We start from the raw sequence: 56,342 nt of genomic DNA on the forward strand, positions 1-56,342 counted from the left end.
CCGCAGCGCCCGCCCCGGTCGCCAGCGAGCCGCCATCCTGGGAGGTCGAGCAGCGCCTTTGGGACGAGGCTTCGAAGAAGAGTGCCATTCCCTACTACGAGGCCTATCTCGACCAGTTCCCGAACGGCCGCTTCGCCACGATGGCAAGGCTCGACATCGGCCAGTTGAAGGACCCGACGGCGGGCAAGCAGGTCGCGGCGCTCGACACGAACGATGCGAACGCGAATCCCGGCCCGGCCGTTCGTACCTCGGCCGCCGACCAGGTCCGCACCGCACCACCGAAGAAACAGGTCGTGCAGAAGACCCGCACGCTGAAACCGGTGGCGCGGCGGAAACCGCGGAAACAGCAGATCGTCGAGCGCTGGCGCAACCGGGAGATTGTGATGCGCGACGAACCGCCACGGAGAGACAACAATGACTTCCTGACCAAGGCGCTGATTTTCGGCAGCGGCGTCGTGATCGGCGGCGCGATGAGATATTGATCACAGCCAGTCAAAGGGAACCCGCGTTGGACGAGTTCCCTTTTGCCACTATCGCTGTTGACGATCGGCCTGTCGGCGTTACTCGGTCCTGATGCGCATTTCCACGCGCCGGTTGACCGGATCGTAAGGATTGGCAACCCGCGGGTGCGACTTGCCAAGGCCGATCGCTTCGAGCCGCACCGATTCTACGCCGTTCGCTTCGAGGAAGGCCGCCACCGACTGGGCCCGCCGCTGCGACAGGTCCTGGTTGTAGCGATCCGGGCCGGTTGCATCGGTGTGGCCTTCAACGACAAAGCTGAATGTGCTCAACCGATTGTCTTTCAGCGCCTTGGCGAACTCGTCGAGTTCGGCGCGTGCCGTCTGGTCGAGTTGCGCGGAATCAAGGGCGAAATTGATCATCATGTCGAGACCGGTCTTTTGTGCAGCCGAGCCAGTCTTCTCGGCCTTGCTCTTGCACTCTTCCTCCGTGCCGACGCAGATGCCGCGCGCGGCACCCAGATTGCCGGTCTGGCCGGCGAAGAACTTCACGATGTCTTCGGATTTCTGAAGCGGATCGGCAAAGACGTGCGTTGCAAGAAGCATGGCCGCCAATGCCAAGGCTGAACTGCCCAATCGCATGACCGTCACTCCTGTCCAAGAGGATTTCGCTGGCGCGCATCATATCAAATCGGCAAGCGATTGTCTGTGAACAAACGCATGCCGCCCTGGTCGCCACCTGCCAACGACTGACGCTTGACCGGCGCTCAGCCACAGGCTTGAGTGCTGTTCTGGTGGTTCTTGGGGTGTGGCAGCCATGGCCAATGAACTCGGATACAGAACGGCACGGGATCTGTTTCTTGCTTGTCCCGCCATCGCCAGGGACATGAAATCGCTGGCCACCGGCCAGCCGCCGCTTGATTTTTGCCGAGCCTTGCTTGCCGGGCGCGTGCCGGAAGAAGCCGTCACGTTCTGTGCCTACCTCCTGCCCGAGCGAGCCGCCGTCTGGTGGGGACATGAGTGCCTGAGCAATCTCGCCGAGCTCCTCGCGGACCGGGATCTCGAATTGCTGGCGCTTGTCCATGACCGCGTCGGCGAACCTGACAATCCCCACCATCAAGCCGTCCTGAGCAATTCCCTGGACCTGCCGCCGGCGACACCGGCCGCCTGGATCGCTCTGGCAGCGGTATGGCGCGACCCGACCCTCGACATGGTGTCGACCGGATTTCCTGCCGCCCATGCCGTGAATGCCGGAATTCTGGCCGGGCTGGCCCGTGCCTCGCTGGCGGACCGGTTTTCCGTGCTTTCGGCCTTTGTCGAAATGGGCATCCAGATGGCGGAGATGGAGGCGTAACGGCATTCGCCGATCGCTACGCGCCATCCGTCATTGCTGGCCTCAGGCCGGCATTATTTGCAGCCGCCTTGCGCCCATCTGGCCAGCGCGACCTTGAAGCGGGTGCCGAGCGGATGCTGCAGGCGCAGGACCGAGACGTCGTTGGCGGCGAAATTCTTCGCCTGCTCGCAAAGGCGGACCTCATTCCACTCGTGGCAGTTGTCGCAGTGCTTGCCTTCCCAGACCGATTTGTCGAGTCCTTCCACCGGACTGAAAAGCGGTTCGCCCTTGATCAGTTGGGCGATGCTCTTGCCGTCGATCGCCGGGTCGCCGAACTTGACGGGACGATCGAAAAGGATAGGACCGTCGGTAGCCAGCTTCGGAATTTTCGCACGCAGGGTATCAAGCGCAAGCTGATCGGCATTCTGGCCTGGCGAAGCGCCGGTGTTGCGCGTGCCGGATCCGGCTTCAGCTTGCGGAGTGCTCGCCTCGCCGACGATCAGCGGCGCGTTGAGATCGACCTTGTGCAGGACAACCTCGGTGGTCAAGGAGACATTGATCCAGGGGCGTTGCTTGCCGGCGGTAGCCTTGAAGACGTCGCTGGTCACCCTGTTCATCGCTTCGGTGATGGAAACATTGGATTCCCCAATGTGCTGAAGCAATGCCGTCGTGAAGGGCGAGTGGTCGCTGGACCCGTCATAGGCGAGTTGGTTGGGACTGGCGGCAAAGGCGACGAGCGTTCCGGCGCCGCCATTCTCGATTGGAATTTCCGCAAGGCCGCTGCTGGCACCCTTGATGCCGGCGGTCTTAGCCAGCACATCGGCCAGAGGATTGTCCCGGCACGCGTCCAGAAACACCAGCCTTATGCTGGTCTCGCGAGACATCTGGCGCAAAATGAAATCGACCGACACGGCCTCAAAGTCGAGCGAGGTCTCGTCCTCGAGCGCGGCATCCACTGGAAGCAGATAGTTCTTGCCTGAAACCTGCAGGCCATGGCCGGCATAGAAGAAAAGCGCCACATCGGCGCCACGCACCTGCTTGGCGAACTGGGCGACCGTGACCTGTGTCTGCTGCTTGGTGAGGTCGAAGCCGGAGACCACCTCGAAACCAAGGTTCTGCAGGCGCTCGGCCATCGCCTGGGCATCGCGTGCAGGATTGGCGAGCGGCGCGGCGTGCTGATATTGCGAGTTGCCGAGCACCAGCGCGATACGGCGCTCGGCACTGGCGGCCGTCAAAGTCAAAAGCAGGACAAGCGCGACAAGGCCGGCGCCGCGAAGCAAGACGGCGCAAAACGCGAATGTGCGGGAACCCACCCCGACCTCAGTTCGCGAGCTTCGTGGCGGAGAATTCGATCCGCCGGTTGAGCGCCTTGTTCTTCGGCGTGTCATTGGCGGCAACCGGGTTCTCCTCGCCATGGCCGGCGGCACTGATCTGCTGCCGCGGCACGCCGCCGGCGACCAACGCTTCGGCAACCGCCTGCGCGCGCCGTTCGGAGAGCGCCTTGTTGGCCTCGGGCGAGCCGTCCGAGTCCGTGTAGCCGGAGACCTCCACCTTCAAGGTAGGGCATTTGCCGACGACACCTTCAACTTCGGTGAGCAGCGGACGGCTCTTGGCATCGAGCCGGGCGCTGGCCGGACGAAAGTAGATGGCGCCGGTGCGCGACAACACGGCAAACCGATTGAGGCACTCCTCGTCGCTGAAATTGGCCTTCGCCGCGTCAGTGGCCACGGGACCGACACCGGTGGTGCCGGCAGCGACTGTCTGCACCGCGGCCGGCTTGCTGCCGTCAGCGATAAAGACGAAGTCGAAGGACACCGAGGCGGTGGGCACGATGTTCGTCACATTGGCGGCCTGCTGCAGCTTGTCGACGTTCGGCAGCAGGCCGAAATCCTCGACATGCACCGCGACGGGGGCCTCCGACGCGACAGAGACCTGAGTGTCGCTGATCATGGTTACGACGACGCTCGCCTCCAGATCCTTATCGACGCCGTGCAGGCTCAGCCGGAACGGCAAGCTTGCCTTGATCCGGCGTTTGGCCGGCAAGTCGGCAAATGCGGCCGGGTCGACCTTCGCCGTCAGCTCGGCCGTCGGATACTTGAATGTTTCGAAGAACAGGAAACGCATGCGCACATTGCGCAGGTCGACGCCCGTGTCGACGGAATTGAGATCGAAGCTGACCTTGGCGTCACCGGCGGAACTCAGCGTGCCGGTGATATTCCTGATCTTGTTGGTCTCGACGATCGTGTTCTTCTTGACCGACTGATAGGTGAGCACCGAGGCGTCGGGATCGAGCGTCCAGTTCGGCGCGGCGTTGGCGGCGTGCGGTTGGAGCAACAGCAAGCCCAACAGCGCGGCCAGGACCAAACTAAAGGCTCCGGCCTTCGCGCGCACTTTTCGACAGAATGCGACGACTTCGAACATGGAACGCCCCCGCCAGGACAACCTATCTCGATACCGCAGGAGATGGGAGCATAGAGCACTTGCCCTCGCTTGGCGAGCGGTTACGGCAGGCCATGGTAGCCGCGACGCCAGGGTATGAAGTTACCTGTTGTTGATCGCCGGTCACCAGTTGCTACCAACGCCGGAACTGCCGCCCCCAAAGGAGCGACGACCGGCGGGGCCTCGGTTTGGGCCGGCTCGATCAATGTCGTGGCCGCCACCTTTTTGTGCTTGATGATCTTCGGTGCAGTCTTCGTGCGAACGGCCCTCGCCCGGTGTTGGTGTTTTGTCGTCGGGTCGGCTCGACCCTGGGCGTCGCCGTTGTGCACCCGCTAACAGCCAGAGCGCCGGATAGAATTGTCGCGACGATTGCCTGTTTTTTTGATGCCCAGCCCACCACACTGCCTCCTTGTTGATCAGGCCGCACGAAATCTGCCCCTGCCGTTGGAACATTAGAGATCGATGACGGTTCTTTCGCTTTATATGCCGCTGCGTGGTGTCGGCTGAAGGTCGCTTGAGCAACCCGAGCGGCTCGCGCCCATGATCTCTTGGTCGCGAGCTCTCGGACGTCGAGGTGAAGACCGTAGGTCGAAGATGACAGGCTGCGGACGCCGCTGAAAGCCAAGAACAAAGCTAAGAACAGGAGCTAGTCATGAAACATCAGACACTTGAGGAACTGCAGTCGATCGCCGACATCAATCAGATGGCGCCGGCTCTGCTTATGACCAGAGAGCAGCGGATCGAACGGTGGGCGGAACTGCTCGAAATGAATCCGTCGCGCTGCCTGACCGCGCTCACCGGTACCGAGCGTCTCAACTCCGGGCTCCGCGAAGAGGCACGGGCAACCGGGTCGCCGATCACGGTTGCCTTCGATGATTCATTGCTGCGTGCATCGGGCCTGAAATCGGACACTTACGGCGAAGCCAAACGCTTCTTCGAACTGTCAGACTGGCAGTTGCACGACATCGTCTGCAGTTGCCATGCCGGTGCCACGATGCGGGCCGACTGGGCGGCCGGCAGGGTGCGCAGGATGCTCGGAGGCAGCAAGGTTCTTGCATGGCTGAGAAGTATATTGGCGCACGGTTGAGTGCCAAACGTTAGGTCAGCGAAGACGCAGCGCCGCCGCCGCAGCTGCAAATTGCTACTGGCGAGGCGGCGCTCGCTGGCTTGCGGGTTTTTTTGGAGCAGGTCCTAGAGTGGGGCCGGTCAACAATATCGGCCTTGCTGCGTCATAGAAACAGGCTCTGGTGGAGTGCATCGATGGTCAGGCTCCTTCTCGTCGTGGCTACGGCGCTTGCCCTCACTTGCGGCGGAGCAGCGGCGGCCAAGCTGGACCTCGCCACTGTCAATCAAGCGCAATTCTCAGCCGAAAGATCGAAAGGCTTCAGCCCGGCTATCCTGAAAGCGCAGATACTTTTGGATCGCGCCCGCTTCTCGCCAGGCTTGGTCGAGGGCCGCTTCTCAGAGAACGTCGCAAAGGCCATCAGGGCCTTTCAGACCGCGAACGGATTGCCCTCCGATGGGACGCTCACGCGGGAAACCTGGGACTGGCTGACGGCAACCTCCACCAAACCAGTCTTGATTAGCTACGAACTGACGCGCAAGGATGTGAGCGGACCCTTCACGAAGCGCATTCCGGCGCGCATGGAGAGGATGGCCCGCCTGCAGAGGCTCGGCTATCACAACGTCACGGAGAAGCTGGCCGAGCGCTTCCACATAAGCGAGCAATTGCTCAGGAGGCTCAATCCGGGCATCGGCTTCAGGAAGGCCGGCACTAAGTTGCTGGTTCCGGATATTGACCGGGGGGATTCTCCTGCCACGATTGCCGGCATCGAGGTCGACAAGGGCGCACGCCTGGTGCGCGTTCTTGATCCATCCGGTAAATGGCTCGCGGTCTTTCCCGCTTCCATCGGCAGTGCCGAGAAGCCGGCGCCGGGCGGCGAGGCGGAGGTCAAACGCGTCGTGCGCAATCCCACCTATCACTACGATCCGCGCTTCGCTTTCAAGGGGGTCAAAGCCAAACGGCCGTTCACGATTGCGGCCGGACCGAACAATCCCGTGGGATCGGTCTGGATCGATCTGTCCATCGAGAGCTACGGTATTCACGGCACGCCCGAACCGGGCAAGATCGGCACGACCTTCTCGCATGGCTGCATCAGGTTGACCAACTGGGATGCCGAGGACCTCGCCTCCATGGTGCAAAAAGGTACAAAAGTCAGCTTCAAGGACGAGATGGCGAACGCGGGCGGCGAGTAGCTGGTCACTCCACCTCGCTCAGGGAAAGGCCTGCCGAAATCGATATCCAGAGGACCATTTCCGTCAAATGGTCCCCGACACCCTCGACGGCTCGTCAAACACGTGGAGTTCTGCGCCAGACCGGCCGGCATCAGCTGTCCTTATCGGCTTGGGGACGTCGAAGACCGAATACAAGAGCGGTCATCGTTGCGCTCGCGCACGCCACCGCCAACAGCGTGATCACGCCCGCGAAGGAGGAATTTTGCTCTCTGCCAAACGGCAAATGTTTTGCGGGTAAAGGATTTTGAGCCAGTGCTTCCAGATCCGACCTGCTGCCGTGTCGAATGGAATATGCGCGAGTGAATTCGGCGCCAAGGAGAAAAATTTCGGATGTATAGTAGACCCAAAGTAGGATGACGAGCAGTCCACCGGCAGCTCCATATGAGGAGGCGACCGCGCTGGTGCCGATATACCAGCCGATAAGCGATTTCCCCAGGGTGAACAGCAGTGCGGTCAGAACAGCACCAAGCCCGACATCCCCCCATGCAAGGGTCCGATCAGGCAAGACTTTGTAGATTGCGGCGAACATGACGGAGATCAGCGCGAACGAGACGACAGCGTTGATCATGCCGAGAACGATTGTGCCAAACGGCAGATGGGCGTTGATGGTGTTTCCCAGCGCGGAGATCGCTGCGCTCGCAACCAGAGACACGAGGAGTAGGAAACCGAGCGCTGCGACCAAACCCAGACTTGCCACACGAGCCCGGACCAGACGCGACAACGAACTGCCCTGAGGTTCAACCTTCCAGATCATGTTCAGCGATTGCTGCATTTCGCCAAAGACGCCCGATGCAGCCACCAGCAACGTGACGATCCCGATCGCAGCGGCCCAGGTTCCGGACAATCTGCTTGATGCGCTCTGAAGAGCGGTCTTGAGCAAATCTGCACTTTCTGGTCCCATCAGCCCTGAAATCTGGGCCGATAATGCCAATTCCGCGGCATCATGACCGAAAACGAGACCTGCAATAGCGACCACAATCAACAAAATCGGAGCCAAGGAGGTGGTGGCGTAAAAAGCCATCGCGGCCCCATGACTGAGAGCATTGTCGTTGATGAAGCCGACTATGCTTTCCCTCACCAAACCCCACACATCTCTGATCGAGGGTCGCATTTGCGTCCGTAAGCTTTTTGCAGTGGCGCCCTAGGAATGCGCCGGCCCCCCCAATGTTCCGATCGGTCCGCTCACATGGATTCGGGACCGGTGCTTCGGGGCCTGGCAGGGAATTTTCCCACGCCGTGGGTAGGCGCTTACCGATCGGAGAGCTTTTGCCAAAGCCTGGTGTAGCTCGCTGCCCGGCCTGCTATCGAAACAGCAGGAACGACTGGGCGAAAGCACCCGCGGCTAGACTCGACTTGACGCTATTCGATCCGCTTGATGCGGCCCTTGTCGAGGCGAAATATCCCGGTCTGACCACCTTGCTTCTCGAAGTCGGTCTGCAGTTCATCCCAAGTTCCCAGATACTCACCACAATCATCACAAAAAATCTGGGTCTGTGGACTCGCGTCGGCCGGAATTCTCAGCCTGATGGTAAGGCAGTATGGGCATTCCAGCTTATGATTGAGGTATTGCTTCGACATCGAGCCACACTTCACCCCGATCCAGGGTTTTTGCAGGCGCAATGGAGCCCAACACTTTGCAAAAAGGCAATCGGACCTAAGTCGGACCTCCGGCAGGGACTGTGGTCTCATCCCGGAACGATCACTTTCAACGCTCGTTTCGCCCCAGGTCCCAAAGGAGCGAAGGCAGTGGCAATGGATGATAGGAACAACAGCGTTCTCGAAGCCAGGTGGCTGCTTGCGGTCCCCGCCTCGCTAATCCTTACGGTCCTTTTGGCCGGTCTCTTGCTGACTTAGCCAGCCAAGTCGAAACCCAAATAGGGAGAAAAATATGAGAGTGCATCTTTCCGCCGCCGCAGCAGGCTTTTTGCTGCTCGCCGGGATGGGCGCGGCCGCAGCCGATACCGTGGTCATCCAGCCAGAGCAGGAAACGGTCATCAAGGAATACGTGAAGAAACAGCCACTGGCATCGGTGAAGCTTCCTGGCGTGGAGCTCAACGTCGGAACGGCACTTCCCAATACGGTCGAGCTTCATGAAGTTCCCAATGTGAAATACCGGTATACGGTCATCGACAACCGGACGGTCATCGTGGATCCAGGCACACACAAGGTCGTCAAAATCATCGAATGAGGTGAGGCGAAGCGAAGCGACACACCGTTGACCTGCCGCCTCAAGGCCCGTTCCAGTCCCTACTGGTGCGGGCTTTTCTTTATCGCCGGAATTCCTGGGTTGCCGCTTTTTTCAGGTGGCGATCACCCATGTTTTCGCAACCAGCCCCTTGCCGCTCGTTCATCTATGCTGGTTGATCCCAGCACTCGATAACTTTGGCAATGCGGGATCGCGTCGTGCTCATCATCCAATGCGCAAAAGTCCGACCCGTGTAACGTTTAGGCCTGGCGGTTTGCGCTTGGGCCGCGGTTGAAAAATCCACGATCGCTGTTTCGGAGGTGCCTCTCGAAAATCGCGAGCTTCTCCAGGTAGCCAATCCGCACCTATGCTCCGCAGCCATCGCTTTTGAAACTGCCAAGCGTTTTTGCCCTTCCTGTTCATTCCGATCTCGACGGCAGCATATCTTGGCCTGCCGCCTTCAAAAACCGACCAGGCTTCCGCCCTGATCAACCTCGCCCGCAACATTGGCGGCAGCATCGGCGTGTCGCTCACCAATACCGTGATCGCTCAGAACGCGCAGATGCATCAATCGAACCTCGTCGCCAACACCGTGCAGTCGTCATCGACCTATCAGCAGACCCTTGGCCAGGTCGGCGAATATTTCCCAGCGCAGGGCTCGCCGGCCGTTCAGGCAAAGGCGCAGGCGGTCGGCTGGGTCGCGCAGCTTGTCGGTCGCCAGGCGACGCTGCTCGCCTGTGTCGACGTCTTTCGCTATTCGGCGATCGCCACCGCGCTGCTTGTGCCACTGGCGCTCCTGCTGCGCTCGCCGAAGTCGACGCAAGCTAGGACGTAGCGCGGGCAAGCCTGCAGGCAAAGTACGCTTGAACACTGCGAAACGTGCTGGTTCTAGCCGAGAACGCCAATGAAGTGGTTTTTGAGGCCAACGAGCTTGACCTCTATGTCGTGCCACTCGGCACGCATCGATCCCGCGCTGAACGCGTTCCGATACCCTGATTTCTTCCATCGGCGCCTGCAATATCGCTTTAGACGCGAGACAAAAAGTTCGAAGGGCTTGCGCGTACCCGAAGCTGGCGCCGTAAACGAAACGCCATTTCAGGCGTCGGAAGGCATTAAACCACCGCTGGCGGCGCTCACGGGTGAATGAGCCGGCCGCATTTTCAGAATCATGATCAATCATCGAGGCGCGTCGGAACCTTTTGTCCGCGATGCACTTCATTTGCATGTCCCAGAAGGTTGAACCCCCAATCCTGCCAGAGGACAGCCCCGATCGGGAGGTCAACTGTGAGGTTGCATTGGAGCCTGCGTTCGAGGAACTGCTCGCATCGTCACAAGCTCGCGGATGGACAGCCCAAGAGACGGCGGTAACTCTCCTGAAAATCGCGAAAGCGCATGCGGCCCAGCTTGAGGCCGTCGTAGACACAGACGGTTTTTGGAGGCAGAGCAGGTCGATCTCGTTGGATGCCGCAGCAGACGTCTTTCGCGAGGCAATGCGGCAGACTCTCAAGCGGTACTCACTTTGGTATTTGGTAGAGGGCGTGCTGCTGGTCGCAGCCGGAGTTCTGGCAGTGACCTTTCCGATGATCTCGTCGATTGCTGTGGTGAGCTTGCTCGGGTGGGTGCTGATTGTCAGCGGAGGCCTACAAGGCATAAGCCTGATCGGCGCGGGCCACGTGCCTCATTTCTGGCTGCAACTCATCTCCGTCATCCTTGCTCTGCTGATTGGTCTTCTCTTTCTGCGCCATCCTGGAAACGGACTGCTGACCATCACCTTGCTGCTGATCGTGTTCTTCATGATCGAGGGTATCGCGAAGGTCGTTTTCGCCCTCACCATCCGCCCCTTCCCCAACTGGGGCTGGGTCTTGGGGAGTGGGCTGATCGGGATTCTTCTTTCCGTGACGCTGTGGGTCAGGATCCCCGTGACAGCCGTGTGCCTGATCGGACTGCTGTTGGGGATAGAGCTGATTAGCGTTGGCGCGGCGATTGCTTACCTGGCCTGGCATGTGCGGAAGAGTTGAACGCTTGCGGGCTTGAGCGCAACGCGGTTTCCCCGAGCAATCACATGCAAGGCGAGTCCGAAGTCGTGTACGATTTCCAATCGGCTGCGCTATCCTGTCTTGATTGCCTTCGCGCTGGCGTGGGCGATCACGTGGAAGATGCTCTCGATGAGATCCTTTTCGCGGAACGGCTTGTTAAGCAGCGGGACATCCGATGGTCGATCGGCAATCGAGTCCGCATCGGCGTATCCGGTTATGATTATCGCCGGCCAATCGGAACGGAGATTGCGCGCAAAGCGAATGACTTCCACCCCGGAAACGAGTGGCATGGCGAAGTCAGTGACAATCACGTCGAATTCATGTGGCGCCCGTTCGATTATTGCCAGCGCTTCGGCGCTCCCAGCTGCGCAGGTCACAACGAAACCACGTTGCTGGAGTGATTGCGCGGTCAGTTGCCGCAACACGCTGCTGTCGTCGATCAAAAGAATCGACGGGAGTTCCTTGCCCGCATCGATCGGCTCTGCCTCGCGTTCAGCGACATCGCCGGCCGCCCGCTGCTCGATCGAACGGGGCAACCACAATTCCATCGCAGTTCCGCGACCAACCGCACTGTCTATGCGCAGCGAGCCGCCGGACTGCTTTATGAACCCGTAGACCGTACTCAGGCCCAAGCCCGTACCCTTGCCGACGGGCTTTGTCGTGAAAAAGGGTTCGACCACCTTGGCCAGAATGTCCTGTGGGATGCCAGCACCGGTGTCTTTGACAGTGACAACCACATAGTCGCCCGGCGGCAGATCTTCGGATGCGATTTCAATCACCCGATTTTGCGCATGCACTGTAATTGTTCCGCCCGACGGCATGGCGTCACGTGCATTGAAGACCAAATTCATCAAAGCCAGTTCCAGTTGGCCGACATCGACGTGTGCGAGCCAAACGGAATTGTCGATTTTCCATTCAAAGCGGATCAGCCCTCCCAGCACCGGAGCCACCAACCCGTTCATCGTGTCGCCCAAGGTCGCGAGATGGACAGCTGCCGGCTTCAGATTCTGACGCCGCGAAAAGGCCAGCATGCGGCTGACGAGTTCCGCGCCTTGTTTCGCCGAGCGCCGGGTTAGGTCAACGACCTGTCTCGCCTGATCGTCGAGCGTTGCGTGCCGCTCAAGCAATCCCAGTCCACTGAGTATTGCGGCAAGCAGATTGTTGAAGTCATGCGCCAACCCTCCCGTGAGCTTGCCGATTGCGTCGAGGCGTTGCGATTGAAGAAGCTGATCTTCGAGTTCACGCCGCTCGGTCACGTCGAGCAACGTACCCAAGATTTCGGGTCGGCGACCGTCAACACTTTTCGACAGGATGCCCTGGTCCAGAAAGATGCGGTATTTGCCATCAGCGCATTGCCAGCGGAACTCGCACGTGTACGATCCTGTAGCCTTTGCGGCCAGCAATGCTTCCCGCACCCTTGGCAGGTCATCAGGATGGACACGGCTCAGGCCAAAGCGCGGATCGGACGTCAGTCGCTCCGGTGGAAATCCCGTCAAGCGTTCGACACCCTTGGTGACAAAGCGGGCCGCAAAGGGCGGCTCGGCTGCTCTGGCGTGAAAGCAGACGGGCAAGGAGCCAAGAATGGCTTCCTGACGTTCCTCCGCGCTGCGTAGCGACCGCTCGGCCTCGAGCTTTTCTTTCTCGGCCTGCAGGGCCTTTGCCAGCAACGCTTGCTCAGCAATCGCCTTGCGCTGGATTTCGAGCGTCTTTTCGTGAAGCTCGACGAATACAGCCACTTTGGAGCGCAGCATGACTGGGTCGAACGGCTTGAACACATAGTCCACCGCGCCCGCATCGTAGCCGCGCAGCATATGGGCATCTTCCTTGTTGATGGCCGTGAGGAAGATCAGAGGCGTGCGCTTCGACTGTTCGCGCTGGCGGATCAGTCCGGCCGTCTCGTAGCCGTCGAGGCCCGGCATCAACACGTCCAGCAAAATAACAGCGAAATCCTGCTTCAACAGGCAGCGCAGGGCCTCCTCGCCGGATCGCACGGCGACGATTTCCGCAATTGGGGCCAAGACCTCTTGAATCGCCAACAGATTGCGTTCGTCATCATCGACTGCGAGCACGCGAGCCTTTGCCGGGCCGTCGGCCAATTGAGCGATTTCCAATTTCTTCGAACGTATCCGCGATGGTCTTTGCATCGGACACCCTCAGTTTACTGACGAGAGCAGCTTTTCCGAAGTCTCGACCCTCGCCCGAGAGCGTCCGATCCAGACCCGAAGCAGCGCCAGCAAAAGATCGAGATCGACCGGCTTGGCGATGTAGTCGGAAGCACCGGCGTCCAGGCATTTCTGCCGGTCGCCTTTCATTGCCTTGGCGGTTACGGATATCAGCGGGATGTGGGCAATGGCAGGCGTGTTGCGGATCTGCCGCATTGTCTCATAGCCATCCATCTCCGGCATCATGATGTCGATTAAGGCCGCATCCACGTCCGGCACCTGTTCCAGCAATGCGATTCCTTCCCGGCCACGTTCGGCGTGCATGACTTCGATGTCGTAAGTCTCAAGGACGCTGGTCAGCGAGTAGATGTTGCGGATGTCGTCATCGACGATGAGAACCTTGGCGCCGGCAAGATTGGATTTGTCGGCTTCTCCAGTCTCTCTTCCACTGTCTTGGCGTGCTCCGCCGGGAAGCGTTGCGGAAATATGCAGAGCCAATTGAGCGAAATTCTCGGCCCGCGGGACATCCGCCCAGGCCGGATTCAATGTCAGCACTTGCTCGATTGCCTCCGAGTGTGGAGCAAAGAACAGAAGCGGCGGCAAAGCGCCCGCGGATTGACTGGCAAGTTCATCCAGCGCCTGCGCATTGTCCTTGGCCGACCTTCCGAAGCCGAGCACAACCGCATCATACGAGGCGAGCTCGATATCATCCGCGTTAGCCGCAACACGACCGATAGCAGTGACCGAGGTGACGCCATCACGGATCGCTTCGACCAAGGACAGGCGACGCTCCGGATCGGGGTCGGCGACCAGGACCCGACGCTGAATGCGAAGCTTCCTCGAATGGATGTCCTGAAACACGTTCATCAGTTCGTCGGACGACACGGGCTTGGTCGAGATGCTCGATGCGCCCTTGCTGGCCAGATCATCGATGTCTTCGGCACCGGAAATCACGTGAACCGGAATGCCGCTGGTCTTGGGATCATGGCGCAGCAGATCGAACAGCACCCAGCCGTCGATGTCGGAAAGCCCCAGGTCCAGGGTGATGGCGTCAGGCACCAGCTTGCGAGCCAAGGCCAAAGTACCGGAGCCCGCGGTCGACAGCACGCCCTTCAGCCCGGCCGATCGCGCCAGGCCAAGGAGCAGACCGCCAAAGGTCGGGTCGTCCTCGACAATCAGAACGACCCTGTCCTCCGGTGATATGGCATCGCGATCGTCCATCAATTCCGCTGACGGCAAACCGCTGGGCGATCCGGCCGTGCCGATTGCCTCCGCAGCCGGAAGCAACTCCGGCTGGGTCGTCATGGCGACCCTTGGACCATCCAGGGGAATCATGAGCGTAAATGTAGATCCTTTGCCTGGGGTGCTTTCGACCCTTAGCTCGCCACCCAGCAGGCGCGCGATCTCGCGACTGATCGAGAGGCCAAGTCCGGTGCCGCCATACTTGCGGCTGGTGGTGCCGTCGGCCTGCTGGAAGGCCTCGAAGATCAGCTTCTGCTTGTCCTCCGGAATGCCTATGCCTGTGTCGGTCACGGCAATGGCCAAGGCTCTCTTCGGCTGTCTCGCGCCGTTACGGCGCCCAGTCTTTTCGACCCGGAAATCCAGGCGGACTTCGCCCGCAGATGTGAACTTGAAGGCATTCGAAAGCAGATTGAGCACGATCTGCTGCAGGCGTTTCTCATCGGTGCGCACGGTCTCAGGCAGTTCGGGATCGACGTTGATGGTAAAGCCAAGCCCCTTGTCGGCAGCAAGCTGGCGGAACGTCCGGTCCATATGCTGTCTGAGATGCGCCACGGGCATATCGTTGATGTCGATCGAGACCGTACCGGATTCGATCTTCGACAAATCGAGAATATCGTTGATGAGGCTGAGAAGGTCCGTTCCAGCGGAATTGATGGTGCGCGCAAACTCGACCTGTTTTTCGTTGAGATTACCCTGTTGGTTGGCTGCAAGCAGGTTGGACAGGATGAGCAGCGAATTGAGCGGCGTCCGGAGCTCGTGGCTCATATTGGCGAGAAACTCGGATTTGTATTTAGAGGTAAGCGCCAGTTGCTCAGCCTTCTCCTCCAGTGCCCTTCGCGCCATCTCGATTTCCAGATTTTTGTTTTCAACCTGTTTCTTCTCGTTCTCGAGAAGCTGAGCCTTTTCCTGCAGCTCTTCGTTGGTGGCGTGCAGTTCTTCCTGCTTCTTGGTGAGCTCGGTCTGACGCGCCTGCAATTCGGACGTCAGCAGCTGCGACTGCTTGAGCAGGCCTTCGGTCCGCATCGTCGCCGCGATCGTGTTCAGAACGATGCCAACGGATTCCATCAGCTGATTGAGAAACGATTGGTGCGTGTCGCGAAACTCGCTGAACGATGCGAGCTCGATGACGGCCTTCACCTCGTCTTCGAACAGGGCGGGAAGAATGATGACGTTTGCCGGCGAGGCACCACCGAGACCCGACGTTATCCGCAGAAAGTCCGGCGGGACATCGTCAAGCATGATGGCCCGCTTGTCGGCGGCACTCTGGCCGACCAGGCCTTCGCGCAGATCGAGGCGTTGCTTTATGGCAGCCTTGCTCTCGGCGCCATAGGACGCCGCCAGCTCCAGATAGGACTCCTCCTCATCGCGGTTGGTCACGTAAAAGACCCCGTACTGCGCGTTCACCAGAGGAGCGAGCTCAGACATGATAAGACGCGACACCGTAGCCAGATCGCGCTCGCCCTGCAGCATACGCGAGAAGCGCGCGAGATTGGTCTTCAGCCAATCCTGCTCCGCGTTCTTAAGTGTCTGATCCTTGAGGTTGCGGATCATCTCGTTGATGTTGTCCTTCAGCGCGGCGACCTCACCGGAGGCCTCGACGCTGATCGAGCGCGTCAGATCGCCCTTCGTCACGGCGGTCGAGACTTCGGCGATTGCGCGCACCTGGGTCGTCAGATTGGCGGCCAGCTGATTGACGTTGTCCGTCAGGTCGCGCCAGAGACCGGCAGCACCGGGCACGCGTGCCTGGCCTCCTAGTTTGCCCTCTATGCCCACTTCGCGCGCAACGTTGGTCACCTGGTCAGCGAAGGTGGCGAGGGTTTCGATCATCCCATTGATGGTGTCGGCGAGAGACGCGATTTCGCCCTTTGCGTCCACCGTCAGCTTGCGCTTTAAATTGCCTTGCGCGACGGCGGTCACAACGTCGGCAATGCCCCGCACCTGATTGGTCAGATTGGTGGCCATCAGATTGACGTTGTCGGTCAAATCCTTCCACGTTCCGGCAACGCCGCGGACTTGCGCCTGCCCACCAAGCTTGCCCTCGGTGCCGACTTCACGCGCGACGCGTGTCACCTCGCCGGCGAATGAATTCAATTGGTCCACCATGGTATTGATGGTGGACTTGAGCTCCAGGATTTCGCCCTTCACGTCCACCGTGATCTTCTTCGAAAGATCACCACGCGCAACGGCGGTCGTCACCTCGGCAATGTTGCGAACCTGGCCTGTCAGGTTCTCGGCCATGGAATTCACATTGTCGGTCAGGTCCTTCCAGGTGCCGGCCACACCGCGGACCTGAGCCTGGCCGCCGAGCTTTCCCTCCGTTCCGACTTCGCGCGCGACACGCGTCACCTCGCCCGCAAAGGAATTCAACTGGTCGACCATGGTGTTGATGGTGGATTTGAGCTCGAGAATTTCACCCTTCACGTCCACGGTGATTTTCTTCGAAAGGTCACCCAGCGCGACGGCGGTGGTCACTTCCGCGATGTTTCGAACCTGACCCGTGAGGTTCGCCGCCATAGCGTTCACATTGTCAGTCAGGTCTTTCCAGGTGCCGGCCACACCGCGCACCTGAGCCTGGCCGCCGAGCTTGCCGTCGGAACCGACCTCGCGCGCCACACGCGTCACCTCCGAGGCAAAAGAGTTCAGCTGATCAACCATCGTGTTGATCACGTCCTTGATCTGCAAAATCTCGCCCAAAGCATCGACGGTGATCTTCTGGGTCAGATCGCCCGTCGCGATCGCCGTCGCCACTTTCGACACGTCACGCAACTGCACCGTCAAATTGCCAGCCATCGCGTTGACGTTGTCGGTGAGGTCTTTCCAAGTGCCGCCGACACCTTCCACATGTGCCTGTCCGCCAAGCTTGCCTTCCGAACCAACCTCACGCGCCACGCGTGTGACTTCGGAGGCGAAGGAGTTCAGCTGGTCGACCATCGTGTTGACGGTGTCCTTGAGTTCCAGGATTTCGCCTTTGACGTCGACGGTGATCTTTTTCGAAAGGTCGCCTCGGGCGACGGCCGTGGTCACCTCCGCGATGTTGCGGACCTGTCCGGTCAGGTTGGCCGCCATCAGATTGACGTTGTCCGTCAAGTCCTTCCAGGTGCCGCCGACACCTCTCACCTCTGCCTGGCCGCCAAGCTTGCCTTCCGTGCCGACCTCGCGCGCCACGCGCGTGACTTCTGAAGCGAACGAGTTCAGCTGATCCACCATCGTGTTGATGGTGTCCTTGAGCTCGAGAATTTCGCCTTGCACCGCAACCGTGATCTTCTTCGACAGATCGCCAGAGGCGACCGCAGTCGTCACCTCAGCAATGTTGCGAACCTGGCCCGTCAGGTTCTCCGCCATAGAGTTGACGTTGTCGGTCAAGTCTTTCCATGTTCCGGCAACGCCACGCACTTGAGCCTGACCGCCAAGCTTTCCCTCGGTGCCGACTTCGCGCGCCACACGCGTGACTTCCGAAGCGAAAGAATTCAGCTGATCGACCATTGTGTTGATGGTGTTCTTCAGCTCGAGGATTTCGCCCTTCACGTCGACGGTGATCTTCTTCGAAAGATCGCCCAACGCCACCGCAGTTGTCACCTCGGCGATGTTGCGGACCTGACCGGTCAGGTTTTCCGCCATCAGGTTCACGTTGTCGGTCAGATCCTTCCAGGTGCCGCCGACTCCCTCGACGCGCGCCTGGCCGCCGAGCTTGCCTTCAGTGCCGACCTCCCGTGCGACGCGTGTCACTTCCGATGCGAAAGAATTGAGCTGGTCGACCATCGTGTTGATGGTGTTCTTGAGTTCGAGGATCTCCCCCTTCACGTCGACCGTGATCTTCTTCGACAAGTCGCCGGAAGCGACCGCTGTGGTGACTTCGGCGATGTTGCGGACCTGGCCGGTCAGATTGGTGGCCATCGCATTGACGTTGTCGGTAAGGTCCTTCCAGGTGCCGGCGACGCCCTTCACTCGAGCCTGTCCGCCAAGTTTTCCTTCCGTGCCGACTTCGCGAGCGACACGTGTCACCTCCGACGCAAAGGAGGCCAATTGCCCGACCATGGTGTTGACGATCTTGCCGATGCGCAGAAACTCCCCGCGCAGCGGGCGGCCATCGATTTCAACCATCATGGTTTGGGAAAGATCCCCCTTGGCAACCGCGCCGATGACGCGGGCCACCTCGGCCGTCGGTTGGACCATGTCTTCGATAAGGTCGTTGACTGACCGGACGCTCGATTCCCAGCTGCCGGTAGCATTGCGGACGTGGCCGCGCTCACCGATCCTGCCATCTTTGCCGACCACCCTGCTCAGGCGTTCGAACTCGCGCGTCACCTGATCGTTCAATTCGACGATCTGATTGAAGGTGTCGGCGATGTCTGAATCAATTCCCTCGTAGACGTTGTCGATGCGAACGGAGAAGTCGCCTCGTCGGAAAGCCTTTAGTGAATTGAGAATTTGTCGAGGGTCTAATTGCGCTCTTGATGCCTGCACACTCACAGTGCCACTCCCAGCCTAGCGGTTTTGTGAAAGAACTGATTGCCTGATGAAATCCCCGGCCCCCTTGCGGCGACGTATACAATCCACCGCAAGGCTCAAAACGTGGAATTGGTCGATTGGTTCCGAGGCGGCGGCAGTGCCGCTCACATCCCATGCTGCAGCGTCACCGAGATCGAGGACCTGTTCTGATGGCGCGGCGGCCGGCTCACATTTACCGCGAATGTCGTCCTAAACGGGCGCCCGGTGGGCGTGGTGGGCAGGCAATCAGCCGGCGCCGTGCCCACAATAGGCCCAAAACGTTTTGGGCCGATGTCACTTTTCACAATAGAATCAATGGTTATGGTGGGGCCCGGAGGACATATTAAGATCATTGATTTTGTCGGCTTTTTCGTGGTCCAAAATCAGAAATCTTTCCGTATGGTTCCGAGTGGTTCCGCTGTCGACCTGCTCCTGTCCAATTTCACTGGCATATGCGCGCCCTAGGGAAGTCCTGAACTGAAAGTCAGAGACTGCGCCCAGAAACGGACAGCTTTTGATCAGCCCCGGCCAATGGCGAAAAATCGGATCTGGCCAGCACCCCAGCTATCCTGGCAAAGCTGACAAATGCCTGTCGCGCCTGTTCGGTTGTCATCTGCCCGGCGATTGCGGCGTTGCAGCTCCTCACCGCGCAGCTGTATACCGGTCCCCGACGGCCCTTCGGCCATTGATTCAAGAATACCAGCGCCTCCCGCACCGAGTTGATGTCGTGTCTCACGCCACTGGTCTTAACCTGCACAGGGGCAGGGAAAGCCAGACCGGTCATTTGTTACCTCCCTGGGGTTGCAAGGTTGATTCAGCATCCCATGACGGCTCTTTCGTTTGAGGCTGTTGGACGTCATTTGACCATCCTCGCTATCTGCGAGGGCCGGGGCTCGTCGAGCCCCGACCTTCCTTCGCGACCGTCATTTGTTGCCGTTGATTGCAATGCGCTTGGCGTTTGCCTGCGCCCTTTTGGTCTTCGGCAGCGTCACGGTGAGCACGCCGTTCTTGAACGTCGCCGCCACCTTGTCGTCTTCAACCTCACGACCGAGACCAAAGCGCCGCTCAAAACGCCCATAATAGCGTTCGCTGAACTGGCGGTCCTTGTCCTCGGTCTCAGCCTTCTTCTCGCCGCGAAGCGTCAGAACACCATCATCCAGCATGACCTCGACGTCGTTTTCATCGAGGCCAGGGATTTCGGCCGTCAGCCGGATTTCCTCATCGGTTTCCGAGAACTCCACGCCTGGCCAAGTGCCGTTGAGAGGGGCCATGCGGCCCAGCACCGAAGGCGTGTCAAAACCGCGGAACACCTCGTCGAATAGCCGGTTGACATTGCGGTGCAACGACAGGAACGGATCCATGTCGTCACCGCGATAAATGCTCGGTGCCGGGCCGCCGCCACGGCTCCAGGGAATCAAGTCACGTACGCTCATTTGTCCTTCTCCTTTCCGTGTTTTTGGGTCGCATCCGGTCCCCAGCCACGACAGGACGGGGTGCAGGCCGACCGCCAAAGATCAGGCCGCCGCGCTTTCAATGCGCTTGGACGCCGCCTTCTTGTCGTTCTCGACATTGATCGCGATGCGGCGCGGCTTCATCTCCTCGGGAATTTCTTTCCTGAGGTCGATAATCAGCAGACCGTTTTCGAGCTTTGCCCCGACAATGGTCACATGATCGGCTAGTTCGAAGCGGCGCGCGAACGACCTCAACGCCAGGCCATGATGGAGGTACTGAACCTCGTCGTTCTCTGTCTTGGCGCCCTCGATCACGAGCATATTTGGCTCCTGCGTGATCGTAAGCTCGTCTTCCCCGAAACCGGCGACCGCGAGGACAATGCGGTAGGTGTCTTCGCCGAGCTTGGCGATATCGTAGGGCGGCCAGTTGTCCGCGTTCTGTGGTGGGCTGGCGTTTTCGAGCAGGTTGAAGATGCGGTCAAAGCCGATGCTCGACCGATAGAAGGGGGAAAGGTCCAGGTTCGTTCTCATAACTACATCCTCCTTGGAGCAACATAGATACGAGGGAACGCCAAGAAGCATGGCGCTCCCTGACACATCGGCCCCTTATGCGGCGACCGACGAGAATGAGTTGGGAATTGACTTCCGCAGCGTCAAGAGGGACGCCAAGGCAGTTTCGCGACCGCCTTCGAATGGCTGGTGGCAAGCGCTCCATCGAATACCCATCTGCTTCGCTGATATTTCGAACGGAGGAAAAGGATGACTATGACACGCCAAGACGTTGTCTCGGTCCTTGGGCCTGTAGACGACGTGACGATTGCTGAGATCATCGCGTCCGGTGCCTCGCTCGAGGAATTGAGAGAGGCGTGGGCCTGGGCCTTTGGTGACGAGGCGCTGATGAGCCAGGGGCGACCGCTGCCGGGAACACGGGTAGCAGCGCTAATCGACCTGATCGAGCCCGATGACGAAGGCGACGTGGCAGATCCGGCCCGGGCGCATCCGGGCGTCGGTAGTTGATCAGAGATGCATGGATCGCCACGCTATTCCAACGATTCCAAGCGCGCCGTTTAAGGTCTTGAGGATGCTCGCAGATTTGGACGGCCTCGCCCGACAACGGTGTGTCGTTGGCATGACAGTTCGCGAGGCCGTCGCTGCAAGTGTCTTGCCAGCTTCGAGCCCTTATTCCTGAAAGACTGCGAAGACGACTATTGGCCGACAGTGTGGGCCGCCCAGGAGTAGGCCAGAGCGGCCATCCGTCGCCCTGCCGTGCTGTAGCAGTGGCCTGCCTCGATCCGGCTGGCACTTCAGCAGCAAGCACGATCGCAAGACCAGCTACTAATCCTTGGTCGGGGGCAGCTTTGGCACACAGTCAACCGCTTCGCCGCAGCGCGAGGTATCGGGCAACGATCTGAAATTTGCCTTCTCTGTCTGCCGGACCAGTTTCGCAAACAAGAGCGCGAAACATGCCATCATGACGACAATGATAATCAAGCGAATAAACGGCAAGCGCAGTCTCCGCTGGTCGAGCCTCGTCAACCGCCCCACGCTGCATCTGTCTCGGTCATCGCTGCAGTGTACAGTAGGCCATGGGCAAATTGCCAATGCGTTGGGTAGCTCGCTAAGCTGTCCTGCTTCCCATCGATATCGCAAAGATCGCAGGGGCCTGGTCGATTTCCTCCTCCCATGGCAGTGGTGACGCGTCGACCGATGCGGCGGCGGTACGATTGCCGCCGCAAGCGAAATCAACGGTCAATTTCTGTAGGATGGCCTGCACCGCCAATCTTGGGCCCTGTCATCCAAGGCGGCGCCGCGGGAACATCCTCAATGACACCGACCCTGCGTGCCCAAGTCGTAAATGTCTTGTGTGCCGCATCGACGGACTTTCGACCATCATATGCGGAGTAGCAAGTGTCACTCGCCGCTGCGTGAAGCAGGCCGCGCCTTTCGAGCGGCCATTCCTCAAGAAACTCTATCGCATCCATGACACAAGCTATCCTTCGGAGAGCGAAGCCATCATCTCGTACGAAGATCGCCTGTTTGAACATTCCATCTTCCATAGTGACCTCCCTTCAAACAGTGTGGCAACCGATCCTACCTCGCCTCTGCGTGGCAAGCATCTCAGTTCCGGCAAGTCGACGCGCTTGGACGCCATAGCAAACAAGACGGAATTCTGCCCGACATCCGCCAAGCTGCACTCGACATAGGAACAGATTGGAAAGACCTCCTTTGGGTTCAAGGGGTCGGCAACCGGACGGGTGGCGCTGGTCGCCACGATTGGGCGCCGGCTATTGAATGGTAAAAATGCCGTCTACCGCCTGCCATTCGGAAGGCCGGATCAAGTGGTGATGGGCGACGCGCACGGAATGCAGCGCGCCTTCCAGTTCGCGCTCCCAGTAATCCAGAAACCCCTTGAGGGTCGGGAATTCCGGTGCGAGATCGTATTCCTGCCAAACGTAGAGCTGCAAAAGGCTCGGATGATCGGGAAGGTGGTAGTGAATCTCCGCGGTTGTGAGACCGTAGCCCTCCATCTGCAGCCGGAATTCCCTGCTGACCATGCGTCTCTCCTATCGCGCGCGTTCAGGCATCAAGTCCTTGCGGGCGTTCTCTGGCCCGCCATTCCTCGAGGTCACAGCCTACCTCGGCGCGACTATCGTCCAGTCGGCGAAGTGCGTCCATGACGGCGTCAAACGTCACCGGGCTCGCAGCACCCGGTGGCTTTCGCAGCGCAGGCATGGAGTCGACGGCGCAAGCATCAGAAGCCCATGAGGCAAGAATGGCGCGCTTTTCCTGAGGGTCGAGCGTGCGGTCGCCCACCACCTCATCGGGGTGGCTAAAGTGCCGCGCCGGAAACAGCAGGCGGTCAAGCGAAGGATCAGAGGTTTCAGGGGCGATCGAGGGGATGTTTTTCGGGAAAGTTCGTTCCATCGACAGTCTCCGCTTCCTAACAATCTCCTTGGCATCGTTGTGGTGCAGAAGGCCCCCTACGGGACCCCAGCGCCAAAAAATTTCGTGGAGTTCGTATCGAATTTCAAGACCTGACAATCACGCGCCCTGGCGAAAATAGCTGCATGAATTCATGTCGCTAGCACTCTCGCACGCCGAGTGCCAAAATTTTTGCGGCGACCCCTTGAAACTCGAAAAATGCAAAACTAGGTCGTTATGCGCGCGATGCCTGAAAAAGGGTCGTGGCGCCCCGCACCGGCCTGATATTGCCGATCCGGTGTGGAGGAACCTCAAAAATCTGTTTGTCCCGAAGGAGAACGATATGACGTTCCGTCCATTGCATGACCGTATCCTGGTCCGCCGCATCGAAGCCGAGGAGAAGACGGCCGGCGGCATCATCATCCCCGATACCGCCAAGGAGAAGCCGCAGGAGGGCGAGGTGATTGCCATCGGCCCAGGCGCCCGTGACGAGAGCGGCAAGCTCACGCCTCTCGACGTCAAGGCGGGCGATCGCATCCTGTTCGGCAAGTGGTCCGGCACTGAGATCAAGCTCAACGGCGAGGATCTGCTGATCATGAAGGAGAGCGACGTGATGGGCGTGATCGAGCAGACCGCGACGGTCAAGAAAGCCGCCTGACCAAGGCTTTGATCCAACCGCATCCAATCAATGAAGCTGCCTGTTGAAGGAGTGATCCAATGGCTGCCAAGGAAGTGAAATTCCATTCCGACGCCCGTGAGAAGATGCTGCGCGGCGTCAACATCCTCGCCGACGCGGTGAAGGTGACGCTCGGCCCCAAGGGCCGCAACGTCGTCATCGACAAGTCGTTCGGCGCCCCGCGCATCACCAAGGACGGCGTCACCGTCGCCAAGGAAATCGAGCTCGAGGACAAGTTCGAGAACATGGGCGCCCAGATGGTCCGCGAGGTCGCCTCGAAGACCAGCGATCTGGCCGGCGACGGCACCACGACTGCAACGGTGCTTGCCCAGGCGATCGTCAAGGAAGGTGCGAAGGCCGTCGCCTCGGGGATGAACCCGATGGACCTGAAGCGCGGCATCGATAAGGCCGTCGAAGCGATTGTTCAGGAGTTGAAGACCAACGCCCGCAAGGTGACCAGGAATGACGAGATCGCCCAGGTCGGCACCATCTCGGCCAATGGCGACGCCGAGATCGGCCGCTTCCTGGCCGAGGCGATGCAGAAGGTCGGCAACGAAGGCGTCATCACCGTCGAGGAAGCCAAGACCGCCGAGACCGAACTCGAAGTCGTAGAGGGCATGCAATTCGATCGCGGCTATCTCAGCCCGTACTTCATCACCAATCAGGACAAGATGCGCGTCGAACTCGAAGAGCCCTATGTGCTGATCCACGAGAAGAAGCTGTCCAATCTGCAGGCGCTGCTTCCGGTGCTGGAGGCCGTGGTCCAGTCTTCCAAACCGCTGCTGATCATCGCCGAGGATGTCGAGGGCGAGGCCTTGGCCACCCTGGTCGTCAACAAGCTGCGCGGTGGCCTTAAGGTCGCTGCCGTCAAGGCGCCCGGCTTCGGCGACCGCCGCAAGGCGATGCTGGAAGACATCGCCATCCTGACCGGCGGCACGGCCATCAGCGAGGATCTCGGCATCAAGCTGGAGAACGTCACGCTGGAGATGCTGGGCCGCGCCAAGAAGGTGGTGATCGAGAAGGAGAACACCACCATCGTCGACGGCGCCGGTTCGAAGGACGAGATCCAGGGCCGCGTCAGTCAGATCAAGTCGCAGATCGAGGAGACTACCTCCGACTACGACAAGGAAAAGCTGCAGGAGCGGCTGGCCAAGCTCGCCGGCGGTGTCGCCGTCATCCGCGTCGGCGGCTCGACGGAGGTCGAGGTCAAGGAGCGCAAGGACCGTGTCGACGATGCCATGCATGCGACGCGCGCTGCGGTCGAGGAAGGCGTGTTGCCAGGTGGCGGCGTGGCGCTTCTGCGTGCCGCCAAGGCACTGGACAGCGTGCAGGCCGAGAATGAAGACCAGAAGCACGGTATCGAGATCGTGCGCCGCGCGATCGAAGCGCCCGTGCGCCAGATCGCCGAGAACGCCGGCGCGGAAGGCTCGATCATCGTCGGCAAGCTGCGTGAGAAACCGGAGTTCGGCTGGGGCTGGAACGCACAGACCAACGCGTTCGGCGACCTCTACAACGAGGGCGTCATCGACCCGGTGAAGGTGGTGCGGACCGCGCTCCAGGATGCGGCATCGGTTGCCGGCCTGCTGGTAACGACGGAAGCGATGGTTGCCGAGAAGCCGAAGAAGGAACCCGCCGTTCCGGCAATGCCGGCTGGTGGCATGGACTTCTGATGGTAACGGCTGTGTCCGCGCCCGGTGGGCGCGGACACCCTGACAAATGAGTAGAGCCATGAATGTGATGAACTTGAACGTAATCCCCCCGCCGGCGCGTGCGGCCACCGATCTGAACTACGAAGCAGACCTGAAGATTGCGCTTGACCCGATACTGGTCGAGTTGCTCGACAGAGCGGAGGCCGCGGGTTGGGACCGGCGCAAAGCAGCATACACGGTGATGTTTCTGGCTGCGCGGAATCTTACCGACAGCAAAGGCCCTCCTGGAAACGGGAGTTCGGCAGGCTAAGGCGCGACGCACGCAATCCATCGCGCACGCGCCGTGGGAAAGGCTTCCGATCGATTGAGCTAACCACGTTAAACGGAGGAAAACATGGAACACAATCAATTTCAGCATCCCGTGAGGGTGCTCGTGGGTCTTGGGTTTCCGACCGACATTCAAAGCGTAAAAGACGCCTTCGTCATGCTGGATGAATGGCCGCCATCGAAGCGAAACCCTGCTCATGGCGTCGCGCTCAATGCCTGTCGGGCAGCCCTCGCCGGCGAGGTGGATGCCGAAACCGCTCGCAGCACCTTTGTTGCGTTCGCCCGCCGCATGGATTTGCTTGTACAGGCCGCAGGCGACGTCGTCGCGGCCAAGGCAGTTGGCGCTTTCGGAGATGCTTCGAGAGGCCCCCATAACAAGTCGATGTAATCGGTCTGTGGGAGCGGAGAAAGCTATGAGGGATATTCGATTTCCCGAACCAGTGAGACTGCGCGTGAGACCCTCGAGGGAGCGGGTGGTTGCCAGCAGTTGGGAAGCACTTGAGTGCCTTCATGACCAATGGCCAGAATGGGCGAGAGGACCAAGCTATCGAGCTGCCTGCCGCACTTGTCGCGACTCCTTGGACGGATGGCGGGCTCCGCAACAAGCAAGAAGGGCATTTTTGAAAGCGGCCCGTCGTGCGGGTTTGGTCCAGGCCTCATAGTGAGTTCAGCGCCGAGCAAGTCTTTGCTTTGCAAACGACGCAATCTGAACGATTGCACGCCTCCTTCGGATCGGCAAGGAGCGGATATGACCCGGCGGCCGAAGTCGGAACCAGCCTAATTGCACGTCGTTGCCGCCGTTTACCGCAAGCATCGTTCCCAAGCCTTTCGAAACGGCGAGTCATGAGCTGCGAGTGACGAGCGCCATCAATGAGACGGACAAGACTGACGAAAAGGCCCAAAATCATTTCGCCTACAACTTACGCACTTACGCGACAGCGCTCAATTCAAACTCGAAGAATTGAGCACAGATCTTTGATTTGTAACAAGTTGGTGGGCCCGGAGGACGAGTTAAAATCATTGATTTAATTAGCTTTTTCGTGGGCCAAGATCAGAAGTCTTCCCGTATCGTTCCGCATGCACCCGCGTACCCGTACAGTCGACCTTAGCTAGGCCAATGCCTCCTCTGCGAACATAAGCTGCCCTTCAAACCAAGGTCTCGGAAAATCCTGATCGGGTGGGAGGATATCAGCACCCGGACCGCATAGAAGCCGGACATTCGCCCACCGCTGTCATTTCTTCGTGGCCTTGCGCTGCTCTGACTGCGATGAACCAAGCGCGCGCAGCACCGCCTCGACAGCCTGGCCTGTCAATTCGGGCCGGGCGCCTCGTTCGAGGATGCCGCGCGTCACCTGCAGCCATATGCCGATCACGATGTCGACTGCCAACTCTGCGTCCCGCAGGCTCAGCCGGCCCTGAACAATCGCTTCGGCAATATCCGCCTTGAGGTTATTCCGGATCCCTCGCGCAAATTCCGTCGGTGAGTGAGAACTCTGAACGACCAGCCTGGCCCAGTTGGAGTCCGAGATCGCCTTTTCCAAGAATCGCGTGAAGGCAAAGGTCAGGCGTTCGACTGGATCTTGTAGTTCCAGGCGCGCAGGCGTCAGCACGGCGTCAAAGCTCTCCCCGAGTTTCTCGCCGACTGCTGAGGCCAATTCATCGATGCTCTGGAAGTGATAATAGAACGTGCCCTTCGCGACACCTGCTGCCTCTACCACGGCATCCACAGTGAGGCCCTCGCGGGGCCGCTCCGCGAGCAGCATCGCCCCTGCCTCCACGATAAGTGTGCGTGTCCTTTCCCGCTTCTCGCGTCCGATCTCCGCCCTGCGCGCCAAATCAACCTTTGCCATCCGTCATACCTTTTTGCATTGCACCATTACGAAAATCTCATATTGACCATATAGTCGATTTGACCTAAAGATGCAAATTGAAATTGAGCCGGCGAATTCGACCGGCCTCACTCGGGCTCCCCTGCAGCCCCTACCGCTTTCAGATCAGAAGGAACAGCATCCCCATGAACGTACTGGCTTCGAAAGACTTCAGAACAGAAAAACGGCCTCTCCCGTTCGAATGCATTGCCCTGGTGTTGCAGGGTGGCGGCGCGCTCGGAGCCTATCAAGCCGGAGTCTACGAAGCTCTTGCCGAGGCCGATATCCATCCAGACTGGGTCGCCGGGGTCTCAATCGGTGCCATCAACTCAGCCATCATAGCCGGAAATGAACCCACTGAACGGGTTCCGAAGCTGCGGGCCTTCTGGCGCGAGATCAGCGCGAACCCCCTTCTCGACTGGGCTGCTGCCTCGCCGGCACTCGCTCCGACAGGGACCCTGCCCCGCTTGCTCTTCAATCAGTTCAGCGCGGCCTGTGCGCTCGTCGCCGGTGCCCCTGGCTTCTTCAGCCTTCGGCAGCCCGTTCCTTGGCTGCAAGCGGACGGCTCCCTCGAAGGAACGAGCTTCTACGAAACCAAACATCTGAAGAGCACACTGGAGCGGCTCGTCGACTTCGACCGGATCAACGCCGGCCGCATGCGCTTCAGCGTCGGTGCGGTGAACGTGCGCTCCGGAAATTTCGTCTATTTCGACAATGATCAGCATACAATCCGCCCCGAGCACGTGATGGCCAGCGGGTCGCTTCCGCCTGGCTTCCCCGCCGTCGAGATCGACGGTGAATTCTACTGGGACGGCGGCCTTATCTCGAACACGCCTCTGCAATGGGTGGTCGAACATGGGGCACGGCAGGACACCCTCGCTTTCCAGGTGGATCTCTGGAGCGCACGCGGCGAATTTCCGCGCAATCTGTCCGAGGTCGCGACGCGGCAGAAGGAGATACAGTATGCGAGCCGCTCACGCGCGCACACCGATCAGTTCAAGCAATATCAGCGTGCCCGACACACCCTCGCGAGCCTTCTTTCAAAACTGCCGCCCGAGTTGCTCGACAGCGAGGAAGCAACTGCACTGAGCTCGATCGCGGACCATAAGGTCTACAAACTCGTGCACCTGACATATCGCTCAAAACAACATGAGGGGCACTCGAAGGATCATGAGTTTTCGAGGCTGTCCATGGAGGAGCATTGGCGCGCCGGCTATTTCGACGCCGTGCGCACGTTACGCCATCCCGAGGCATTGCTACGGCCCGACAATCTGGAAGGGGTGAGCACCTACGATCTTGCCGAGGACGGGCGGGAGTAGGCGCGTGCAATGGTGCCTGACATGCTCCGTTCAATCGCAAGCCTATGCGGCTCCTCCTCAACGCGAGCCATCCACGTCAACAATTGAAGGAATTCTTCAGCCATGCATCAAGACACCGTCCGGGCAACGGCCTTCGCCATGCCCCTGACCAGCCCGGCCTATCCGGTCGGTCCGTACCGTTTCCGCAATCGCGAATACCTGATCATCACGTATCGGACAGATCCAAAGAAACTGCGCAGTCTCGTGCCGGAGCCGCTCGAACTATCCGAACCCCTCGTGAAGTTCGAGTTCATTCGCATGCCGGACTCGACGGGCTTCGGCAACTACACGGAGAGCGGACAGGTCATCCCTGTCACGTTCCGCGGCCGCAAAGGCAGCTACACCCACTGCATGTTTCTTAACGACCATCCACCGATTGCCGGAGGGCGCGAGCTTTGGGGTTTTCCCAAGAAGCTTGCCACTCCGACACTGCGCACCGAGACTGACACCTTGGTGGGTACTCTTGATTACGGCCCGGTCCGTGTTGCCACGGCCACCATGGGCTACAAGCACGAAGCAGCCGACCTCTCGGCAGTGAGGAGTTCCCTCGCGGAGCCGAACTTCCTCCTCAAGATCATTCCCCATGTGGACGGCACGCCGCGCATCTGCGAGCTCGTGGAATATCACCTGGAGGACGTCGATCTGAGAGGCGCCTGGGCCGGCCCGGCATCCCTGAACCTCTGGTCGCATGCGCTGGCCCCGGTCGCCGAGCTGCCGGTACTAGAGGTGGTTTCGGCGATGCACATCGTCGCCGATCTCACACTCGCACTCGGTAAGGTCGTTCATGACTATCTACCGAAATCCGAGCCTCGCGATCTGAAAGGAAGATCCCATGCGTTCGCAGAATGAAGCTCTTACTCACAATTGGACAGAGGACGGCGGCGGTCGGCTCATGGATAAGGTCGTGGTAGTCACCGGAGCCGCGAGTGGTATTGGCAAAGAGATAGCCCTTACCTTCGCCCGCAAGGGGGCAAAGGTTGTCATTGCGGATCTTGACCTAGACGCGGCCGAGGAGACGGCCCGTGAGATCGATCCGGCCGCTCTGCGCGCCCTCGGCGTTGGCATGGACGTTAGCAACGAGGATCAAGTCGAGAGCGGAATATCGCGGGTTGTCGAAACCTTCGGACGCATCGACGTCCTTGTCAGCAACGCTGGCGTCCAGACCGTCGCGCCGCTCGTCGAATTCGATTTCGACAAATGGAGGAAGTTGCTTTCGATCCACCTGGATGGAGCCTTCCTGACCACCCGTGCTGCCTTGCGGCAAATGTACCGACAGAACAGCGGCAGCATCATTTACATGGGATCCGTCCACTCCAAGGAGGCGTCTCCGTTCAAGGCTCCCTATGTCACCGCCAAGCACGGCTTGATTGGCCTGGCCAAGGTCGTGGCCAAGGAGGGCGCCGCCCATGGCGTCCGCGCCAACGTGATCTGCCCTGGATTCGTCCGCACGCCGCTGGTGGAAAAACAGATCCCGGAACAGGCGCGCGAGCTCGGAATCTCTCCCGAAGACGTGGTCAAGACAATGATGCTGAGGGAAACGGTCGACGGTGAATTCACGACCGTGCAGGACGTCGCGGAAACAGCGCTGTTCCTTGCGGCGTTCCCGTCGAACGCACTGACCGGCCAGTCGATCGTGGTGAGTCACGGGTGGTTCATGCAGTAGGCCCGTCAGAGAGGCGTGCCTACGCCCGTCTCTCTGGCTCCCTGCCCCTGCCTTCAGATCAATCTTTGCAATCCCCCTAACTTTTTGCACAGCACAAATGCGCAAATCTCATATTGACTATATCGTCGATTTGACTTAAAAGTTCAAAGTCAAAATTGAACAGCGGCCAGGTCGCCGCGCTCACAAAACCGCCGAACCTTTCAACCTCACCGTTCCAACGGAGGCTCTCATGCGCCTGCCATCAGGTCTGCTCCTTTCTGCCTGTATCGCCTGCCTTTGTCTTTCCGGCTGTTCTCAAGAAGAAACCGCCGCACCATCAGCGCCTCGGCCTGCACGGGTCGTCGTGGTAACGCCTCACAAGCTCGCGCTGGTGGCGCAGGGCGCCGGCCGCATCCGATCGCGTTATGTGAGCGCGGTCGGCTTCGAGGTCGGTGGTCGAATGCTCTCGCGACAGGTCGACATGGGCGCAATCGTCAAGAAAGGCCAGAAGCTCGCGGAGCTCAGCGCCGTCGACTACCAGAACAAGGTGACTGCGGCCGAGGCCGACGTCGATGCAGCAAAGGCAGCGCTCGCCCAAGCATCCGCACAGGAGGAGCGCTTCAGAATCCTGCTCGGCAAGGGCTTCGCCACACATTCCCAGTACGATGAAGCGCTCAAGTCGCTGCAGAGCGCACGAGCGCAGGTCCAGGCGACCGAAGCCAATCTGCGTATCGCGCGGAACCAACTAAGCTATACCCAGCTCACGGCGACCGACGACGGTGTGGTGACGGCGACCGGAGCCGACCCGGGTCAGGTCGTGGCTGCGGGCCAGATGGTCGTCGAGGTCTCCGGCAATGACGCACGCGAGGCGGTGTTCGCGGTGGCCACAAGTGATGTCACCCGGGCAAAGCTCGGCATGGCGGTGAACGTATCGCTGCAGGGCCGTCTCGACATCGCCGTCACCGGCACTATCCGTGAGATTTCGCCGGAGGCCGACAGCGCGACAGGCACCTATCAGGTGAAGGTGGCGCTGGCTTCGCCGCCGTCTGAGATGCGCCTCGGGGCCGTCGTTATCGGTCGCGTCGAAAGCGATGGCGGTCAGGAGGTTGCGACATTGCCGCCGAGCGCGCTGCTGCAGTCCGGAGACCGCCCGCAGGTTTGGGTGGTCGGCCAAGACGACAAGGTGCAGCGCCGTGAGGTCAAGCTTGTCGAATTCGATGCGAACTCGATTGTGGTGAGCCACGGACTGTCCGCTGGGGAGAAAGTGGTGACCGCCGGCGTCAATTCGCTCGCCGACGGTGACCTTGTGAACCCCGAGTCGGAGGTCAAGTGATGACACGCTTCAATCTCTCCGAATGGGCCGTCCACAACCGCGCCCTCGTCGTCTTCCTCATGCTCATCTGCGTCATTGGCGGAGTGAGCGCCTATGAGCGGCTCGGCCGCCAGGAAGATCCGGATTTCACCGTACAGACCATGGTGGTCCAGGCAAACTGGCCGGGGGCCACCACGGCTGACACGCTCAAGCAAGTGACGGACAGGATCGAAAAGAAGCTCGAGGAGACCCCGAACCTCGATTACATCAAGAGTTACACAAAGCCTGGTCAGGCAACAATCTTCGTCTACCTCAAAGAATCAACGCCCAAGCGCGACCTCAGCGACATCTGGTACCAAGTCCGCAAGAAGGTCAGCGACATAGGGCCGACGCTGCCGCAAGGCGTGGTCGGGCCCTTCTTCAACGACGAATTTGGCGACGTCTTCGGCACCGTCTACGGCATCACCTATGACGGCTTCTCCGCACGCGAAGCGCGCGACTTCGCTGAGACCGCGCGGGGCGAGTTCCTGCGTGCGCCCGACGTCGGTAAGGTCGACATCTATGGCGACCAGGATGAGAAGGTCTATCTGAACTTCTCGCCGCAAAAGCTCGCGAACCTCAAGCTCAACCTGGACGATGTGCTGGCGGCGATCGCCCGCCAGAATGCCGTGGCGCCCTCGGGCATCATCAACACGCCTCAGGAGAACATGCTCGTCGACGTCACAGGTTCCCTGCTGTCGTCGGACGGGATTGCCAACCTCAACCTCTGGATCGACGGGCGCTTCTACAAACTGACAGACATCGCCCAGGTTCAGCGCGGCTACAGCGACCCGCCCAGCAAGATGTTCCGCATCAACGGCAAGCCGGCGATCGGCATCGGTGTCAACATGCGAGAGGGCGGCAACAATCTCGACTTCGGCAAGGGCCTGCACGAGGCGGCCGAACGCCTGAAACAGCGCTTTCCGGTTGGCATTGAGCTCAACCTGGTGTCGGACCAGCCCGAGGTGGTGCACGAAGCGATCGGCGGCTTCACCGAAGCACTTGTAGAGGCGATCGTCATCGTTCTGGTGGTCAGTTTCCTCAGTCTCGGCTTCAGGGCCGGGCTTGTGGTCGCCCTCTCCATCCCCCTGGTGCTTGCCATCGTTTTTGTGGCCATGGATGCGCTGGGCATCAGCCTGCAGCGCATCTCCCTCGGCGCCCTGATCATCGCGCTCGGGCTTCTCGTCGATGACGCGATGATCACCATCGAGATGATGATCTCAAAGATCGAAGAAGGCATGGAGAAGATCAAGGCGGCAACCTTCGCCTACACCTCTACCGCCTTCCCGATGCTGACGGGAACGTTGATCACGATCCTCGGCTTCCTGCCGATCGGCTTCGCCAACAGCAATACGGGACAATACTGCTTCTCGCTGTTTGTCGTCATCGCGGTGGCGCTCGTTGCCTCATGGTTCGTGGCCGTGGTCTTCGCGCCGGTGATTGGTCTCTCCATTCTGCCGTCGCACACGAAGAAAGCGCAGGCAAACGCCGAGCCGGGCCGCTTCATGCGGGCTTTCGAACGCCTGCTTGGCTTCGCCATGCGGCACCGCTGGCCCACCATCGCCGCCGCGCTCATTCTCTTCAGCGCCTCGCTTTATGGCATGGGCTTCGTGCAGCAGCAGTTCTTCCCGACCTCCAACCGGCCCGAGCTCCTCGTAACGATGACCCTGCCGAAGAATGCCTCGATCGCTGCTACCCAAGCGCAGACGGAGCGGCTGGAGAAGGCGCTTGCCGGCGATCCCGACATCGCCCGCTTCTCTTCCTATGTCGGAGGCGGTGCCATTCGCTTCTACCTGCCTCTCGACGTGCAGCTGGACAACGACTTCATGGCCGAGACTGTGGTTGTCACCAAGGACCTCAAGGCGCGTGACCGGGTGCAGGCCAGGCTGGAGACCCTGTTCGCTGGCAGCTTTCCGGATGTGGCTGTTCGTATCTCGCGCCTTGAACTCGGACCGCCCGTCGGTTGGCCTGTGCAATATCGTGTGAGCGCCCCGACCACCGAGGAGGCGAGGCAGTATGCCGAGCAGGTCGCGCAAACTCTGCGAGCATCGGGCCTTGTGCGCAATGTCAACTACGACTGGGCAGAGAAGAACAAGGCGCTGCGCATTGTCGTCGACCAGGACCGGGTTCGGCAGGCAGGCCTGAGCTCCGAGGAGCTCGCCCAGGCGCTCAACCGCGTGATCAGCGGTTCGACCGTTACACAGATCCGTGACTCGATATACCTGGTCGACGTCGTGGCACGGGCCGAGAGCGACGAGCGGTCGAGCGTCGAAGCCTTGCGCAATCTGCAGATTACGACGCCCACCGGTGCCTCGGTTCCCCTGCGCGAGCTGGCGCAGTTCCAGTATGATCTCGATGACGGCTATGTCTGGCGCCGCGGCCGCCTACCCACCATCACCGTGCAGGCGGAGCCGCTGCCGGGGCTGCAACCAGCATCCGTTCACGGGCGGATCGCTGGTGCAATCGAGGGTCTGCGCAAGTCGATGCCGGCTGGCACGTTGCTTGAGACCGGCGGCACGGTCGAAAAGAGCGCGCAGAGCAACGCCGCTCTGCTGGCCCAGTTTCCGCTCATGATCACCCTCATGCTCACCGTGCTTATGGTGCAGCTCGGAAGCTTCCGCCAACTGGCGATGGTGATCAGTGTGGCGCCGCTCGGCCTCATCGGCGTCGCCGCTGCCTTGCTCACCACAAATACGCCAATGGGCTTCATCGCGACGCTCGGCATCATTGCGCTGGCCGGTATGATTATTCGCAACTCGGTGATCCTGGTCCACCAAATCGAGCACGAGCGGGCGCAGGGTATCGAACCCTGGAAGGCGGTGATCGACGCGACCACCCACAGGTTCCGGCCGATCATGCTGACGGCCGCCGCCGCGATCCTTGGCATGATCCCGATCATGCACGACGTGTTCTGGGGACCGATGGCTTTCGCCATCGTCGGAGGGCTCGCCGTCGCGACCGTGCTGACGCTGGTCTTCCTCCCGGCTCTTTATGTCGCTGTAAACGGCATACGGGAAAAGGACGAAACGACGACAGCAGTGCCTGACGTTCCGGCAATCCCCATTCTCGCACCCCAGTACTGAGAAAGGGACAGCCATGTGGGAAACGTCATCTCTCGTCGAGCGCTTTCTACAATCGGATGCCACCATGTTCCCGGACCAGATCACCCGCGACCATGTCGACAAGATGCTGCTCGCGGCGCTGCAGCAGGCGCAATCCGTGGCTCGCTCGTACGATACCAAGACGGTGGTTTGGGCAGGAAGCGTGCCACCGGCAGTGGCACGCCTGAACATTTCAAAATCGGCCAGAGTTTCGGCTTGGCGAAGATCCACTCCACCAAACCGGCGTCGACCGGAAACTTCAAGAGCAACTCCATGACTTTGGACCCTGCGACCATCTCAGCCCTATCGGCATTGGCCGGCTCGGCCATCGGTGCTTTGTCATCCGTGGCCACGACCTGGCTCACCCAGTATCAAAAGGACCATATGCAGCGGCTGGAACAGAAAGGCGCGCATCGCGAGCGGCTGTTCGGCGAGTTGATCGACCAGGCATCCAAAACCTATGCAGATGGCATCGTCCAGGAACGCCTGGATGACCCAGCCAAGCTTGTTCCCATGTATGCCACCATCAACAAGCTACGCCTCTTCGCCACGCCCAACACGATCGGTGCCGCCGAAGCGGTACTCGAACGCATCATAGACACGTACGAGTCGCCTTCGACTGCCCCGGAGGCGCGGAACACGCATGTCGCCGCCCATGACATCCTGCGCGCATTTGCGGAGTGCTGCCGGGTGGAGCTGGCTCACCTACGATGACATTCGGAGGAACTTTCCATGCCATTTACCTGTGAGGGCCCGCGCGTGCGCTACGTTGGATTGGCAGCCATCCCATGCATTCTGCGGCGAGCGAGCGAGGCAGTGCGCAGCTCCAGGACCGCGGAAGCTATGCTGAGGTTCACCCTCCTTGGGCTGTGTGTAACCCAGCTTGCAGGCTGCATTGCAGCCTATCCACGCGACGGCGTGCCTACAGAGCACATGGCGACAGCCGAAGTGAATGGCTTCCCGGGCGACATACGTGCCTGGGGCGATTCCTATGCAAGTGTCCCGCCCGATCGGCTCGTCTTATTTCGAAACGAGCGGTTGGAGGCGGCCAAGACCGACCCATCCATAAAACCGCGAGAGCTCAATGTGCTGACGCTTTCCGGCGGTGGCAGCAGCGGCGCCTTCGGAGCAGGAATTCTCACCGGATGGACCAAGGCCGGGACCAGGCCCAAGTTCGACATTGTCACCGGCATCAGTACTGGATCTTTGATCGCTCCATTTGCGTTCCTAGGGCCTGCTTATGACGATCAACTCAAGCAATCCTTCGCCACAATCAAGGATGCCAACATCTATACCAGGCATAGCTTCCTCGGCGTGCTGTCGAGCGCCTCCTTCACAAGCAATGCGCCGCTCGCCAAGATGCTCGACAAATACATAACCCAGGACATGCTCGATCAGATCGCAGGGGAGTCAGCTAAGGGACGGCGACTCTTCATCGGAACCACCAACCTCGACGCGGACCGGGCGGTAATCTGGGACATGGGTGCTATTGCTGCGAGCAATCGGCCGGACCGGTTGAAGCTCTTCAAGCAGGTCATCCTGGCTTCCACATCCATTCCCGGCATTTTTCCGCCGGTCGAACTGGAAGTGACTGCGGCGGGCAAGACCTATCACGAAATGCATGTCGACGGGGGCACAAGCAACGAGGTCTTTCTGATGCCGGCAGGGCTCAGCCTGCGCGAGCTCGACAAGACGTTCCACGCTCGGGTCGAGGCGCGGCTTTATATTATCCGCAACGGCCGGACGACGCCGGAACCGAGCATCGTCAAGGCCACACTGCCTGACATTGCCGAAAAGGCGGTCTCTTCTCTCATCAAGACGCAAGGGATTGGCGATCTCTACCGGCTTTACGCCGTCGCCAAGCGCGACGGCATCAAATACAGCTACATAGATATTCCGAGCGACTTCACGGTCGAAGCAAAAAGCCCGTTCGACAACAAGTTCATGCGGGCGCTGTACGAAAAAGGCTACAAAATGGGCCGCGACGGCGTACCGTGGAAAACGGTGCCACCCGGATTTTCGAAATGAGCAGATTCAAGCCGGCAGGCAATATCGAATCTGGCCCACCTGACGGAACCGATGAGCAATTACGGCCGACAGCGGTCATCGGAAGGATTGAATTTGGCCCACTCGCGGCCCGCCAACTTGGTCGCCGGAGATGTCTGGTTTTGGGCAACCCCCAAATTGATCTCAACGGCCGAGATTGAGGCGCAAAGCTGACGTTCAGAGCGATCAGGGAAATCTGTGCGCCTGGCCAATAGGCGACACGGCTATGTCCGGCAGCCGACCGTTTTCAGGACACGACCAATCTGACATCCACCTCGAAATGCGAAGGCGGGTTTTTTGGAACTTGTGTTCGGATTTCTAATGTTCGCAAAACCTGCAATCGCACAGGTTCGTCAACGCGCTGCACACGACCTCAACAAACGATCAGATTTGGGTCGGTTGTCTGACCTGCGACCAATGAGTGGTAGGTGAGACATAGGGGGTTCGAGTCCACGTCGTGGGCCCCTTCCGAAAATTTCATAAAAATCAGCCACTTAAGCGGTCGTTTTGGTGGGCCCGGAGGGACTCGAACCCCCAACCAAGCGGTTATGAGCCGCCGGCTCTAACCATTGAGCTACAGGCCCCACGTGGGCTGGATTAATGTTTTTCGCTTTCCGGCACAAGGCTTTCCCGACGGGCTTTCGCGGAACGCCCAAATCAACCCATAATCGCGCTCTACGCGACCTCTGCGACTGGATCGCAGACCAAGGAGATTTTCATGACCAGACATCTTTTCCCCCTCGCACTCGCCGCTGCAATCGCTTTTCCGGCGATGGCTGGAGCCGCCGATTCGCCGACGCCCGCCCGCATCATTGTTTCGGGTGAAGGCGAAGCGACCACCCCTCCCGACCTGGCTTTGCTGTCGCTCAGCGTGATGCGCGAAGCCAAGACGGCGCGGGCCGCACTTGACGCCAACAACGACGCCATGGCCGCCGTGATCGCGGCGATGAAGGCGGCGGGCATCAAGGACCGCGACCTGCAGACCGCGGGCATCCAGATCAACCCGCGCTACAACTACACCAACAAGCCCGATGGCAGCCAGGAAGGCGAGCTCGTCGCCTACCAGGTGACCAACACGCTTTCGGTCCGCGTGCGCGACATCGACAAGACGGGAGAGATCCTCGACAAGGCTGTTTCGCTCGGTGTCAACCAGGGCGGCGGCATCGCCTTCACCAATGACGATCCAGCGGCCACCGTCACCGAGGCGCGCAAGAAAGCGGTGGCCGACGCCATGGCCAAGGCCAAGACGCTTGCCGCGGCGGCCGGCGTCAGCCTCGGCAAGGTGCTCGAGATCACGGATCAGAACATCAGGCCGGCACCGATGCCGATCAACGCCAAGGCTTTCGACGCCGCGGCAGGCGCCGCGCCGGTGCAGGCCGGCGAGAACGCCTATAACGTCCAGGTGACCGTAACCTTCGAACTGAAGTAACCAGCTTCGACAACCCAAGGCCGGGCTCTTCGCCCAGCCATGGGATTGTCCGCCGGCGCATGCATGAAAAACCCCGCGGGATCGCTCCCGCGGGGTTTTTTCGAGCCGCACCCGCCGAAGGACAGGGGCTCCGCTAGTCCAGGCATCATCTTCGAAGAAGATGATGCCTCCAGACCGACCTTCGCAGAAGGTCGCGTCTCCAGACGGACCCTCGTAGGGGTCGTGTCTCCCGGCTAACCCTCGCAGGGGGTTATGCCGCAGCCTCAGCGATAGATAACCGGGCAACCGCGCTCGTTGGCGAACACGATGACGACGCGGTCGCCATCCTGGCGGCCCACGACCTTCACCACCCGACGGTTGGCGTCGACGATGCGGGCGCGGTAGAGGCCCATGCGCTCAGCCTTGTCGAGAGCGCGATCGGGCGAACAGCCGCGGCGCCAGCCGTCGCGGCGCCAATCGTCACCGCGCCAGTCGTCACGGCGCTCATCGCGGCGATGCCGATAGCCGTCGTCGCCGGTATAGACCCCGAAGCGCGGATCCTGGTTGTTGCCGAAGCCGAGATAGAGGCTATCGGCATGGGCAGGAACGGCCGTCAGCGCGCCGAGGCCGATCAGGGCCGAGAGGGCTGCCGTTTTCACCGTATTGAACATGGTCTTCTCTCCTTGTTGCGGGCTTGCGCCCATCCTCTTGAAAGCGATGATGGGAGAATGCGCCAGCCTGCCTGAACTGTTTACGAACCCGCCGTTCATCTGCGGTTCATGTGGCGGAAAAACGAAATCTTGGCCAGGTTTCGAACAATGCGCGCCCAAAAAATTCTTGCTCGTTCCTTGTTCGGAGCCGTGCGGAGGCGGACCTCAAGGCTCGTCGTCGAGCATATAGTCAAAATAATCTTCCGGCTCGGCCAGATCGGTCTCGCTCGCCTTGACCCGGCCGCGCATCGAGATGCCGGCCTCGTGCACGGTCTCGGCACTGCCCGACACCAGCCGGTGCCACCAGTAGAGGTCGCGGCCCTCGGCCACCAGGCGATAGGCGCAGGTGCTTGGCAGCCAGCTGATGGTGCGCACATTCTGCGGCGTCAGCCCGACGCAATCGGGAACGCGCGCCAGCCGGTTGGCGTAGTCTGAACAGCGGCAGGTCTGCGCGTCGAACAGCCGACAGCCGACACTGGTCCAGTAAATCTCGCCGGTATCCTCGTCCTCGAGCTTCGACAGGCAGCATTTGCCGCAGCCATCGCACAGCGATTCCCACTCGGCCGGGCTCATCTGCTCCAGCGTCTTCGTTTTCCAGAACGGCGTCTCCATTTTGGGGATGTGGCCCCAGCCGCCGCCAAGGTCAAGCGCGACAACGGTTGAAATGCGGCCCCAAGCCGGCCGAATGACACGAAGTTGCCTTCAAAAGGCCGGCCAATCGCCCTGTACGGCATCTATCCCCACGAAACTGGAACCAATCGGCCTAAGATCGGTTTCGACAAGGATGGGACCCCACAAGGAGAGTTTTCGATGAAACGCCAACCACGGATTCTGGCAGGCACCGCACTTGGCCTGTTGATGGCATCCGCGCCGTTGGGCGCGTTCCCGCTTCAGGGAAGTGCCGCGTTCGGCCCCATGCAAGGCGGTGGAACGCCGCTGATCCTGGCACAGGAGGCACCTGCCGACCAGGCACAGCCGACCGACCAGGAACAGCCGCGCAAGAAGAAGCGCGAACAGCAGGCCCAACAGGCGCCAGCCGAGCAGGCAGCTCCGGCCGCCGAACAGCCTGCTCCACCCGCCGAAGAGCAGCAGCCACGCAAGAAGAAGCGCGAACAGCAGCAGCAGACCGAGCAGGCGCCGGCCGAACAGGCGGCCCCCGCCGAAGAACAGCAGCCGCGCAGGAAGAAGCGCGAACAGCAGCAGCAGACCGAGCAGGCGCCGGCCGAACAGGCGGCCCCCGCCGAAGCGCAGCAACCGCGCAAGAAGAAGAACGATCAGCAGCAGCAGACCGAGCAGGCGCCGGCCGAACAGGCGGCACCCGCCGAAGCGCAACAGCCGCGCAAGAAGAAGCGCGATCAGCAGCAGCAGACCGAGCAGGCGCCGGCCGAACAGGCGGCACCCGCCGAAGCGCAGCAACCGCGCAAAAAGAAGAGCGATCAGCAGCAACAGACCGAGCAGGCGCCTGCCGCGCAGGCTCCGGCCGGTGAGACACAGCCCGCCAACGACAACCAGCCAGTCAAGCCCGGCAGGAAACACAAGCAGGACCAGCAGAAAGAGGCGCCTGCTGCCCCGGCGGTGACGCCGGAAGCCGCCCCTACGCCGAAAGAAGCTCCGGCCGGCCAAGCAACGACGCCGAAAGTAGAACCGGCACCTGCCGGCGAACAGCCCGCGACCCAGGGCGAGCAGCCCCAGGATAAGACAAAGAAGCACGGCAGGAAGCCGGCGGGCGAACAGCCCGCCAACGGCGAGCAGCCGGCGACCGGCGAACAGCAGCAGACCGGCAAGCAGCCCGCGACGGGCGAGCAACCGGCCAATGGCGTGAAGCCGGCAACCGGTGAACAGCCCGCCAATGGCAACACGGCCGCGCCTGTCCAGGGCGAAAATCCCGTACAGGGCGAAGCACCGGCCGACAAGAACGCTGCCCCCCTCCTCGACAGCCAGAAGGATGCCGAACGCAAGGCTGGTGGCCGCAAGCAGGGCGACAAGGCCGGCCAGAACGGCCAGCTGCAGAATGGTGGCCAGAACGCCCAGCAAGGCGGCGACCAGGGCCAGAAGCCGGTGGTTGCTCCTGTCGACCAGGGTCCACCTCCAACCGACGACAAGGCAGCCCAGCAGGCGATCAAGCCTGAAAAGCTCGTCCCGGTAACGGAGGAGAAGGGCAAGCGCCTCGACCGGGCGCCCGACGAGAACATCCGCGACCGCCGTCGTCCCAAGGGCGTCGACGTGCTGAAGGAGATCGGCGACCGGGTCATCATCCAGCTCGGCGGCCAGACGATCGTGCAGAGCAATGAGGGCTCGCGGATGAACCGCGGCGCCAAGGACGTCTATTACGAGGATTTGTCGCAAGGCCGTACACGCGAGACGGTCCAGCGCGACAATGGCGTCCAGATCGTCACCATCCGCAACCGTTACGGCGATGTCATCCAGCGTTCGCGCATCACACCGGACGGCCGCGAATATGTGCTGAGCTATGTCGACGAGCGGGACTATCAGGATGAGGGCGACTGGCGCGATCCCGGCGACGACCTGCCGCCGATGCGGCTGACCATCCCACGCCGTGATTACATCCTGGATTCGGAGGATGTACAGAGCCCCGACGACTACTACACCTTCCTCGACCAGCCGCCGGTGGAGAGGGTCCAGCGCCTCTATTCGATCGACGAGGTCAAGCGTTCGGCCCGCGTGCGCGACATCGCACGCCGCGTCGATCTCGACACGCTGAACTTCGAATTCGGCTCCTCCTCGATCTCCGACACCGAGGTGCAGAAGCTCGAGGGCGTCGCTAGCGCCATGGAGAAACTGCTGAAGAAGAACCCGGCCGAGACCTTCCTGATCGAGGGCCACACCGACGCCGTCGGCACGCCGGAGGCGAACCTTGCACTGTCGGACCGCCGCGCCGAAGCGGTTGCCGAAGCACTGACCAATGCCTTCGGCATCCCGCCGGAGAACCTGACCACGCAGGGCTATGGCGAGCAGTATCTGAAGGTCAACACCCAGGCGCCCAACCGCGAGAACCGGCGTGTCGCCATCCGCCGCATCACCTCGCTGGTGGCACCGGTCGCCAGCAACAATTAGGTCATGATTTCAAAACCATGACCTGGTTTGTAGACTCAAGGTGAGAAGCTCCCATCCCCGGCCCGACCGGGGATGGGGAAGCGTTGGATCCGGGCCTCAGGCTTAGGAAGATTTGTACCGGCACCGGAGCCGGCTCATTGAATCACAGGCTTGCTCACCCCAGATTCAAGGCTGGGCGTTCCCTGCCCCGTCCCGACTCCAGCGGGACGCATTGAGCCCCGCCGGCCCTCTCCGGCGGGGTTTTTTGCTCCTAGCCTTCGTCGTCTCCGCGCTGATGCTGGCCTATATCGACCAGCTGATGGGTTTGAGCAGAGGCAAGAAGGAAGAGGTGTCAGGCAGCTTGCCTTCTCCCCGTCACTATACGGGGAGGTGAGACGTGGTCCGCGTTGCGGACAAAGAGCCAAGTACTTGGCTCTTTGAAAGACGAACGCCGGTAGGCGGATGAGGGGCAGCGCGGGGCGGCGTCAGTAGATACTCTTGATCTTGCTGCCCGTGCGCGCGAACACCTCGTCCGGCACGAAAAAGTCGCCGGCCAGCGGCCCGGTCGCGCCGGGCGCATAGGCTGAGAAATCCGTGACCCCCTCGGCGCGCAGCACCTCTTCGTCGATGTAGAAATTGCCTGATGCCTCGCGCGACGGCCGCATGAAGATGGCATGCGCGGCGTCGGCCATGATGTCGGGCGACCGGCTCATCGCCGCAACCGTCGCGCCGCCGAGCAGGTTGCGCACCGCCGCCGTGTCGATGGTCGAGATCGGCCACAGCGAATTGACGGCGATGCCGTCCTTGGCGAACTCGGCGCTCATCCCCAGCGTGCACATCGACATGCCGAACTTGGCCATGGTGTAGGCGACATGGTTCTTGAACCACTTGGCCTTCATGTCGAGCGGCGGCGCCAGATTCAGGATGTGAGGATTATCGGCTAACTTGAGGTGTGGAATACACATTTTGGAGACCAGGAAGGTGCCGCGCGTGTTGATCTGATGCATCAGGTCGTAGCGCTTCATGTCGGTCTGCAGCGTGCCGGTGAGCTGGATGGCGCTGGCATTGTTGACGCAGATATCGATGCCGCCGAATTTCTCCACCGTCTTTGCAACCGCCTCGGCCACCTGCGCCTCCTCGCGGATGTCGCACAGCACAGGCAGTGCCTTGCCGCCGGCCTGCTCGATCTCCTGCGCCGCACTGTAGATCGTTCCCGGCAGCTTCGGATGCGGCTCGGCGGTCTTGGCGGCGATCGTCACATTGGCGCCGTCGCGCGCCGCCCGCAGCGCGATCGCCAGCCCGATGCCGCGCGACCCGCCGGAGATGAACAGCGTCTTTCCCTTGAGCGACATTTTTCCTCCGCCTGCGTTGTCTTGTTGCGCGATCCTTGCGCGCGCCGCAGCGGGATACAAGAGCTTGCGGCGGGAAGCCATGGTGACGCTGCGGAGGGTCCCCCAAGAACTTGGGTTCCTCGCCCCCACGCATGTGAGGGAGAGGTGGCTCGGCAAAGCCGAGACGGAGAGGGGGATTACACGCGACCCTCTCCATTGCCTCAATGTACTTGGAAGGCAGCCAATTTCGCGCGCTGGCGCTGCCCCCTCTCCGTCCGCTTCGCGGCCACCTCTCCCCCGCTTTGCGGGGGCGAGGAACCCGAGCCTTCCTAAACCAGCACCAGCCCCTGCCGCATCGCAATCGCGATGGCATCGGTACGGTTGGCCGCCCCCAGCTTGATCAGGATCGCGGCGACATGGAACTTCGCCGTGTGCACGGAAATGTTGAGCCGCCGCGCGATCACCTTGTTGGGCGCGCCTTCGGCCAGCAGCGCCAGCACTTCCGCCTCGCGCGGCGACAGTGCTGGCCGGGCGGCATGCTCGTCCAGGACGTCATCCTCGAAAGGCTCGCTTTCGCCCGTATGGAAATCCTCATGGTGCCCGCTTCTGCCCTCGCTGGCGACGCGATAGCCGGCCGCCGCCAGCCGCGCCGCCGCGGCTATCAGCAGATCGTCCGCGCCCACGGGCATGACCGCAAACACCTCGCCGGCGGGCCGCTCGCCGCCGGTGCGTCCCGACAGCAGCACGCGCGGTGTGGCGGCCGGCACGGCATCTCCGCTCCTGTCATCGATGACGGCGACATCGGCCCTGCCGCCGCCGGCCACCACCGGCAGCAGGTCATCGCTGGCGGCAAGCGTGGCGGCCAGGCGCTCGGCGCGCGCGGCATCGCCAAGCGCAATCAGCACCACCAGTTGCCGCGAAGCGGCACTGTTGCTCACTATCCGGTCGCCGGCGAGCGTTTCCATCGATCCTCTCAGCTCAGCGGCTTTTCGCCGATGGTCAATGTCACGTCGCGCTGTTCACCGCCACGCACCACGCCAAGCGTCACGGAAGCACCGGCGCTGTCAGGGCCGAGCCTGCGGATCAGGTCGCGCGGGCCGTGCACGGCCTCGCCGTTCCACGCCACGATGATGTCGCCCAGCGACAGGCCGGCGGCCTTGGCCGGACCGGCGTCGTCGAGGCTCATCACCATCGCGCCATGGGCGTCGCGGTCGCGCACCGGATGCAGGCCAGCGCCGAGATAGCCGCGCGCCACATGGCCCTTTTCACGCAATGTCGCCACCGCCCGCTCGATCGTCTCATAGGGCATGACCAGCGCACGGCCGCGCGGCCCGAACAACAGCATGCCGATCAGCGCGCCCTTGGCGTCGAGCACCGGGCCGCCCTCGAAGCGGCCGCCGGCGCCGACGGCCAGATGGATGCGCCTGTCGATCGTGCCGCCGCGCATCGAGCGCCAGGCCGGGCCGACTTCGCCGACCGAGCCCGATACCGCCAGCGCCGAGCCCTGGCTGTTGCCGATGGCGATGGCGATGTTTCCCGGCCGAACGGTGTCGGCCCTGGCAAGGACAGGCACGCCGGCGGCCGCATCCGCGGGCTTCAACAAGGCAACGCCCGTCGACGGATCGCGGCCGACCAGTTCGGCTTTCACCGTCACGCCCGAAGCCAGCGTCAGCTCGATCTCCTCGCCGGCCTCGACAGCCTCCTCGGCGGTGACGAAATAGCCGTCGCTCCAGTGGAAGGCGCTTGCCGTGCGATGGTGGTGGGTGGCGAAGCTCGCCATTGCCGGCGCCGCCTTCGCGGCAAGGTCGGCAACGGCTTGCGAAAACGCATTCAGATTGAAATCACTCATGGCTGTCTCCTGGGGTTCGTCATGTCCCAGATATCGCCCGACGGCGCCCCTGGAGGTACTCGCCTGACGGCTAGTTGGCGGTTTGACTGGCCATCTGGTCAGGTCGCGGCCGTTCCAGCCGCTCCGCACATATAGTGCGTGCCGCCCAAAAGTGCTCAGCGGTTTTGGGATAACGGCACGAACAGGAAAAAATCACGATCAAGCCTGAAAACACGGAGCCCATCCATGGCCCTCGCTGCCGCCAAATTCCAATCTGACGAGACGTTGCTCGACGCCTATTCGACCACGGTCGCCGACGCGGTCGACCGCATCGGTCCGGCCGTCTGCCGCATCGAGCGCATTGGCGGCCAGGGCGGCCATGGCTCGGGCTTCGTGATTGCGCCGGACGGGCTGGTCGTCACCAATTTCCATGTCGTCGGCGATGCCAGGACGGTGCGCGTGTCGATGCCGGACGGCGCCTCAAGCGAGGGCCGCGTGCTCGGCCGCGATCCCGACACCGACATCGCGCTGGTGCGCGCCGATGGCAGCTTCACCGACGTGGCGCCGCTCGGCGATTCCAAGCGGCTGCGGCGCGGCCAGATCGCCATCGCCATCGGCAATCCGCTTGGCTTCGAATGGACGGTCACATCGGGTGTCGTCTCGGCGCTTGGCCGCTCGATGCGCGCTTCGACCGGACGGCTGATCGACGATGTCATCCAGACCGATGCGGCACTCAACCCCGGCAATTCCGGCGGGCCGCTGGTGTCGTCGGCCGGCGAGGTCATCGGCGTCAACACCGCCATGATCCACGGCGCGCAAGGCATTGCCTTCGCGGTCGCCTCCAACACCGCCAATTTCGTCATCTCGGAGATCATCCGCTTCGGCCGCGTCCGCCGAGCCTTCATCGGCGTCTCGGCCGACACCACCAATCTGCCGCGCCGCGCGGCGCTGTTGTCGCAAGTGTCGACCAGCACGGCCGTGCGGCTGCGCAGCGTCGAGAAGAACGGCCCGGCGGCCAAGGCCGGCCTGAAGGAGGGTGACATCATCGCCGCCATCGATGGCCGCCCGGTCACCGGCGTCGACGACCTCGTGCGCATGCTCGACGCCGAGCGCATCGGCCGCGAGACGCTGTGCACGGTGGTGCGCCGCACCGGCGTCAGCCAGGTGACGGTGACGCCAGTGGCAAGGGCGGGCTGAGGGTCAAGCCCCTGCCGCACCCTCCGCGTACTGAGCCAGAAATTCCTCGCTGGGCGGGATCGGCTTGATGACGTCGATCAGCACGCCGTTGGGATCCCTGGTGATGAAATGGCGCTGGCCGAAGGGCTCGTCGCGCAGCGTTCGCAGGATCGGCAGGCCGGCAGCGAGGATCCGCTCATAGACCGCATCAGGGTCGCGGACCTCGAAATTGATCAACAGGCCCGAGCTGCGCCCCCGGCCCTCTTGCGGGATTGTCTCGTGGTCGCCCTGGACGATGCCGAGATTGACGCGTTTATTATCCACCGATTGCAGGTGCACATACCAGTCGCTTTCGAACAGCGGCCGGAAGCCGAAATGCTCGATATAGAAGGCGGCCGTCCCGGCGACGTCGCCGGTCATCAGCACGGGGTAATAGCTCCTGGTCTTCATCTTTCCTTCTCCCTGGACATAACATACAGTCTGTATGTAAATCGAATTAAACATACAGGCTGCATGTATGCAACAGGAATCCGCGCGCCGCTCCAACCGCGACCGCACCGAGGCGACGCGCGCCGATTTGATCGCGGCGGCGCGAAAGCTGTTTACGGAAAAATCCTATGCCGAGACCGGCACGCCGGAGATCGTCACCGCGGCCGGCGTGACGCGCGGCGCGCTCTACCATCACTTCGCCGACAAGCAGGCGCTGTTTGCCGCCGTGGTCGAGCAGGAGGCGCAGGCGGTGGCGCAAGAAATCGAACGCGCTTCACCATCCTCGCTCGAAGCCCGCGATGCGCTCATCGCCGGATCCGACGCCTATCTCGACGCCATGCGCGCGCCCGGCCGCACGCGGCTGCTGCTGCTTGATGGCCCCGCCGTGCTTGGCCGTGCCGCCATGGATGCAATCGACAACCGCCACGGCAACCGCTCGCTGCGCGAGGGCCTGGTCGCGGCGATGCGGGCCAACACGATGACGAGATTGCCGGTGGATGCACTGACCGCGCTGCTCGCCTCCGCCTTCGACCGCGCCGCACTTGCCATCGAGGCCGGCGCTTCGGCGCAGGATTACCGCGCCGTGCTCATGGCGCTGATTGACGGATTGTCTCCGGCTCGTCCTCAGGCACCTCGCCCGGCTCGAACTCGTTGAAGCAGCCAAGCCCGCGCTTGAACCGTTCGATCAGCCAAGCCGCCGCGGGCTTGGGGCTGCTGTCATTACGATGCATGGCAAACATCGGCGACTTCACCTCGCTAAAGGGTTCTAGGTCGAGTTCCACCAGCCGGCCGTTTACCAGGTCGTCGGCGATCAGCCACCGCGGCAGGCCGCCCCAGCCCAGCCCTTCGCGCATCAGCATATGTTTGGTGCGCATATCCGTGAGGCGCCAGGTGCGGTAGGCGAAGACACCGAAGTCGCGTCCCTTGGTCCGTTCGGACTGGTCGGTGACGACAAGCTGGGTGTGCTCGCGCACATCCTCGATCGCCAATGGTTTTGGCAGCAGCGCCAGCGGGTGGCTGGGCGCCGCGGCCAGTACGATCGACATGAAACCGATGCGCACGAGATGCACGTCGACATCGCCCAGCAGGCCGCCAATGCCGAGATCGGCCTGTCCGCTGACGACATGGTCCGGGATCAATCCAAGCGAGCCTATATGCAGGCGCAGCATCACGGTCGGAAACTGCGCCTCGAACGCCTTCAGCACCCGCACCAGCACCGGCGAAGGCAACGCCGCATCGACCGACAGCGCCACTTCGGCCTCCAGTCCATGATGATGGCCATCGACGCGCGAGCGCATACGCTGCAGCACCCCGATCATGCGCCTTGCATCCTCAAGCATCGACCGGCCGATCTCGGTCAGTTGCGGCTCGCGCGTGCCCTCGCGTTCGAACAGCTTCAGCCCAAGCTGCGCCTCGAGATTGGCGATGCCATAACTGATGACGGATTGCGCCCGGTTGAGTTTGCGGCCGGCGGCCGAGAAACTCCCGCTATCGGCGACGGCAACGAATATCTGAAGCTGGTCGAGTGTCGGATTGGGCTGCATCGCTGTATCTATTTTGTGGATGGATCGTATATAAAATATACCAGTTTATCTGATGGATGGATATCCCATATCTAGCGGGACAATTCATTCCACTGGAGAAACCCGCTATGTCCATTCTTCTCGTTACCTCGAGCCCGCGCGGCGCTGCCTCGCACTCGACCCGCATCGCCACCGAATTCGCCGAAAAGCTCCTCGCCGCCGATCCGTCGAACACGCTTGTCGTGCGCGATCTCGTCGCCAACCCGCTGCCGCATATCGATGCCGACTACGCGACCGGCATCTACACGCCGGTTGAAGCGCGCACCCCGCGCCAGGCTGAAGTCGTCGGCGTCTCCGATGTCGTGCTCGACGAGCTGTTCGCCGCCGACACGGTGATCCTCGCCACCGGCTTCATCAACTTCAACATCTCCTCGACGCTGAAGTCCTGGGTCGACCACATCGCCCGCTCCGGCCGCAGCTTTGCCTATGGCGAGAATGGCCCCAAGGGCCTCGTCACCGGCAAGAAGGTCTATATCGTGCTGGCCTCGGGCGGCATCTACTCGGAAGGTGCGGCCGTGCAGTTCGATCACGCCATTCCCTATCTGCGCGGCGTGCTCGGCTTCCTGGGTATGACCGATGTCGACGTCATCCGCATCGAAGGCGTCGGCATGGGCCCTGACGCGGTCACCGCCGCGCTCGCCAAGGCGACCGCCAAGGTCGACGCCGTGGTCGCCAGCCAGCAGGCCGCTGCTGCCGCGTAAGGCGCTTCGATCATCTGAACTTGAAAGGCAGGCGCCCGCGCCTGCCTTTTTCTTGCCGTCCCATGAAACGTGTGGACAGTCCCTCGCCCTTTGCCCCCTGATACGGCAACCTTGACGATTCACTTTGGTTCACCAATAATCACAATGAACCAAGGTGAATCATGGCCATGACCGCTTTTACCGTACGCCTTTCCGACGACACGACAGATAGGCTCGACCAGCTTGCCGAAAAGCTCGATCGCTCGCGCTCCTATGTGGCCGCCCAAGCCATTGAGGACTTTGTAACCCGCCAGGAATGGCAGCTCGCGGAGATAGAGGCGGGATTGGCCGAGGCCGAGCGCGGCGAATTCGCCAATGAGCAAGAGTTGGCCGCCGTGATTGCCAAATATATCAAGCCCGCCGGCTGATTGTGAGCCACAAGACAATCCGCTGGACCAAGCGGGCATTGCGCCGGCTTGACGAAATCGGCGCGCATATCGAGAAAGACAGTCCTGAAGCGGCCAGCCGTGTCATTGCGCGCATCTTGTCCGCTGCCGAACTGCTCACACAGCAGCCGGCCATGGGTCGCGTTGGACGTATCAAAGCGACGCGAGAGCTCGTCTTGGTCGATATCCCCTATATCGTCCCCTATCGCGTCAGCGGGAATACCGTCGAAATACTCACCGTCATACACGCCGCCCAACAGTGGCCGCGGACCTTGTGATCTCGACTTGCTGCTGCTTTTTCTAGCCGACGAAATGCCTGAGCAGGCCCGCCGAAGCGACGCCGATCAGCACGGTCGGCAGCATGGAAAGCCGCGTCGCCACGACGAAGGTGATAGCCAGCGCCAGAAGGTCGGCGGGATTGCGCGACACGAAGGCCGGCGCGATGACCGAGATCAGCACGCAACCGGGTGCCGCCTCCATCACCGCGGTCGCACGCGCGCTGAGCACGCGGTTGCGCAGCATCACATATCCGCCGATCCGGGTGAGATAGGTGACGCCGGCCATCAGCACGATGGTGAGAAGGGTCGCCGTGTCGATCATGCATCACCTGCCATCAGCCAGGCGGCAAGCAGCCCCGACACCGCGCCCGCCGCGACATACCAGGCGCCGGGAATGAAGAGATAGACAAGGGCGGCAACGACCAGGCTGACCAGCCAGGGCCGCGCCGCCGCCACGCTTTTCCACATGCCGCGCATCAGCACCAGGAAGACGGCCGGAAACGCCATGTCGAAACCATAGGTCTCGACATGGCCGAGCATCGGGCCGAGCAAGGCGCCGAGCGTGGTGAAGGAAGCCCAGGTCAGGTACATCGCCAGGGCCGCGCCCATATAGTAACGCGGGCTGAAGGCCGGCGTGATGCCAGCCGCGGCACGCTGCTTGGCGTCGGCCAGGCCCAGCGCCCAGCTTTCGTCGCACAGGAAGAACAGCGCCGGAAACGCCTTGCGCCGCGGCAGGTCGCGCAGGAACGGCGCAAGCGCTGCTCCCATCAGCAGATGGCGGCTGTTGACCAGGAAGGTGATGGCGACGATGAGCAGGATATGCGGCGGCGACGTCCACAACTGGATCGCCGCGAATTCCGAGCCGCCGGCGAAGTTCAGCCCCGTCATCATGGACAGTTCGAGCGTGCTCAACCCTTTTTGCGTCGCCTGGGCGCCAAGCACCAACGCATAGGGGATGGTGCCCAACAGCACCGGCGCGCAGGATGCCACGCCTCGGCGGAACTCGGATCCCGAGCCATCGCCCGCCGCTTCGACTGCCTGTGAAATGCTCATGCTCTGCCGCCGGCCGGCCTCGCGGCCACCGCTTCCCTGCGTTTGAACTCTCATGATACCGGCGGCAAACATACCCCCGGCCCTCCGCAATTTGCTTGCGAAGATTGTTGCATTTTCTCTTTTCTTGGCACTGAATGTCTTAAATGCCGATGAAAATGGAATCTGGAGCCATGAAGCTCGATGACATCGACAAGCGCATCCTGCGGGCGCTGCAACGCAACGGCCGCATGGCCAACAACGATCTGGCCAGCGAGGTCGGCCTTTCGCCCTCGCCTTGCCTGCGGCGTGTGAAGCTGCTGGAGGAGGCCGGCGTCATCGACCGCTATGTCGCCGTGCTCAACCCGGCCAGCATCGACAAGGGTCTAACCTTCTTCACCCGCATCTGGCTGAAGACGCAGGACGAGGACACGGTCCAGCACTTCGCCACCGAAGTGGCCAAGCTGGCGCAGGTCATGGAATGCTATCTGATGCTCGGCGACTGCGATGCCCTGGTGCGCGTGGTGGCGGCCGACGTAAACGACTATCGCCGCTTCCAGTCGGAGCATCTGAGCCGCATCAAGGGCGTCCAGAACGTCAAGACCGACGTTCCCAGTTGGACGATCAAATACACCTCGGAACTGCCGATCTGACTGGTGCCACAGAGCGGCCCGCATGCCTGGAGCAGCGTTTCGGACTGGATAAAAAATGCAACCGGATTGTAGGATCGGTTTCGGTGCCATCGTCCTTCGGACGCAAGCAGCGCGCAGCGCTGCCCTCTGGCATGGGAGATTTGCATGAACCTTTCCTATCGTTGGGTCATCGTCGCCACTGGTGCGCTGATGTCCTGTGTCGCCATCGGCACGATGTTTTCGCTGGCGATTTTCCTTGAACCGATGGCGCTCGACACGCAGTGGTCGCGCGCCGGTATTTCGAGCGCCATGACGCTCAACTTCCTGGTGATGGGCCTCGGCGGCTTTGCCTGGGGCGCGCTGTCCGACCGCTTCGGCGCCCGCATCGTCGTGGCGATCGGTGCCGTGCTGCTCGGCCTGGCACTCGTGGTGGCGAGCCGCGCCGGCTCGCTGCTGACTTTCCAGATCAGCTATGGCGTGCTCGTCGGGCTCGCCGCCAGCGCCTTCTTCGCGCCGATGATCGCGCTGACCACCGCCTGGTTCGACACCAACCGCAGCCTTGCGGTTTCGCTGGTCTCGGCCGGCATGGGCGTCGCCCCGATGACGATCTCGCCCTTCGCCCGCTGGCTGATCTCGGCCTATGAATGGCGCACCGCCATGTTCGATATCGGCATCATGGCCTGGGTGCTGCTGCTGCCGGCGGTGCTTCTGGTGCGCCAGCCGCCAAAGCCCGCCGTGGCGGCCGGGGCTTCCGCACCGGTTGCCGAAGGCGCCGGCATGAGCGTGGCCCAGGCGCTGCGTTCGCCGCAGTTCATCGTGCTGGGGCTGACCTTTTTCACCTGCTGCGCTGCCCATTCCGGGCCGATCTTCCATATGGTCAGCTACGCCATGCTGTGCGGTGTCGCCCCCATGGCGGCGGTGACGATCTACAGCGTCGAGGGTCTCGCAGGCTTGGGCGGCAGGCTTCTCTACGGCGTGCTGGCCGACCGGCTCGGCGTCAAGCCGGTGCTGATCACGGGCCTGGTGATCCAGGCGGTCGTCATTGCCGCCTATCTCTCGGTCAGCCAGCTCGACCAGTTCTATGTGCTGGCCGTCATCTTCGGCGCCACCTATGGCGGCGTCATGCCGCTCTACGCGGTGCTCGCGCGCGAATATTTCGGCCAGCGCATCCTCGGTACCGTTTTCGGCGCCGCCACCATGCTGTCCAGCCTCGGCATGGCGCTCGGCCCGCTCGCCGGCGGCATGGTGTTCGACGCCTATGCCAGCTACCACTGGCTGTTCATCGGCTCGGCCCTCATCGGCCTGGGCGCCGCAGGCATAGCGATCGCCTTCCCGCCCCTGCCACGCAGGGAATTGCAGATGGCCTAAAGCGGATGGACGGGCGCGGGTGACAATTCATCGGCGCCCACCTTTGTCGAAGCTCAATGCCCGAACCAGCGGGCTTTGCGGCTGGAGCCGAAATTCACCTTGTCGACCCGCAAAGCCTCCGACGGTTCATAGAAAGCACCGGTGGGTTTTGGACCGGAGAAGAAATCCACATCCACCCTGGCGATACGGTTGGCGCCGAATTCAATGTAGCAGGATCCCGCCCCCGGGTTCCTTGCCGTCGGTTCCTCATGACGGAGCCTGGCGACCAGGTTCGCCGCAACGGTGCGTGCGGCGCCCTCGGCAAAGACCCCCGCCTTCGGCGCGCCCGTATTGGCCAGATCCCCCAGCGCGTAGACGCCGGGAAAGCGGGTTTCGAGTGTACGCGGATCGATTGTGACCCAGCCGCCCTCGGTGATGCCGGCCTCGACGACGACATCGGGCGCGCGGTTCCGGGGCACGCCCAGGAACAGATCGCAGGGCAGTTCGCCGCCATTGTCGAGCGTCACAACCTTGCGGCCCTCGTCCACGGAAACCACGCGGGTGCTGGGGATGAAGGTGATGCCGCGCTCGGCGAAGGCGGCCAGAAGCGCCTTCGACGTTTCGGGAGAAGGCGGCACCGGGCTCGACATTGAGTTCACATAGGTGATCTGGCAGTCGCCCCGGACGCCCCTCTCGGTCAAGTGGTCATGCAACATCAAGGCGCATTCGCTGGGCGCGGGCGGGCATTTGTAAGGCGCGCCGCAGACGCCGATCACGGCATGACCGTGGGTGAAGCCGGGCAGCACCTTGGCCATGTGGGCGGCGCCCGCAACCGAGTAGAATTCGTTGCGGCCGAGCGTGATGCCGGGTGTAGCCGAGACGTCATAGTCGGCGCCGAGAGCGATCACCAATATGTCCGCCTCGTGCACAGCTTTATCCGTCGTCACGCGCCGCCGTTCCGGGTCGATGGCGGTGACGGTCTCGCGCTTCATCGTGACGCCGGCCTTGGCATAGTCGGCGTAGGGCAGCCGCACGGCCGCTTCGGTTGCGCGGCCGAACATCAGATCAAGCTTGGCAAAGCCGAACACGAAGGAATCCGACTTGTCGATGAGGGTGACAGCAATGCTGTCACCCAAAGCTTCGGACAAGGACGTGCTGAGCTCGAGCCCGCCGAAACCGGCGCCGAGGATAAGGATACGGGTTTTCATACTGTCACCTCCTGTTGCCTGATGTCTTTGAGAAGGCTCAGGCGTTGCTGTGAGGCTGCGGCACGATGCGGATATACGGCTTGGGCTGCTTCCAGCCATCGGGGTAGAGCACCTTGGCTTCGTCGTTCGAAACCGAACCCGCGATGATCACGTCGTCGCCCGGCCGCCAGTTCACCGGCGTGGCGACGCGATGCTTGGCGGTCAGTTGCATGGAGTCCACCACACGCAGGATCTCGTCGAAGTTCCGGCCGGTGGTCATCGGATAGGCGATCATCAGCTTGATCTTCTTGTCGGGTCCGATGACGTAGACATGGCGCACCGTCTGGTTGTCTGCCGCCGTGCGCCCCTCGGCGCTGTCGCCGGCCGTGGCGGGCAGCATATCGTAGAGCTTGGCAATGGCCAGCATCGGGTCGCCGATCATCGGGAAATTCGGCGCCTGTCCCTGGGTCTCGGCAATGTCATCAGCCCATCCGGCATGACGCTCGACCGGATCGACGGAAAGCCCGATGATCTTGACGTTACGCTTGTCGAACTCGGGCTTCAGCTTGGCCATGTAACCGAGTTCAGTGGTGCAGACGGGGGTAAAATCCTTGGGATGAGAAAACAGGATGCCCCATGAATTGCCCAGCCAATCGTGGAAGCTGATTGGGCCGTGGGTGGTTTCGGCGGCGAAATCGGGCGCGGTGTCGGCGATACGAAGAGACATTTGATCCTCCTGTGAGAGACGGTTGGAATTGACTACGGGTGCAGACTAGGCAACCTATGTTCCGCCAGCGTTCCCCGCCCCACAGGCGCTTGTGACGGCGATTTCGGGCATGCGGGTCTCGCATGCTGAAAGGGCCTTTCGATTGCGTGTCCGAATTCAATTGCTTGGCGGCTTCAGCGTCAGTCTGGACGATCAGATCGTACCGGTCGCGGCGTGGCGCCGGGATCGTGGCGCCGCACTGGTGAAGCTGCTGGCCGTCGCCCGCTCCCACCGCATCCACCGCGAACAGGTGATGGAGGCCTTCTGGCCCGATCTCGATCCGGAGGCCGCCGGCGCCAATTTGCGCAAGGCCGTCCACTTTGCCCGCCGCGCGCTGGGCGCCCATGACCTCATCGAACAAGCGGCCGAAATTATCGCCCTCGCCCCGGCCGCCGACCTCGAGATCGACGTCGAAACCTTCGAGGCCGCCGCCAGGCTTGCCTTGCACTCCAAGGAAATCGCCGCCTGCGAAGCGGCCGCCGATCTCTACACGGGAGACCTGCTGCCGGACGACCCCTATGTCGACTGGTTCGAAACGCCCCGCCAGGCCCTGCGCCAGCGCTATGCCGAGGTGCTGCGGGCCGGCAAGCTATGGCAGCGCCTGATCGCGCTGGACCCGGCCGACGAGCAGGCACAATGCGCCCTGATGCAATCGGCGCTCGACGCCGGCAACCGCGCCGAGGCGATCCGGCTGTTCAATCAGCTGAGCGAATGCCTGCGGATCGACCTCGGCGTCGGCCCCGGCGCGGAAACCGTGAAGCTCTACGAAAAGGCGCTGGCCGTGCCCTCTATCGACCCCGTCGGCTTGAGCGACCGCATCCGCGCCTCGCTGGCCTGGGGCCTGCTGCACCTGCAAAGCGGCGACTTCGCCAAGGCCGGCCAGGTTGGCCGGGAAACCCGCGAACTGGCCATGGGCGCGGGGTTGGCCCGCGAGGTTGGCGAGGCCAGCGCCCTGATCGGCCTGGTGGCCCACATGCAGGGCCAGTGGCGCGAACTGTTCAGGGCGGAGTTCATCGAATGGGTCCGCTCCAAGCCGGCCTTCGTCTCCAACGTTTTTGACGGGCATCTGTGCCTGGCCGAATTCTGCCTCTGCAGTGCCAAGGGCCACCACGACATCGCTGCCTCCGCACGAGAGCTCCTGTCGGTGGCCGAGGGCGCCGGCTCGGTCGCCGGGCGCGGCCTGGCCTCGCTCGTGCTGGGTGAAGCAGCCCTGTTCTCGGGCCAGTTGGCCGAGGCCGAACGCATGTTGACCGAGGCCGAAAGACTCTACGCGCAGGTGGGAACCGTGGCCGGCCGCGTACTGGCGCTGCAGCGTCTGACGGAACTCGCGCTTGCCCGCCACCAGAAATGGCAGGCGGGACGATTGATC

General features: G+C 61.6%; 56 protein-coding genes and 1 tRNA gene (2 of these 57 running past the window's edge). 31 read left to right on the plus strand and 26 right to left on the minus strand.

The annotated features are described in order from the left end of the window. On the plus strand, window positions 1-482 hold the end of the coding sequence (locus tag MAFF_RS10425; RefSeq protein WP_010910869.1) for a caspase family protein. The gene continues 847 nt to the left of window position 1, outside the view; the window shows 482 of its 1,329 coding nt (coding positions 848-1,329); its start codon lies beyond the left edge, outside the window; its stop codon occupies window positions 480-482. Window positions 483-560: 78 nt separating this feature from the next. On the opposite strand, the gene MAFF_RS10430 is transcribed toward MAFF_RS10425, so the two are convergent. Continuing rightward, complete coding sequence (locus MAFF_RS10430) at window positions 561-1,100, minus strand: OmpA family protein (RefSeq protein ID WP_044548227.1); 540 nt, start codon at window positions 1,098-1,100, stop codon at window positions 561-563. A gap of 175 nt (window positions 1,101-1,275) precedes the next feature. Here MAFF_RS10430 and MAFF_RS10435 point away from each other — a divergent pair, with 175 nt between their 5' ends. Beyond that, window positions 1,276-1,812 carry a DUF6931 family protein gene (locus MAFF_RS10435; RefSeq protein WP_156315148.1) on the plus strand — a complete coding sequence of 179 codons (537 nt, stop codon included), beginning with the start codon at window positions 1,276-1,278 and terminating at the stop codon, window positions 1,810-1,812. A 53-nt stretch (window positions 1,813-1,865) separates the two neighbouring features. Here MAFF_RS10435 and MAFF_RS10440 read toward each other — a convergent pair whose 3' ends face one another. Further along, complete coding sequence (locus tag MAFF_RS10440; protein ID WP_244420765.1) at window positions 1,866-3,104, minus strand: caspase family protein; 1,239 nt, start codon at window positions 3,102-3,104, stop codon at window positions 1,866-1,868. 7 nt (window positions 3,105-3,111) lie between these two features. Further along, on the minus strand, window positions 3,112-4,125 hold the full coding sequence (locus MAFF_RS10445; protein ID WP_244420766.1) for an OmpA family protein: 1,014 nt from the start codon (window positions 4,123-4,125) through the stop codon (window positions 3,112-3,114). 757 nt (window positions 4,126-4,882) lie between these two features. Between MAFF_RS10445 and MAFF_RS10450 the strand changes: the two genes are divergently transcribed. Further along, window positions 4,883-5,317, plus strand: a complete 435-nt coding sequence (locus tag MAFF_RS10450) for a hypothetical protein (RefSeq protein ID WP_010910874.1) — start codon at window positions 4,883-4,885, stop codon at window positions 5,315-5,317. Between the two features lie 173 nt (window positions 5,318-5,490). Next, window positions 5,491-6,486: a L,D-transpeptidase family protein gene (locus tag MAFF_RS10455; protein ID WP_044548228.1), complete on the plus strand. Its 996-nt coding sequence runs from the start codon at window positions 5,491-5,493 to the stop codon at window positions 6,484-6,486. A gap of 130 nt (window positions 6,487-6,616) precedes the next feature. Here MAFF_RS10455 and MAFF_RS10460 read toward each other — a convergent pair whose 3' ends face one another. Both MAFF_RS10460 and MAFF_RS10465 read right to left on the minus strand, forming a co-directional pair. Then, entirely contained in the window at window positions 6,617-7,546 is a 930-nt protein-coding gene (locus MAFF_RS10460) for a YihY/virulence factor BrkB family protein (protein WP_244420767.1), read from the minus strand. Between the two features lie 338 nt (window positions 7,547-7,884). Further along, window positions 7,885-8,103 carry a hypothetical protein gene (locus tag MAFF_RS10465; RefSeq protein ID WP_032933655.1) on the minus strand — a complete coding sequence of 73 codons (219 nt, stop codon included), beginning with the start codon at window positions 8,101-8,103 and terminating at the stop codon, window positions 7,885-7,887. A 310-nt stretch (window positions 8,104-8,413) separates the two neighbouring features. Here MAFF_RS10465 and MAFF_RS10470 point away from each other — a divergent pair, with 310 nt between their 5' ends. The 4 genes from MAFF_RS10470 (at window position 8,414) to MAFF_RS10480 (ending at window position 10,728) form a co-directional block, all read left to right on the plus strand. Then, window positions 8,414-8,713, plus strand: coding sequence for a DUF1236 domain-containing protein (locus MAFF_RS10470; protein ID WP_010910877.1), 300 nt, complete (start codon window positions 8,414-8,416; stop codon window positions 8,711-8,713). Window positions 8,714-9,116: 403 nt separating this feature from the next. Next, a complete protein-coding gene (locus MAFF_RS10475) occupies window positions 9,117-9,545 on the plus strand; it encodes a transporter (RefSeq protein WP_010910878.1) in 429 nt (142 codons plus the stop codon). Between the two features lie 69 nt (window positions 9,546-9,614). After that, window positions 9,615-9,857: a hypothetical protein gene (locus MAFF_RS39060; protein WP_157865967.1), complete on the plus strand. Its 243-nt coding sequence runs from the start codon at window positions 9,615-9,617 to the stop codon at window positions 9,855-9,857. A 76-nt stretch (window positions 9,858-9,933) separates the two neighbouring features. Next, window positions 9,934-10,728: an HdeD family acid-resistance protein gene (locus MAFF_RS10480; protein WP_244420768.1), complete on the plus strand. Its 795-nt coding sequence runs from the start codon at window positions 9,934-9,936 to the stop codon at window positions 10,726-10,728. An 89-nt stretch (window positions 10,729-10,817) separates the two neighbouring features. Here MAFF_RS10480 and MAFF_RS10485 read toward each other — a convergent pair whose 3' ends face one another. The 5 genes from MAFF_RS10485 to MAFF_RS10505 form a co-directional block, all read right to left on the minus strand. Beyond that, a complete protein-coding gene (locus MAFF_RS10485; RefSeq protein ID WP_244420769.1) occupies window positions 10,818-12,842 on the minus strand; it encodes a response regulator in 2,025 nt (674 codons plus the stop codon). Between the two features lie 57 nt (window positions 12,843-12,899). After that, window positions 12,900-18,614 (minus strand): HAMP domain-containing protein, encoded by a 5,715-nt coding sequence (locus MAFF_RS10490; protein ID WP_044550789.1) that lies wholly within the window; start codon window positions 18,612-18,614, stop codon window positions 12,900-12,902. 508 nt (window positions 18,615-19,122) lie between these two features. Next, complete coding sequence (locus tag MAFF_RS10495; protein ID WP_044548229.1) at window positions 19,123-19,422, minus strand: DUF982 domain-containing protein; 300 nt, start codon at window positions 19,420-19,422, stop codon at window positions 19,123-19,125. A gap of 139 nt (window positions 19,423-19,561) precedes the next feature. Beyond that, complete coding sequence (locus tag MAFF_RS10500; RefSeq protein ID WP_010910882.1) at window positions 19,562-20,071, minus strand: Hsp20/alpha crystallin family protein; 510 nt, start codon at window positions 20,069-20,071, stop codon at window positions 19,562-19,564. A gap of 81 nt (window positions 20,072-20,152) precedes the next feature. Further along, window positions 20,153-20,620 carry an Hsp20 family protein gene (locus MAFF_RS10505; RefSeq protein WP_010910883.1) on the minus strand — a complete coding sequence of 156 codons (468 nt, stop codon included), beginning with the start codon at window positions 20,618-20,620 and terminating at the stop codon, window positions 20,153-20,155. A gap of 228 nt (window positions 20,621-20,848) precedes the next feature. On the opposite strand from MAFF_RS10505, the gene MAFF_RS10510 reads away from it, so the two are divergent. Continuing rightward, entirely contained in the window at window positions 20,849-21,106 is a 258-nt protein-coding gene (locus MAFF_RS10510) for a hypothetical protein (RefSeq protein ID WP_010910884.1), read from the plus strand. A gap of 725 nt (window positions 21,107-21,831) precedes the next feature. Here the strand turns inward: MAFF_RS10510 and MAFF_RS37610 are convergent. The 3 genes from MAFF_RS37610 to MAFF_RS10530 form a co-directional block, all read right to left on the minus strand. Then, on the minus strand, window positions 21,832-22,146 hold the full coding sequence (locus tag MAFF_RS37610; RefSeq protein WP_080511831.1) for a DUF982 domain-containing protein: 315 nt from the start codon (window positions 22,144-22,146) through the stop codon (window positions 21,832-21,834). Between the two features lie 228 nt (window positions 22,147-22,374). After that, window positions 22,375-22,644, minus strand: a complete 270-nt coding sequence (locus MAFF_RS10525) for an usg protein (protein ID WP_010910886.1) — start codon at window positions 22,642-22,644, stop codon at window positions 22,375-22,377. Window positions 22,645-22,666: 22 nt separating this feature from the next. After that, window positions 22,667-23,014 carry a hypothetical protein gene (locus MAFF_RS10530; protein WP_010910887.1) on the minus strand — a complete coding sequence of 116 codons (348 nt, stop codon included), beginning with the start codon at window positions 23,012-23,014 and terminating at the stop codon, window positions 22,667-22,669. A 340-nt stretch (window positions 23,015-23,354) separates the two neighbouring features. Between MAFF_RS10530 and groES the strand changes: the two genes are divergently transcribed. The 5 genes from groES (at window position 23,355) to MAFF_RS37615 (ending at window position 26,325) form a co-directional block, all read left to right on the plus strand. Further along, a complete protein-coding gene (gene groES, locus MAFF_RS10535; RefSeq protein WP_010910888.1) occupies window positions 23,355-23,669 on the plus strand; it encodes a co-chaperone GroES in 315 nt (104 codons plus the stop codon). A 59-nt stretch (window positions 23,670-23,728) separates the two neighbouring features. Further along, entirely contained in the window at window positions 23,729-25,357 is a 1,629-nt protein-coding gene (gene groL / locus MAFF_RS10540; RefSeq protein WP_010910889.1) for a chaperonin GroEL, read from the plus strand. A gap of 58 nt (window positions 25,358-25,415) precedes the next feature. Further along, window positions 25,416-25,646 (plus strand): hypothetical protein, encoded by a 231-nt coding sequence (locus MAFF_RS10545; protein WP_044548232.1) that lies wholly within the window; start codon window positions 25,416-25,418, stop codon window positions 25,644-25,646. Between the two features lie 84 nt (window positions 25,647-25,730). Continuing rightward, window positions 25,731-26,051: a DUF982 domain-containing protein gene (locus tag MAFF_RS10550; RefSeq protein ID WP_044548233.1), complete on the plus strand. Its 321-nt coding sequence runs from the start codon at window positions 25,731-25,733 to the stop codon at window positions 26,049-26,051. 25 nt (window positions 26,052-26,076) lie between these two features. Beyond that, complete coding sequence (locus MAFF_RS37615) at window positions 26,077-26,325, plus strand: DUF982 domain-containing protein (protein ID WP_080511832.1); 249 nt, start codon at window positions 26,077-26,079, stop codon at window positions 26,323-26,325. A gap of 570 nt (window positions 26,326-26,895) precedes the next feature. On the opposite strand, the gene MAFF_RS10555 is transcribed toward MAFF_RS37615, so the two are convergent. Further along, entirely contained in the window at window positions 26,896-27,513 is a 618-nt protein-coding gene (locus MAFF_RS10555; RefSeq protein ID WP_010910890.1) for a TetR/AcrR family transcriptional regulator, read from the minus strand. Window positions 27,514-27,677: 164 nt separating this feature from the next. Between MAFF_RS10555 and MAFF_RS10560 the strand changes: the two genes are divergently transcribed. From MAFF_RS10560 to MAFF_RS10590, 7 genes are all read left to right on the plus strand, one after another. Further along, window positions 27,678-28,850 (plus strand): patatin-like phospholipase family protein, encoded by a 1,173-nt coding sequence (locus MAFF_RS10560; RefSeq protein WP_010910891.1) that lies wholly within the window; start codon window positions 27,678-27,680, stop codon window positions 28,848-28,850. A 102-nt stretch (window positions 28,851-28,952) separates the two neighbouring features. Next, window positions 28,953-29,738: an acetoacetate decarboxylase gene (locus MAFF_RS10565; protein ID WP_010910892.1), complete on the plus strand. Its 786-nt coding sequence runs from the start codon at window positions 28,953-28,955 to the stop codon at window positions 29,736-29,738. A gap of 43 nt (window positions 29,739-29,781) precedes the next feature. Next, a complete protein-coding gene (locus tag MAFF_RS10570; RefSeq protein ID WP_010910893.1) occupies window positions 29,782-30,552 on the plus strand; it encodes a 3-hydroxybutyrate dehydrogenase in 771 nt (256 codons plus the stop codon). 229 nt (window positions 30,553-30,781) lie between these two features. Continuing rightward, window positions 30,782-31,864 carry an efflux RND transporter periplasmic adaptor subunit gene (locus tag MAFF_RS10575; protein ID WP_010910894.1) on the plus strand — a complete coding sequence of 361 codons (1,083 nt, stop codon included), beginning with the start codon at window positions 30,782-30,784 and terminating at the stop codon, window positions 31,862-31,864. After that, window positions 31,864-34,965 carry an efflux RND transporter permease subunit gene (locus MAFF_RS10580; protein ID WP_044548234.1) on the plus strand — a complete coding sequence of 1,034 codons (3,102 nt, stop codon included), beginning with the start codon at window positions 31,864-31,866 and terminating at the stop codon, window positions 34,963-34,965. Before MAFF_RS10575 ends, MAFF_RS10580 begins: the two co-directional genes overlap by 1 nt. Before the next feature lie 168 nt (window positions 34,966-35,133). After that, window positions 35,134-35,697: a hypothetical protein gene (locus MAFF_RS10585; RefSeq protein ID WP_244420770.1), complete on the plus strand. Its 564-nt coding sequence runs from the start codon at window positions 35,134-35,136 to the stop codon at window positions 35,695-35,697. 129 nt (window positions 35,698-35,826) lie between these two features. Then, a complete protein-coding gene (locus tag MAFF_RS10590) occupies window positions 35,827-37,011 on the plus strand; it encodes a patatin-like phospholipase family protein (protein WP_063825843.1) in 1,185 nt (394 codons plus the stop codon). Between the two features lie 526 nt (window positions 37,012-37,537). Here the strand turns inward: MAFF_RS10590 and MAFF_RS10595 are convergent. After that, a tRNA-Ile gene (locus MAFF_RS10595) sits at window positions 37,538-37,613 on the minus strand. Between the two features lie 134 nt (window positions 37,614-37,747). On the opposite strand from MAFF_RS10595, the gene MAFF_RS10600 reads away from it, so the two are divergent. Further along, entirely contained in the window at window positions 37,748-38,458 is a 711-nt protein-coding gene (locus tag MAFF_RS10600) for an SIMPL domain-containing protein (RefSeq protein WP_010910899.1), read from the plus strand. A 263-nt stretch (window positions 38,459-38,721) separates the two neighbouring features. On the opposite strand, the gene MAFF_RS10605 is transcribed toward MAFF_RS10600, so the two are convergent. Beyond that, window positions 38,722-39,108, minus strand: coding sequence for a hypothetical protein (locus MAFF_RS10605; RefSeq protein WP_080512057.1), 387 nt, complete (start codon window positions 39,106-39,108; stop codon window positions 38,722-38,724). A 204-nt stretch (window positions 39,109-39,312) separates the two neighbouring features. Beyond that, on the minus strand, window positions 39,313-39,759 hold the full coding sequence (locus tag MAFF_RS10610; RefSeq protein WP_010910901.1) for a YcgN family cysteine cluster protein: 447 nt from the start codon (window positions 39,757-39,759) through the stop codon (window positions 39,313-39,315). Window positions 39,760-39,957: 198 nt separating this feature from the next. Here MAFF_RS10610 and MAFF_RS10615 point away from each other — a divergent pair, with 198 nt between their 5' ends. Next, window positions 39,958-42,222 carry an OmpA family protein gene (locus tag MAFF_RS10615; RefSeq protein ID WP_010910902.1) on the plus strand — a complete coding sequence of 755 codons (2,265 nt, stop codon included), beginning with the start codon at window positions 39,958-39,960 and terminating at the stop codon, window positions 42,220-42,222. Window positions 42,223-42,686: 464 nt separating this feature from the next. Here MAFF_RS10615 and MAFF_RS10620 read toward each other — a convergent pair whose 3' ends face one another. From MAFF_RS10620 to MAFF_RS10630, 3 genes are all read right to left on the minus strand, one after another. Beyond that, entirely contained in the window at window positions 42,687-43,553 is an 867-nt protein-coding gene (locus MAFF_RS10620) for an SDR family oxidoreductase (protein WP_010910903.1), read from the minus strand. Between the two features lie 308 nt (window positions 43,554-43,861). Then, window positions 43,862-44,497: a helix-turn-helix transcriptional regulator gene (locus MAFF_RS10625; protein WP_010910904.1), complete on the minus strand. Its 636-nt coding sequence runs from the start codon at window positions 44,495-44,497 to the stop codon at window positions 43,862-43,864. Window positions 44,498-44,505: 8 nt separating this feature from the next. Further along, entirely contained in the window at window positions 44,506-45,381 is an 876-nt protein-coding gene (locus MAFF_RS10630) for a S1C family serine protease (RefSeq protein ID WP_044548236.1), read from the minus strand. 225 nt (window positions 45,382-45,606) lie between these two features. On the opposite strand from MAFF_RS10630, the gene MAFF_RS10635 reads away from it, so the two are divergent. Further along, window positions 45,607-46,557, plus strand: coding sequence for a S1C family serine protease (locus MAFF_RS10635; protein WP_044548237.1), 951 nt, complete (start codon window positions 45,607-45,609; stop codon window positions 46,555-46,557). Window positions 46,558-46,560: 3 nt separating this feature from the next. Here MAFF_RS10635 and MAFF_RS10640 read toward each other — a convergent pair whose 3' ends face one another. Beyond that, on the minus strand, window positions 46,561-46,986 hold the full coding sequence (locus MAFF_RS10640) for a VOC family protein (protein WP_010910907.1): 426 nt from the start codon (window positions 46,984-46,986) through the stop codon (window positions 46,561-46,563). A 67-nt stretch (window positions 46,987-47,053) separates the two neighbouring features. Here MAFF_RS10640 and MAFF_RS10645 point away from each other — a divergent pair, with 67 nt between their 5' ends. After that, a complete protein-coding gene (locus MAFF_RS10645; RefSeq protein WP_010910908.1) occupies window positions 47,054-47,680 on the plus strand; it encodes a TetR/AcrR family transcriptional regulator in 627 nt (208 codons plus the stop codon). Here MAFF_RS10645 and MAFF_RS10650 read toward each other — a convergent pair. Then, window positions 47,613-48,569 (minus strand): LysR family transcriptional regulator, encoded by a 957-nt coding sequence (locus MAFF_RS10650; RefSeq protein WP_010910909.1) that lies wholly within the window; start codon window positions 48,567-48,569, stop codon window positions 47,613-47,615. The two genes, MAFF_RS10645 and MAFF_RS10650, sit on opposite strands and share 68 nt — an antisense overlap. A 107-nt stretch (window positions 48,570-48,676) precedes the next feature. Between MAFF_RS10650 and MAFF_RS10655 the strand changes: the two genes are divergently transcribed. The 3 genes from MAFF_RS10655 (at window position 48,677) to MAFF_RS10665 (ending at window position 50,012) form a co-directional block, all read left to right on the plus strand. Further along, window positions 48,677-49,309 (plus strand): FMN-dependent NADH-azoreductase, encoded by a 633-nt coding sequence (locus MAFF_RS10655; protein WP_010910910.1) that lies wholly within the window; start codon window positions 48,677-48,679, stop codon window positions 49,307-49,309. 167 nt (window positions 49,310-49,476) lie between these two features. Further along, window positions 49,477-49,716, plus strand: coding sequence for a CopG family ribbon-helix-helix protein (locus tag MAFF_RS10660; protein WP_032931290.1), 240 nt, complete (start codon window positions 49,477-49,479; stop codon window positions 49,714-49,716). A 2-nt stretch (window positions 49,717-49,718) separates the two neighbouring features. Next, window positions 49,719-50,012 carry a type II toxin-antitoxin system RelE/ParE family toxin gene (locus MAFF_RS10665; RefSeq protein ID WP_032931292.1) on the plus strand — a complete coding sequence of 98 codons (294 nt, stop codon included), beginning with the start codon at window positions 49,719-49,721 and terminating at the stop codon, window positions 50,010-50,012. A gap of 22 nt (window positions 50,013-50,034) precedes the next feature. Here the strand turns inward: MAFF_RS10665 and MAFF_RS10670 are convergent, their stop codons facing one another. Together MAFF_RS10670 and MAFF_RS10675 are read right to left on the minus strand one after the other, a co-directional pair. Beyond that, window positions 50,035-50,334, minus strand: a complete 300-nt coding sequence (locus tag MAFF_RS10670) for an AzlD family protein (RefSeq protein WP_010910913.1) — start codon at window positions 50,332-50,334, stop codon at window positions 50,035-50,037. Then, the gene (locus MAFF_RS10675) at window positions 50,331-51,065 is read right to left on the minus strand and encodes an AzlC family ABC transporter permease (RefSeq protein WP_010910914.1); all 735 of its coding nucleotides are present in this window, start codon (window positions 51,063-51,065) and stop codon (window positions 50,331-50,333) included. Before MAFF_RS10675 ends, MAFF_RS10670 begins: the two co-directional genes overlap by 4 nt. Before the next feature lie 170 nt (window positions 51,066-51,235). Here MAFF_RS10675 and MAFF_RS10680 point away from each other — a divergent pair, with 170 nt between their 5' ends. Together MAFF_RS10680 and MAFF_RS10685 are read left to right on the plus strand one after the other, a co-directional pair. Continuing rightward, entirely contained in the window at window positions 51,236-51,694 is a 459-nt protein-coding gene (locus MAFF_RS10680) for an Lrp/AsnC family transcriptional regulator (RefSeq protein WP_044550795.1), read from the plus strand. A gap of 144 nt (window positions 51,695-51,838) precedes the next feature. Next, a complete protein-coding gene (locus tag MAFF_RS10685) occupies window positions 51,839-53,041 on the plus strand; it encodes an MFS transporter (RefSeq protein WP_010910916.1) in 1,203 nt (400 codons plus the stop codon). Window positions 53,042-53,094: 53 nt separating this feature from the next. Here the strand turns inward: MAFF_RS10685 and MAFF_RS10690 are convergent, their stop codons facing one another. Beyond that, window positions 53,095-54,228, minus strand: coding sequence for an NAD(P)/FAD-dependent oxidoreductase (locus tag MAFF_RS10690; RefSeq protein ID WP_010910917.1), 1,134 nt, complete (start codon window positions 54,226-54,228; stop codon window positions 53,095-53,097). Between the two features lie 37 nt (window positions 54,229-54,265). Next, complete coding sequence (locus tag MAFF_RS10695) at window positions 54,266-54,934, minus strand: peroxiredoxin (RefSeq protein ID WP_010910918.1); 669 nt, start codon at window positions 54,932-54,934, stop codon at window positions 54,266-54,268. A gap of 142 nt (window positions 54,935-55,076) precedes the next feature. Between MAFF_RS10695 and MAFF_RS10700 the strand changes: the two genes are divergently transcribed. Then, window positions 55,077-56,342, plus strand: the 5' portion of a protein-coding gene (locus MAFF_RS10700) for an AfsR/SARP family transcriptional regulator (protein ID WP_010910919.1). 441 nt of this gene lie beyond the right edge of the window; only the first 1,266 of its 1,707 coding nucleotides appear in the window; it begins with the start codon at window positions 55,077-55,079; its stop codon lies beyond the right edge, outside the window.

Source organism: Mesorhizobium japonicum MAFF 303099 (assembly GCF_000009625.1).
GTDB classification, from domain to species: Bacteria; Pseudomonadota; Alphaproteobacteria; order Rhizobiales; family Rhizobiaceae; genus Mesorhizobium; species Mesorhizobium japonicum.

Coding starts and splice junctions, on each gene's coding strand:
- MAFF_RS10430 (WP_044548227.1), bottom strand. CDS start 1,100: ATGCGATTGGGCAGTTCAGCCTTGGCATTGGCGGCCATGCTTCTTGCA.
- MAFF_RS10435 (WP_156315148.1), top strand. CDS start 1,276: ATGGCCAATGAACTCGGATACAGAACGGCACGGGATCTGTTTCTTGCT.
- MAFF_RS10450 (WP_010910874.1), top strand. CDS start 4,883: ATGAAACATCAGACACTTGAGGAACTGCAGTCGATCGCCGACATCAAT.
- MAFF_RS10455 (WP_044548228.1), top strand. CDS start 5,491: ATGGTCAGGCTCCTTCTCGTCGTGGCTACGGCGCTTGCCCTCACTTGC.
- MAFF_RS10460 (WP_244420767.1), bottom strand. CDS start 7,546: ATGGCTTTTTACGCCACCACCTCCTTGGCTCCGATTTTGTTGATTGTG.
- MAFF_RS10465 (WP_032933655.1), bottom strand. CDS start 8,103: ATGTCGAAGCAATACCTCAATCATAAGCTGGAATGCCCATACTGCCTT.
- MAFF_RS10470 (WP_010910877.1), top strand. CDS start 8,414: ATGAGAGTGCATCTTTCCGCCGCCGCAGCAGGCTTTTTGCTGCTCGCC.
- MAFF_RS39060 (WP_157865967.1), top strand. CDS start 9,615: ATGAAGTGGTTTTTGAGGCCAACGAGCTTGACCTCTATGTCGTGCCAC.
- MAFF_RS10480 (WP_244420768.1), top strand. CDS start 9,934: ATGTCCCAGAAGGTTGAACCCCCAATCCTGCCAGAGGACAGCCCCGAT.
- MAFF_RS10495 (WP_044548229.1), bottom strand. CDS start 19,422: ATGACCGGTCTGGCTTTCCCTGCCCCTGTGCAGGTTAAGACCAGTGGC.
- MAFF_RS10500 (WP_010910882.1), bottom strand. CDS start 20,071: ATGAGCGTACGTGACTTGATTCCCTGGAGCCGTGGCGGCGGCCCGGCA.
- MAFF_RS10505 (WP_010910883.1), bottom strand. CDS start 20,620: ATGAGAACGAACCTGGACCTTTCCCCCTTCTATCGGTCGAGCATCGGC.
- MAFF_RS10510 (WP_010910884.1), top strand. CDS start 20,849: ATGACTATGACACGCCAAGACGTTGTCTCGGTCCTTGGGCCTGTAGAC.
- MAFF_RS37610 (WP_080511831.1), bottom strand. CDS start 22,146: ATGGAAGATGGAATGTTCAAACAGGCGATCTTCGTACGAGATGATGGC.
- MAFF_RS10525 (WP_010910886.1), bottom strand. CDS start 22,644: ATGGTCAGCAGGGAATTCCGGCTGCAGATGGAGGGCTACGGTCTCACA.
- MAFF_RS10530 (WP_010910887.1), bottom strand. CDS start 23,014: ATGGAACGAACTTTCCCGAAAAACATCCCCTCGATCGCCCCTGAAACC.
- groES (WP_010910888.1), top strand. CDS start 23,355: ATGACGTTCCGTCCATTGCATGACCGTATCCTGGTCCGCCGCATCGAA.
- groL (WP_010910889.1), top strand. CDS start 23,729: ATGGCTGCCAAGGAAGTGAAATTCCATTCCGACGCCCGTGAGAAGATG.
- MAFF_RS10545 (WP_044548232.1), top strand. CDS start 25,416: ATGAATGTGATGAACTTGAACGTAATCCCCCCGCCGGCGCGTGCGGCC.
- MAFF_RS10550 (WP_044548233.1), top strand. CDS start 25,731: ATGGAACACAATCAATTTCAGCATCCCGTGAGGGTGCTCGTGGGTCTT.
- MAFF_RS37615 (WP_080511832.1), top strand. CDS start 26,077: ATGAGGGATATTCGATTTCCCGAACCAGTGAGACTGCGCGTGAGACCC.
- MAFF_RS10555 (WP_010910890.1), bottom strand. CDS start 27,513: ATGGCAAAGGTTGATTTGGCGCGCAGGGCGGAGATCGGACGCGAGAAG.
- MAFF_RS10560 (WP_010910891.1), top strand. CDS start 27,678: ATGAACGTACTGGCTTCGAAAGACTTCAGAACAGAAAAACGGCCTCTC.
- MAFF_RS10565 (WP_010910892.1), top strand. CDS start 28,953: ATGCATCAAGACACCGTCCGGGCAACGGCCTTCGCCATGCCCCTGACC.
- MAFF_RS10570 (WP_010910893.1), top strand. CDS start 29,782: ATGGATAAGGTCGTGGTAGTCACCGGAGCCGCGAGTGGTATTGGCAAA.
- MAFF_RS10575 (WP_010910894.1), top strand. CDS start 30,782: ATGCGCCTGCCATCAGGTCTGCTCCTTTCTGCCTGTATCGCCTGCCTT.
- MAFF_RS10580 (WP_044548234.1), top strand. CDS start 31,864: ATGACACGCTTCAATCTCTCCGAATGGGCCGTCCACAACCGCGCCCTC.
- MAFF_RS10590 (WP_063825843.1), top strand. CDS start 35,827: ATGCTGAGGTTCACCCTCCTTGGGCTGTGTGTAACCCAGCTTGCAGGC.
- MAFF_RS10600 (WP_010910899.1), top strand. CDS start 37,748: ATGACCAGACATCTTTTCCCCCTCGCACTCGCCGCTGCAATCGCTTTT.
- MAFF_RS10605 (WP_080512057.1), bottom strand. CDS start 39,108: ATGTTCAATACGGTGAAAACGGCAGCCCTCTCGGCCCTGATCGGCCTC.
- MAFF_RS10610 (WP_010910901.1), bottom strand. CDS start 39,759: ATGGAGACGCCGTTCTGGAAAACGAAGACGCTGGAGCAGATGAGCCCG.
- MAFF_RS10615 (WP_010910902.1), top strand. CDS start 39,958: ATGAAACGCCAACCACGGATTCTGGCAGGCACCGCACTTGGCCTGTTG.
- MAFF_RS10620 (WP_010910903.1), bottom strand. CDS start 43,553: ATGTCGCTCAAGGGAAAGACGCTGTTCATCTCCGGCGGGTCGCGCGGC.
- MAFF_RS10625 (WP_010910904.1), bottom strand. CDS start 44,497: ATGGAAACGCTCGCCGGCGACCGGATAGTGAGCAACAGTGCCGCTTCG.
- MAFF_RS10630 (WP_044548236.1), bottom strand. CDS start 45,381: ATGAGTGATTTCAATCTGAATGCGTTTTCGCAAGCCGTTGCCGACCTT.
- MAFF_RS10635 (WP_044548237.1), top strand. CDS start 45,607: ATGGCCCTCGCTGCCGCCAAATTCCAATCTGACGAGACGTTGCTCGAC.
- MAFF_RS10640 (WP_010910907.1), bottom strand. CDS start 46,986: ATGAAGACCAGGAGCTATTACCCCGTGCTGATGACCGGCGACGTCGCC.
- MAFF_RS10645 (WP_010910908.1), top strand. CDS start 47,054: ATGCAACAGGAATCCGCGCGCCGCTCCAACCGCGACCGCACCGAGGCG.
- MAFF_RS10650 (WP_010910909.1), bottom strand. CDS start 48,569: ATGCAGCCCAATCCGACACTCGACCAGCTTCAGATATTCGTTGCCGTC.
- MAFF_RS10655 (WP_010910910.1), top strand. CDS start 48,677: ATGTCCATTCTTCTCGTTACCTCGAGCCCGCGCGGCGCTGCCTCGCAC.
- MAFF_RS10660 (WP_032931290.1), top strand. CDS start 49,477: ATGACCGCTTTTACCGTACGCCTTTCCGACGACACGACAGATAGGCTC.
- MAFF_RS10670 (WP_010910913.1), bottom strand. CDS start 50,334: ATGATCGACACGGCGACCCTTCTCACCATCGTGCTGATGGCCGGCGTC.
- MAFF_RS10675 (WP_010910914.1), bottom strand. CDS start 51,065: ATGAGCATTTCACAGGCAGTCGAAGCGGCGGGCGATGGCTCGGGATCC.
- MAFF_RS10680 (WP_044550795.1), top strand. CDS start 51,236: ATGAAGCTCGATGACATCGACAAGCGCATCCTGCGGGCGCTGCAACGC.
- MAFF_RS10685 (WP_010910916.1), top strand. CDS start 51,839: ATGAACCTTTCCTATCGTTGGGTCATCGTCGCCACTGGTGCGCTGATG.
- MAFF_RS10690 (WP_010910917.1), bottom strand. CDS start 54,228: ATGAAAACCCGTATCCTTATCCTCGGCGCCGGTTTCGGCGGGCTCGAG.
- MAFF_RS10695 (WP_010910918.1), bottom strand. CDS start 54,934: ATGTCTCTTCGTATCGCCGACACCGCGCCCGATTTCGCCGCCGAAACC.